The sequence below is a fragment of the Shewanella sp. LZH-2 genome, assembly GCF_016859145.1.
Lineage (GTDB): Bacteria > Pseudomonadota > Gammaproteobacteria > Enterobacterales > Shewanellaceae > Shewanella > Shewanella xiamenensis.
Genome location: NZ_CP069350.1, coordinates 979,935 through 1,037,605 on the forward strand (window position 1 = coordinate 979,935; position 57,671 = coordinate 1,037,605).

The following is a 57,671-nucleotide window of genomic DNA, read 5'->3' on the forward strand; positions in this document are numbered from 1 at the left end:
GCACCTTACTCAGCCCACAGTGTCACTGCAACTTAAAAAGTTAGCGGATATTTTGGGCGAACCTTTGCTGAACAGTATTGATGGCCGTATGTCGCCAACCTTAATAGGGCAAGAGCTTTACCGAGCCGCCTGCGATACTTTGAGCCGCTTTGAAGATTTCGATGCCTTTATCCAGCAAGCCAGAGGTGGCAGCATTGGCCATATCAATATCGGTTTAGTGACTACGGCAAAATATGTGGTACCACGGATTTTAGGGGCGTTTTATCGGCAATTTCCGCAGGTCAAAGTGACCTTAAATATCGGTAACCGCGCGCATATTTTGGGACGATTTGAGCGCCAAGAAGATGATTTATATCTCTTCAGTCATCCACCCAGTGGTGAGCAAGTATTATCGGCGAGGATCATTAAAAATCCGCTGCAGCTTATTGCGCCTAAGGATCATTGGGCGGTTGGCCGTCAACAAGTTCGCTTTAGTGAATTGAAGCAAGAGCGTTTTATTATCCGCGAGCCCGGCTCGGCAACTCGCCTGATGTTTGAATCTTGGTGTAGCGCTCAAGGGATCGCCTTGAGTGAAACGATGCAAATTGAGAGTAATGAAGCGATCCGCTTGAGCGTGGCATCAGGCTTAGGCTTATCGGTTATTTCAGCGCACACTTTGCAGGAAGGGCGTGAAAAGCCAGCAGTATTGTCAGTGAACGGATTTCCGCTGGAGAGTAATTGGTATCTTGTTGGCCGTCGGGACAAGCGTTTGCCCTATGCCGCAATGCAGCTTGTGGCGTTTATGGCGACCCATCTTGCCGAGTGTATCGAACCAGAGTGGGTTGCGGCAGATATCCAGCAGTTAAGTGCTATCTTTGCGCCTGAAAGTTTGTCTCGGTAAAGGGTTACGTTAGAGGTTGACCGCTGCCGCTTCTTCGGGCGTGTTGAGGGTTCAGGATTGTTTTGTGCTGTGGCTCATTTCGATTAGCCGACTATAGGTGCGTCGAAACTCAAAACTGAGGGCGCCGCCTTGGTAGAGATCCATCAGTGGGACGTCGCAGCTTAAATATAAACTGGCATCTTGATCGTATAACTCATCGATAAGGCTGATAAAACGCCGAGCAGGATCATCGTTGGCGGCGTAAGAGAGTTGCCGCTCACCCGTAGTGGCCGCTTGGTTTGCACCAGTGCCATCCTCAGTGCCACGGGCGCGGATCCAGCTTTTTACTTCGCCGCCCAGTTTGGGAACACCGCTCAGCAATACGATCTTAAATCGACTGGCAATTTCGATGTAATCGAGTTGTGAGCGCGGGCCATCACACAGGGCATAAAAGTCGAACCAAGCGACGGAGGGGAGTTGGCCTTCAGCAGTGGCGCGCACGACGGGGATATCACGCTGACAGACTCGCAGAGTTCTTGTTTGAACAGTGTTTGCGTCTTGAGTGAGCGTGGTAAAAATACCATCGAAATCCAGTGTGCCACTTAGTCCAATATGGTTTGAGGTGGCGGCAATGACCTGCGCCGACGGCTCAGTATTTAATGCATGCAGTCTGTGGTCTTGCTCGCCATTCAGATGCAGCATTTGGGTATGGGCCAGGAGCTGGGCAATGCAGGGTAAAAATCTGTGCCTTGCTAGGCCATTTTCATATAAGCGTTCGATGGGAATGTTGGATGTGGCAACCAGTACGACTCCTTGGGCAAACAAGGTTTCAAACAATCCGGCGAGGATCATGGCATCGCCAATATCTGAGACAAAAAACTCATCGAAGCAGAGTACCTTACACTCCTTTGCTAAATTTTTTGCAATCAATTTAAGGGGATCGCGCTGCCCCGCATGTTCCTTTAAGGCTTGGTGCACTCGCGCCATAAAGCGGTGAAAGTGCAATCTCAGTTTTCCTTGCTGTGGCAGAGCATCAAAGAACAAATCCATCAGAAAGGTTTTACCGCGACCGACATCGCCCCATAGATATAAACCTTTGAGTGGCTGAGCGTCTGTTCTACCAATAATCAGCTGATACAACTTATCTAAGGCGAGCACTGCCTGCGCCTGCGCGGGATCCTCAATTAACTCGAACCCGATTTTAGCTTGATAAATGGCTAATGGTGTTTGGTTTTGGGTTGACGGTGACAACGGGTTGAAGGTCATGGAATTTGTCATAAATTGAGTCAATTTTAGGCGGTGCTAGGACCAATATGGGGTGGGATATCAGCCCAATCGTCTTCAGCCTAACATAGATTGTTGCAGGGCTAAAATCTTGTCTAAAACACAGCCTAGTTAAATATCAAAGGAATCCAATGCTTTATTATTGAGAACTTTTAACCTAACATCTTTTTCACAAAAATAATGATCTGGAACTAAACCTATGGGTAGCAAAGGACATAGTGCCACATTTATCAGTGCCTCAACCGCAATTGAAGGTGAGATGCAACTGGCGGGCACGGCATTCGTTGCGGGGGCATTAACAGGTAAGATCCGCGGTGCTGGACTGATTAAAATCGAGTTTGGCGGTGAGATCACGGGTGAAGTGAGTTGTGATGAACTGAGAGTTTGCGGGGTTTTTCGTGGCAAAGTGCGTTGTAATAAGTTAGTGATTATGAGTTCTGGTGTCGTTGAAGGCGAAGTGTTGAGCCATCAATTAGAGATTTATGAGGGCGGACAATTTATCGGTCAGCGCCTAAAAAATGCGGAATTGGATCATTTGCCCGATTTACTTCAGACCATAGCGCCAGACGTTATTGCTTCCAATGCGAAAACCGCTCACGTTAACGCCTTATATGCCAGCGAGCCTAAAGATCATCGGCAGGGAGTACACAAATGGTTGTCCTATGGCGCTGCCGCAGTTGCGCTCATCGCGGTTGCTGGAATGATGGCACCAACACCGTTGACTTCATGGTTCACAACCCTTGCTCAAACGGCTTCAACGTCAGTGAGTACTGAGCCGAGTCCGTCAATGACAACTGAGTCTATGTTGTTATCGCCAGTAAAAGATGACTCTTTAGCGCCAAATAGCGTTATGGCCGCTGCCGATAACGAGTCACAAAATGCTGCATTGATAACCTCGGATAAGGTCGAGACCAGCAGTGCTGAACATCATCAAGCCCATACGAATATCGACTCGGGCGCTGCCATGGAAGACTTAGCGCAAATGGAACAAGGCCATGCCCAAATGTTACAGCAAGGCAACGCGAGTGATGTTCCTAAGGATAAATTATAACGATATCAATCATTCACCTTGACCTCCTCTAGTTGCCATCCCGGCAGCTTAGCTGAGAGATCCGCCGAGATCTTGGCGACATCTCCCCGTAAAATGATTAAAGGTTCACCATAAAACGCTTGTTGTGCTAGTTGCATCAACTGACTGGGCGATAGCGCCTGCAGTTTAAGGTTTATGGCTTGTATCGATTGTGGATCTAATCTAAGCACCTGTTGATGAATAAATTGGGTTTCGCTCAGGTTAGGATTATCTTGCGTTAACAAGGATTCGCCAATCAGATAAGTTTTTAGGGCGGCTAATTCCCCTTCGCTTGCAGGCGTTGAAGCCAGCAGTTTCAAATGATCTAAGATCCCCACCACAAAGGCGCCCGTATGTTCTATTGCCGTGCTGCCATAAAACTTGATGCTAGTGGAGAGTGGTGCATTGGCGCACTGACCATAGATCCCGTAGGTCAAACCACGCTTTTCTCGCAAATCGTAATAGAGTCGTCCGGAAAAACTGCGTCCTAAGAGTGCGGCTAAGCTGCGGCAAGCTAATGGCATATCCTGCGCTGACAAATGCTTATCGTCTAGGGCATACCCTATTCGCACTTGTGTTTGCACACTACCCGGTGCATCAATCAAATACAGCGTGCGGGATTGTGGTGGCTGTTGAGTGTTGATGAGGTGTGATGGAGAGCCAGTATTTATGCGAGTTGGCCACTGGCTGAGGCTCTGCTTAATATCAAACTCGGTTTGCGCATGATTAGGTAAAAATAACTGCCAGTTTGCCTGAGCAAAGGTGTTCTGCTGTAGCCGCGACAGTTCGCTTAGGCTAAGTGAGTCAAACAAGGCCTGATTGTTGATGTTCTTGTTGTAGGGATGTGCAGTCCCTAGGAGTTTGTCCCGCCAGACTTTATCGATTTCGGCGCCACTAAAGGCATTTAAATGCTTATTAAGCTTCAATTGACGACGAATATTATCGATATCGATTGCCGCCGTTTCACTAAATGCATCGGGTTGCCAAAACTGTATCAGTAAATGGTAGAGATGATTAGCTGATGCGGGGCACGTTAAGCTGATATTAATGCTATGCAGCGTGACTCGAGTTTCGAAGGTTTCAAGGCAAGCATCGGCTTGGGTCGACGCTAGGCTACGAGCTTTTTCCTGAAAGGCGACTTGTAAAATATCAGGATTATCAAAGGGTATAGTGGGGCTAATTGCTACTAGGCTCATTCTGTTACTAAGGTTTTGAGTCGCGCTAGTCGTACGCTGTAACTGGTAAGGTAGGGTGACGCCATTGGGGGTGACATCAATAAAAGGTTGCTCATTGGGAAGATAAATATTTCCGACTTGAGGTAGGTTGGGTTGGGTATCAAAGTTTGCCAAACTGGGCGCTTGAGTTGGGGTAAAGCTAAGCGGCGTCTGCTGACAGGCGCCAAGTATGACTGCAATAAGCCCAATACTCATGGTTTGCAGTGCGTTAGATAATCTTGATGTTGGCATTAAGCAGTTGTATCTGAATGTTTTCATCATAGCACTGCATCCTCTAAATCGTCGCTAACACCTGTGGGTAACCATTCGAGTAAGGTTTTTCCAAAGCGGATATACCAAGGCGGTAACAGATCAACCCTGACCATATTGGGAGTAAAGTATTGCAGGGCAACGCGCTGGATATCCGCTGTGGTTACTGCGTTAATCCTTTCCCATTGTGCCGTTAAGGGATGGGCTTGATCCTGTTTGTCGGTGGCTGATAGTAAGGTGGCTAGGGATTGAGTGTTGTCGAGCTCTGCCAAACGCTGATTTAACCAGGTTTGCTTGAGCTGACAAAGCGTTGTATCACTTATGCGAGTTTGTTGGGTTTGCTTAACTAACGCTAAGACCATGTCAGTTAGCGCATTAAGGGAGGTTTTTGCCCTTGGCACTAATACCAGATTGGTTATGCCATGATTTTCTAGCTCAAAGGGCAGTGAATAACTCAGCATTTGTGCCGGATCGTGCAGGCTGATTTGTGCGAGGGCGCTGCGAGTATTTTGAAATAAATAGCCTTCGAGCAGGCGTATAGCGGCAGCATCGGGATGATTTTTACCTACCGTATGCCACGCAAGCAGTAAGCCGGGCCAAGGGCCATGTTCATCGATGAGCTCCGCATGCACGGGCTTAGGGTGAATTTTTAGCTCGTCAAATTTGGTAATCGGCTGATTAGGCGTGGGCCAAGCACTAAAGTATTGTGCTATAAGCGACTTGACGTCGGAGGGAAGTTTGCCGACCAGAGATAGCTGCATCGCATCGGGACGATAATGGGCGCGATGAAAGGCGATTAACCGCTCGGGACTTGCCTGAGTAATATCCTCACGGCTACCGATAATACCGTGGCCATAGGGCGTATCTTTAACCTGTGCTAGCAGAAATTCCATCGCACTACGCACATAGGGTTGATTATCTATGGTTTGCGCCATCTCTTGGAGCACGGTTTCTTGCTGATTTTTCACTGTGGTTTCGGTCAAATCGGGGCGAATAAAACGATCGGCCTCGAGGAACAAGCCCAAGGCGAGGGCTTGGCTCGGCAGAGTGACATAGTAATTGGTGTAATCGAAGTGGGTGCTGGCATTAAAGCGGGCACCTAAGGCGCTTAGCTGTTGTGCATAGGTGTCGCCGGGTGCCTGTTCACTGCCCTTGAATAACATATGCTCGAACAAATGCGCGTATCCCGTTTGCCCCTTAGTCTCGTTGCGCGCCCCCACAGTAAATTGGCTGGCAATGGTGAGGGTGTGTTTATCCTCAAGGGGCAATAAGTGTACGGTAAGGCCATTGGCGAGGGAGTAAGTTTCGATGCGTGATTCTAATTGATAAAGCGTTGCAGCGCCTTCGATTTGACATTGTGCCTTGAGTGCTGGACTAAGCAGCATCACCAATATAGCAAGTCCAAGGCGGGTGTGTGTGTTCATTTGGCATCCCATCTCAATTTCCGATTGATGGCATAACGCAGTGGTGGTGTTGGCGCGTCAGACACTCGTCGGATTTCATCTAAATCAGTTGAATAGCATTCAGTTTTTGTAAAGAGCTGCTATGATGGCACAGTTCTTTTTCTGGCATAAGTACAAGATATGGTAAGCAGATCTCCGTTCGAATCCTTTCAGTGGAAAAGCGATATTTTTAACTGTGAAAGCACTGATATCGATAATTTTTATCTACAGCTTGAGCAGGAAATGTCCCGTTTGGGGATGGTTGAGAAAAAACTCGGTGACGTGGGTAAATACAGTGTCAGTCTGTATCAGTCACCTGCCGCGAAATCTGGCTTACCTTCGTTATTGATCAGCGCAGGATTTCACGGTGAAGAGTCAGCTGGTCCTTGGGGATTACTGCACTTTTTAAGTGAGGCATCAGTCGAATTATTCGAACGGGTAAATTTAAGTATTTTGCCTTTGGTGAATCCAACGGGGTTTAAACGCGGCCACCGATTTAACAAATTTGGTGAAAACCCTAACCGAGGCTTTGTATTTGAAAACGGTAAACCTAAGGCAAATGAGAGCACCTCAGTTGAAGGTAAATTACTGTTAGAACACGCACAATTACTGATTGCAGCGAGTCGTGATGGTATTTTAACCTGCCATGAAGACGTCTTAAGTCATGAAGCTTATGTTTATTCTTTTGAGCCAAGCCAAGTGCCAGGGCGTTTTAGTCTCGATTTACGCGATACGCTGGCAGGATATTTCCCCATCGCTGTTGATGGTGAGATTGATGGTTGCCCGGTTAAAGATGGCTTGATTTTCAACCATTTCGATACCTCGTTTGAGGCATGTTTAGTGCGTAGTGGCGCGCGTGTTGGCGCCTGTACCGAAACGCCTGCGTTACAAAACTTTGATCAACGGGTGTTAGCAAATAGCGCGGCAATGACCCACTTCTTAGCGCTATGCGCGCCTTTATGTGATTGATTACAAAGCTTGATTGCAACCAATATAAAAATACCCGCCGAGGCGGGTATTTTTATAGAATAAGCAGCGTTAACTGCGTACTAGCCATACAACTATTGATTAATAATTGTCGGTACACCAGTGCGCTCGTCCAGTAGCTTTTTGATCACGCTGGAGTCGGTATCAGCTTTGGCAATAAACTTAGCGATGTCTTTTGGTAAAGCAATTGCCACAGGCTCGTTGGACTCAAACTCAGCAATAGTGCGTGATAGCGGCTGATGCACGGCTAAATAACGCTTTCCATCTGGCTCTTCGGTCGCTTTAATCGGTTGGTTAACAAATTGTACACGTGTTCCAACTGGCACGGTTTTGAACAGATGTTCAATGTCATCGTGACGTAAACGCACGCAGCCTTGGCTAACACGTAAACCAATACCGAAGCTAGCGTTGGTACCATGGATGGCATACAAGTTACCAATGTAGAGTGCATACAGTCCCATTGGGTTATCTGGACCTGCTGGCCATACCGCTGGCAGAATCTCGCCCCTTGCCGCATATTCTTTACGAATGCGTGGCGTTGGTGTCCATGTCGGGTTAGCACGTTTACGTTGCACGCTGGTTACCCAGTTTTCTGGCGTGTCTTTACCAATTTGGCCAATACCGATAGGTAGAACTTCCACGGTATTTTTGCCTTTTGGATAGTAATACAGACGCATTTCAGCAACGTTGATAACTATGCCTTCACGTGGCGCATTGGGCAGAATTAATTGTTTAGGAATTAACAATTTACTGCCTGGCTTTGGAAGAAACGGATCAACACCAGGGTTTGCTTCCAGCAAGTTGCTTAGGCCGAGTTGGAACTGAGCGGCAATATCTTCGAGGGTATGTTTACCCTCTGGCACTGTGTAATACAGGTTCTCGCCAACTAACCGGCTCTTAGAAGACGGTAAAGGGTATTCCGTTGCTAAAGCGGAGAGACTTGGAAAAACCAAAGTCAATAATAAAGCTGTGGTGCGAAGCATACTCATAAGCGGATACTACGATTCCTGTTAATAAAATAACCTGTTTTACGCGGCAGTTTCTTCCCAAAATCGGGCGGCAAATTGTAATACACAATGCACTGGCGCGCGAAGCTCGCATCCTTCCTTATTTTGGATATTATTTCAACTGAAATATGGTTCATAAAGCGTATTTATTGCTTATTTTAGCTTTAAACGTTTTGCGAGCCGATGCAGATTGCCTGGGTCAACTCCTAATGTCCTTGCCGTGGCAGCCCAATTGCCTGTATGTGTGGTAAAGACTTGTTTGATGTAGTCGCGCTGAAATGTGTCGGTTGCTAGGGATAAGCTAACAAACTCTTGCTGGATTTGCGTTGCATTGCTCAACGACGTGATTGCCAATGAACTCATTTTTGAGGTGTTAAGTGTAACAGGTAAATCGAAATGTTGTGGCGCAATGGTGCAGCAGCCGTCCTGTGCGGTTACGCGTGCTAGAACCGTCGCCCTATGGATAGCGTGTTCTAGTTCGCGTACATTACCCGGCCAAGTATATTGATTGAGCAAGAGTAGGCTACTGTTGCTGAAATTAAGTTGTTTCATCCCGAGTTTTTGCCTGTAGCGTTCAGCAAAGAATCCACTCAGAAGTGTGATGTCCTGTTCGCGCTCCCGTAAGGGCGGAACCAGTATCGGAAATACACTTAACCTATGGTAAAGGTCTGCCCTAAAACGACCTGCAAGCACTTCTGTTTTAAGATCTTTATTGGTTGCGGCTATGATGCGGACATCGACTTTTAGGCTGCGATCATCACCTACCTTTTGTATGTCGCCATATTGTAAGACCCGCAATAACTTGGCCTGGAGTGTGAGGGGCAGTTCGCCAATCTCGTCTAGAAAGAGTGTCCCTTTGTCGGCCATTTCAAATTTGCCACTGCGATGGCTAATTGCACCTGTAAACGCACCTTTGATATGACCAAAGAGTTCGCTTTCGGCAACCGATTCGGGGAGTGCTGCACAATTTAGATAGACCAATGGTTTACTGGATCTTGCAGATTTTTGATGTATCGCCTGGGCGACTAACTCCTTGCCTGTACCAGTCTCGCCCAAGATCAGCACATTCAGATCGCTATGGGCTACGACTTCAATCTCTCGGTTTAAACTTTGCATTAAGGGCGAATGGCCAATGATTTCGGCATTCTGACTCAGGTTAGGGCTATTTTCTTGTGCATGGGTTGAATGGCTGTTTAGGGCCATACGTTCAAGTTTTTCAACCAGTAAAGCATTGCTTAAAGATGCTGCGGCAATGGCACTTAAACTGCGTAGCTCGGCATTGCTGAATTGATCAAATTGCAGAGGATTAAAGGCATCGATAGTTACGGCCCCGATAAGCTGTTCATCGGCAAATAACGGTAGTCCAATACAGGCATGCACTTTTAATGCGCCTGTTTGATTGGGGATTAAACCATCGTAAGGGTCTGCAAGTTCGCTGTCAGCCGGGAAGCGCACTATATCCCCCGCACGGGCAATAGCCTCAAGCCTTGGGTGCTCATTAAGGATAAAACGTCTGCCTAGTACGTCATCATTCAAACCATCGATGGCGAGTGGGGTAAAATACTGACCATGAAACGTGAGTAGCGCAGCGGCATCACAGTGTAAGTTTTCTCTAACGGTATTGAGCAGCCGTGAGAAGCGGTCTCTATGGGCTAAACCTGAGGTGATATCGAGGGCGATACGGGTAAGATCGGTTTGACTAAGGGCCATAAAAACTCCAGCAGCTAGATTACCCTGATTTATACCATTGATTGTTATATTGACACATGTAGTTTAAACACGACTAACAGCAAAATGCATACAGGAATGACTCACCGCAACGTAGCGCGTAATAGGTTAGGCAACCAAGGTGCCAGCAATGGCACCTTGGTATGGGACTAACCGTTATTTAGTCTCGTGTTAGTGGTCTGGTAGTAATTGCTCCCCTTGTAACTTTGCAGGTTTATTCAGGGCCTTTCTAATTAAGTCAAATAAGAAGGTGCCCATCAATAATCCGCCGATACTGAAGATGATATCCCCAAACATACGCATCCATACCAGTCTTTCAATCAGCGGACTATGAATGACCTCTGGCGAGCGGGCATACCAATAGCCGTGGTCGATGACTGCAAAAAACTGCGTAATCCCCACAGGTAATAGTGACATAAACACCATAGCCGCTAGGCCAATATTGAGGCTCCAGAAGGCGCCTTTGAGCATTTTGTCATTCCACTGCATATTGCCAGTTAGACCGCGCAGACAGAAAAGCATTAGCCCCATGCCGAGCATGCCATAAACCCCCATAAAGGCGGCGTGACCGTGGGTGGCAGTGGTATTTAACCCTTGAATGTAATAGAGCGAGATTGGTGGATTGATTAAGAAGCCCAGCATACCGGCACCGACCAAGTTCCAAAACGCGGTAGCCACAAAGAACATAATCGCCCAGTGATAACGCTGCATCCATGGACTGGCTTTACGCAAGCGGTAGGTTTCCATTGCTTCAAAACCTATGATGGCTAAAGGCACCACTTCTAAGGCCGAGAAAATTGCGCCCCAGGCGATAACCGAGGTTGGTGTGCCAGTAAAATAGAGGTGGTGTAAAGTGCCGATTAAACCACCGGTTAAGAAGATCACTGTTGTAAACAAGACCGCACCGTTGGCGCTACGGCCACGGATTAAGCCCAAACGTACCAGCATTAAGGCGATAACGGCAGTCGCAAAGGTTTCGAAGAAGCCCTCAACCCACAGATGTACTACCCACCAACGCCAGTATTCTGCAATCGCTAAGTTGGAGTGTTTGCCCATAAAGAGGCCGGCGCCATAGAACAAACCAATTGCGACGCAGGAGGCATAGAGTACCCAAATAACAGGGCGCATCTCGCCTTGAACTTTGAGGGCGGGTTTGATGGCGGCGGTGACGAGGGCGAGCCAAATCAATAACCCAACGAGGAGTAAGATTTGCCATACTCGACCAAGATCTATGTATTCATATCCTTGATGGCCAAAGAGAAAGTTCATATCGAGGTCAAAATACTGTTGTACCCCAATCCATTCGCCCGCCATTGAACCGAGCACAACCACCACTAAGGCTACCCAGAGTACGTTAACGCCTATTCGTTGATATTTGGGTTCATGGCCCGATAACGCAGGTGCAATATACAGCCCTGTACCTAACCAAGCAGTTGCGATCCAAAATACGGCTAATTGGGTGTGCCAAGTACGCGTTACTGAATAGGGGAGTATTTCCGCAATAGGTAAACCATAAAACTCTTGGCCTTCTACCGCATAGTGAGCGGTAATGCCTCCGAGTAAAATTTGCAGTAAAAAGAGGCCTATCGCCGTAATGAAGTATTTGCCGACGGCTTTTTGTGAAGCGGTTGGTTTAGTGAAAAACAGCGGGTCTTGTTCCGACGGCTTAGGCAGACTTTCGTGCTTACCGCTGGCATGGTGCCATAGCAATCCACCAATACCCGCTATCAGGGTCACGATACTGAGTATCGACCAGACAATATTATCCGAGGTGGGAGTATTGCCTAATTGAGGATCGAACGGCCAGTTATTAGTGTATGTATAGGGTGCATCTGGGCGTTCAGTGATGGCAGCCCAAGCCCCCCAAAACAGGAACGCATTAAGTTGTTCACGGCGTGTAACATCGGGCACTGTGCCCTCTTTCATGGCGTATTGTTCGCGTAGTGAACTGAGTTTAGGGTCATCACCAAACAAGGATAAATAGTGTTGATTAACCGTGCGAATTGCTTCTACCCGTGTGGTCGATAGCCTGATAAGCTGAGTGCCATCGATCTGTTGTTCAACACTGTTATGGCGTAAATCATCCCTTAATGCTTGTTCAAGCCCCGCTTTTTCTTGGGAACCTAGTTGTTCGAAAGGCGTTTGATATTGTTGCTTGGCGCGTAAGTCGAGCCAAGCTTGGGCTTCTCTGTGTAACCAGTCTGCAGTCCAATCGGGGGCGACATAGGAGCCATGTCCCCAAATCGAACCGAGTTGATGGCCGCCCATTGAGCGCCATACTAATTGACCTTGTTCTATATCATTTTCACTAAAGATAACTTGGCCATTCACATCGACAAATGCACTGGGAATGGGTGGTTTTTCTCGATAAATTTCACTGCCTACGCTCAGTAGTACAGTAAATGAGGCAATCAACACTAATAATAGTGCGATAGCGGTGAGTTTTTGTTTGCTCATAAATCCCCTTAATCCAACGTCATTTTGATACCTGTAATTTGCTATTGCGCAATATGTGCCAAGTATTTTTGTCATTGAAAATAAAGGAAAAAATTTAATTAAAATTATTAATAGTGTCTTTTTGATAGCAATAGGGATTGTCATCATGACATTGACTGTCTTTATGACAGCCGTTGGTGGGCCAATGTTGATAACACAATGAACTATTCAATTTAATGTGGTCTTTCAAGGTATTGCGGCGATAAATATAGTTAGATGTATGTTTTTATCGATATAGTGTCTTTTTAGATGGTTACCGATATTTTTTTTTGATTAAAAATGGAAAGTTTGTATTGGATTTATTTTTTAAAGAACTTGATAAATATAAGCTTTATTTTATTTATGCTTATAGTTTGATGTTCTGGTTGTATTTGTCTTTTTATGTGTTTTTATCTGAAAATTAGCCTAAAGTTACTGTTGATGATTATTTTAGTGTAGATGATTGAAATTTAATATTTAAAACTCCAATAATCTGCATTTTTTATGCTAGTATAGAAACACTGAAATTTTTAATTGAGTCATTTTTAATCTAGGTGTTTTTGCTATCGTTTAGCTGAGCCAGCAGCATTTAAGGAGGCATGTGTGGATGCAGATTCCATCAATAGTTTTTTTCTGATCGGTGCCTTACTTACTGCCGTGAGTGTTTTGCTTAGTCCCATGTCATCCCGTCTTGGGATTCCTATCTTATTAATTTTCCTCGCAGTGGGTATTCTTGCTGGTGAAGATGGTCCCGGCGGTATTCTCTTCGATGATTATTCAACCGCTTATCTTGTCAGTAACTTAGCCTTAGCCATTATTTTGCTCGATGGCGGTATGCGCACTCGGGTCGCGAGCTTCAGGGTCGCACTGTGGCCTGCGTTATCCTTGGCAACCTTTGGGGTGGCGATCACCACCAGTATCACAGGCATTATGGCAGCGTGGCTATTTGACTTACATTGGCTACAAGGTTTGCTTGTGGGAGCGATTGTCGGCTCTACCGATGCGGCGGCGGTATTCTCACTGTTAAAGGGACGCAGCCTTAATGAGCGGGTTGGCGCGACGCTGGAAATCGAATCGGGCAGTAACGACCCTATGGCGGTATTTTTAACTGTCACCTTGATTGCCATTCTCAGCAATGTCGATGCCGAGCTATCTGCAAGCTTTATGCTGATTAGCTTTATTAAACAATTTGGGCTGGGAATTTTATTAGGCTTGGGTGGTGGCTGGCTGCTATGGAAATTGGTGAACTTAAGTCAACTCGCTGAAGGTCTATATTCGATTCTCGTGCTCAGCGGTGGCCTTATTATTTACGCTGCATCGAACAAGCTAGGTGGCAGTGGCATTCTGTCGATTTACTTAGTTGGCCTATTCCTCGGTAATAAGCCAACTCGTGGACGTCATGCGATATTAAACGTATTGGATGGAATGACTTGGGTGAGTCAAATCGGCATGTTCCTCGTCTTGGGATTACTTTTAACCCCCTCGGATCTATTAGATATTTGGCTGCCGGGCTTAGCACTGGCCTTTGGGATGATCCTGTTTGCCAGACCTTTAGCGGTATGGCTAAGTTTGCTGCCATTTAAGAGTTTTAGCAGCCGTGACCGCTGGTTTATCTCTTGGGTCGGGCTTCGTGGCGCCGTGCCGATTATTTTAGCGGTATTCCCAATGATGGCCGGGCTTCCTGGGGCTCAATTGTATTTTAACTTGGCCTTTTTTGTGGTGTTAGTCTCTCTGCTAGTCCAAGGGGCGTCACTCACTACGGCTGCACGCTTAGCAAAGGTAGAATTGCCCCCAAAGCCTTTACCCGTTTCGCGTTCGGGGGTTGAAATTTACCCGAGCAGCGAATGGGAAGTGTTTGTCTATCGTTTGAGTGAAAGTAAGTGGTGTATTGGTGAACCGCTAAAACGCTTAGCAATGCCCGATGGTACTCGCATTGCGGCAGTATTTCGCAATAACAGATTATTGCATCCTTCGGGAAGTACGTGCTTAGAGGCGGGTGATATTCTGTGCGTACTCGGGCAGGAAAAGAGCCTTGAAGCATTGAGTAACCTCTTTAGCCAAGCCCCTGAAACCAAGGAGGTTCCACGTTTCTTTGGTGACTTTTTTATCGATACCGAGGTTAAATTGGCGGATCTTGCACCTATCTATGGCTTAACATTAGACGATGAAACTGGCGGCATGACTGTAGCTGATTTAGTTGCTTTAGAGCTAGGTGCGCATCCAGTACTTGGGGACCAGTTTCAATGGCAATCACTCCATTGGGTCGTTGCGGGACTCTATGAAGGCAAAGTCACCAATGTGGGTATTCGCTTACCGGCGGAGGCTTAATCTGGTTTAAGTGTTGTGCTTAACTACCATGTTTAAGCGCTTAGAGCCCTACAAGATGCCTTAGGCAGAAAGATATAAACAAAATGCCAAGCGATTGCTTGGCATTTTGTTTTCTCTTTTAAGCGCTTATCTCGATGTGATTAACCAAAAGCTTACTTATATAAGGACTTATCCGTTGGATCTGGGCGCGTCTTAAAGCGGCGATGGAGCCACATATATTGAGCACGATTTTTATCGATAATCTGTTCAATAATTTTGTTACCACGGATGGCATCGGCGACTTCGTCTTCACCTGGGAAATTATCTAATGGAGGCATGATTTCAATCCGGTAGCCCGTATCTCCTTCTGTGCGCTCAACAAAGAAGGGTAATACCTTGGCCTTACCTAACTTTGCCAGCGTGGTTGCGCCAGTAATAGTGGCGGCATCGGGCACGGCATAAAACGGAATAAACACTGCACTAGAGCGGCCAAAGTCTTGGTCAGCGGTATACCAAATCACATCGGGGTTACGTAAACAACGCACCATCTGGCGTAGATCGCGTTTCGGCACTAAGGCTTTATTCGAACGTAATCGACCTTTCACTTGCAGGTATTCCATCACGGGATTGTTATGTGGGCGGTACACCCCAACACCGGGTTGGAACTGACCAAAAATACGCGCGCCCATTTCCAGTGGTAAGCAGTGCACTGCAAACAGAATCACCCCATGGCCAGCGTTCAAGGTGTCTTGAACGTACTCTTTGCCGGTTATCTGCATGTGCTGTTGGATTTTTTCATCGGACCACCACCAGGCATTAATGGTATCGAAAATCGCTTTGCCCGTTTCTTCAAAGTTACGGGTGAGGAGCGCTTCTCGCTCGGCCTCTGGCATATCCGGGAAGCAGAGGGTTAAATTTCGGCGCGCGGTATGGGTTCTACTGGCCGCAAGTGCCTTGACTAATCGGCCCATGCCTTTGCCTAATTTCATCTGCCATGATAGAGGCAACACTTGGGTAATCCGCATCACTAACACCCCAAACCACATGGGCCAGTGTTTCGGATGATATAAAGATGATGAAAACTCAGCTTTCTCGACCACAAAAATACTCACTACTTTTGAAAATTACTGCTTATTCTAACTCATCTTTTGCTGAAAATTAGGTACAATCACGGTTTAATTTCTGCAACTGATAAGAGCGCTATGAAGGTTTCTCTGCCAGCATTTGAAAAAGCCAAAGTGTTAGTCGTCGGCGATGTGATGTTAGATCGCTACTGGGTTGGGCCTACGGGACGTATTTCCCCCGAGGCGCCAGTGCCCGTGGTGAAAATTAACCAAGTCGAAGATAGACCGGGCGGCGCGGCAAACGTGGCGCTAAATATCGCGACCTTAGGTGGCCAAGTGCAATTGGCGGGCTTAGTGGGCGATGATGATACGGCTAAGGCGTTAACGCTTGGCGTACAAGCACTTGGGGTTGAACCACAATGGTTGAAAATTACCGACAAACCGACCATTACCAAGCTTAGGGTGTTATCGCGCAATCAACAGCTTATTCGCCTCGACTTTGAAGAGTCCTTCGATAAGCAGGATAGTGCGCGCTTACTTAAGCAGTCTGAAGCCTTACTCGATTCGGTCGATGTGGTAGTGCTATCGGATTATGCGAAGGGCGCTATCGATAAGCCGCAGGATTTTATCGCGCTGGCTCGTTCCAAAGGCGTAAAAGTACTAGTTGACCCTAAGGGTTCCGATTTTAGCCGTTATCATGGCGCCTCGCTCATCACACCGAATATGAGTGAATTTGAGGCCGTGGTTGGCGCGGTAACCTCTGAAGCAGATCTACTCGAAAAGGCTCGCGGATTACTGAACAAGTACCAGTTCGACGCTATCTTAGTCACTCGCTCTGAAAAAGGTATGACCTTAGTGACGGCCAATGCCCCTGAATTACACATCCCAACAGTCGCCCGTGAGGTGTATGACGTAACGGGTGCTGGCGATACTGTGATTTCAGCTTTAGCGACGTCTCTAGCCGCAGGTGCTGAGTTACCGCAGGCGTGCGCTATTGCCAATACCGCCGCAGGAGTTGTGGTGGGTAAACTGGGTACTTCTACGGTTTCTCGTATTGAGTTGATTGAGGCCCTAGCACTGCATCACGGTGAGTCTGGTTTTGGGGTGGTGAGTGAAGATCAACTTGCTTACGCCCTAGAGCAAGCCAAATTACGTGGTGAACGAGTGGTGATGACCAACGGTTGCTTCGATATTTTGCACGCGGGACACGTCAGTTACCTCAAGCAAGCCAAAGCCTTAGGCGACAGATTGATCGTGGCCGTGAATGACGATGCCTCAGTCAAACGCTTAAAAGGCGAAGGTCGCCCAGTTAATCAAGTGGATAGACGTATGGCGGTGTTGGCAGGATTAGCCGCCGTCGATTGGGTGGTGCCTTTTAGTGAAGATACACCACAACGGATCATCGCCAGATTACTACCGGATCTTTTAGTGAAAGGTGGTGATTATAAGGTTGAAGATATTGCGGGTGGCGCCGAGGTCATTGCTGCGGGCGGCCAAGTGCAAGTGTTGGGATTTGAAGACGGCATCTCTACTACGGCGATTATCCAAAATATCATGGCAAAACAGTGAGTTTAATTGCACTGACTCTGATATCAAGCTTAACTTGGGTGCCTATTGCCGATAAGCAGGCGTTACTTTGTCCTTTAGCGCAATTGAGTCTGTGTCTGGCAACATTTCCACCTCAGGTTCGTGAACAGCTCCCCCACAGCGAGGCTCAGTTTAAAACAGAGCTTGGGCTTCGCAGTGCCATGGTATTACCTGTTGAAGATAGTCATTTCTCCGGCCTAATACTCGTCAATGAGCAAGAAACACCAGAGATCCAACTGGCCAATATTGATGGTATTACCTACCAATTAGATCTAAAAGAACAAGCACAATTAACCCTTTGGCATGAACTAGGCCACCTTGAAAACTTGGCGTTGCAGGGGAGTTTATTACCTAAGGAATTAACACCTTATCAGCATGAATGGTTAGCGGATCTGTATCTCATCTGGTGTATTGCCAATGCTAAAGGCAATTTTGATTTAGCTTGGCAGCAGTATCATCGGCGCAACCTAGCGGCGCTTACAAGTTCGCAATATATGTCACACTGGACGACACCAATGATGATACAGGTGTTAAATAAATATCAGGTCACTCAAATCGTTCAATATACTCACTATCGTGATTTTGTAGCCGATTTTTATCCTCAAATGGTACAAATTGAACCGCAGGTTTTGCGTGAATATTCGAGTTTAATACAACGAACTTTTAGTGATACCGTGCTACAACCCCTGCCAGAATACCTGTTTTGGCGTAAATCCGATCTTGGGCGTTATTTAACGCCGACCCTAACATTGTTAATGGGGGAACAAAAAGCACACGACTGGTTAGTACAAAATTCAATGTTATAAATATGTAAACAAAAGCGATGAGATCCTCCGTTTAAAACTGAACCCTAGCTGAACAAAAGTGAAATACACTTGTTTCACGTTTTTAAACAGCAGTAATCCCTGAAAGGCTTTGGTAAGCTCTATCCCACAAAAAGAACAGTGGGAGACTTTATTATGGCTAAGCGCTCGCGAGTACAGACTGAGCAGACCATCAATCAGATTATGGATGAAGCGTTAAGACAAATTTTGACTATTGGCTTTGAGACTATGTCTTATACCACGTTATCTGAAGCAACGGGGATTAGCCGCACAGGTATTAGTCACCACTTTCCGCGGAAGAACGACTTTTTAATTCGCTTAGACAGCCGTATTGGCAATCTTTTTGTTGCTGCGCTCGACTTCTCTAGCCAAGAAGCGCTAGAAACCTCTTGGATGCAAGCGATGCAAGAAGAGCATTACCGCGCAGTGTTAAGATTATTCTTCAGCCTCTGCGGCGGCACCAATAATGAAATCACTCTGTTTAGAGCGGTAAGCACTGCACGTCAGCAAGCCATTGCAGAATTAGGATTAGTGGGCGATCGCACCATCAATCATTTACTCGGCCGTACAGCTGTGATGTTGTTATCTAATTTTGATATTGCTAAAGCGGCATAATCAAAAATGAATTGCTATCAAAAGGAGCCTTGTGGCTCCTTTTGGTTTTTAGGGGCTAAATTAGTTCGCGATGGGGGAAGTGATATTTGCCTGCTTTAGCTTTTGCTGGCTAAGGTAAACGCCAATCGCCATAAAGGTAAGTGCGGCTGCAATGAGTGCGCAGAGTGCATGATGGAATACCAAATGACTGATTAAAAAGGCCGGAATATCCTCTAGGCTATCGATCAGAAACAGTTTTACGATAAGGCCGAGATACAGCAGCAGATGTAATATCGCCCCACTGATAAAAAGCCGTCTAAATTTTTTGACCAGTAGGTCCGCAAGATTAATGTGGTAAAAACGGCAAAAAAGATAACCCCCAACGCCGATACCAATTGATATCCAACCCAGTCCTAATAACGACGTTTTGATTAATATTGCCGACAGCATAAATAATCCAAGCAGCATGATATCTCCTTTTACCTGAAGCGATAAACTGCGCAGAGACTAGCTGAGCAGGCTTAAAAGTATGTGAAAACATAGCGTAATCAAGCGGCTAAAAAACAAAGGGAGCCAATGGCTCCCTTTATGATTTGTATCGAGCGATTAAGCTCACAAACGTATTACAGTGCCTTTAAAATCGCTTCAACACTGGCCTTAGCATCGCCGAACAACATTTGGGTATTGTCTTTGAAGAACAGAGGGTTTTGTACACCCGCATAACCCGTGTTCATTGAGCGTTTAAAGCCAATCACGTTTTGCGCTTTCCATACTTCGAGCACTGGCATGCCCGCAATAGGGCTGCCCGGATCTTCCATCGCAGCAGGGTTGACTGTGTCGTTCGCGCCAATCACCAGCACTACGTCTGTATCGCTAAAGTCTTCGTTGATTTCGTCCATTTCAAGCACGATATCGTAGGGAACTTTAGCTTCGGCCAAGAGTACGTTCATATGGCCAGGTAAACGACCTGCTACCGGATGAATACCAAAGCGCACTTTTACGCCGCGGTCACGCAGTTTTTGGGTGATTTCAGCCACAGGATATTGCGCCTGTGCCACTGCCATACCATAGCCAGGGGTGATGATAACGGAAGAGGCATTTTTCAGCATATCCGCCACATCTTCGGCGTTGGTTTCGCGGTATTCGCCCATTTCTTCATCACCAGATGAGGCCACACCATCGGTACCAAATCCACCTGCGATAACAGAGATAAACGAGCGGTTCATTGCCTTACACATGATGTAAGACAGAATCGCACCCGATGAGCCCACGAGCGCACCAGTCACAATCAGCAGATCATTTGACAGCATAAAGCCCGCCGCCGCTGCCGCCCAACCTGAGTAGGAGTTCAGCATTGAGACCACAACCGGCATATCCGCACCACCGATAGAAGCCACTAAGTGCCAGCCAAAGGCGAAGGCGATAAGTGTCATCAACAGTAGGGCTGGCATAGTGCCACCGGTTTGCACGAAGTACACTAACAGGCCAAGTGATACCAATACCGCAGCGAGGTTTAGCTTATGGCGATGTGGCAACATCAACGGTTTAGATGAAATTAATCCGCGTAATTTACCAAATGCGACGATAGAACCGGTAAAGGTTACCGCGCCGATAAAGATCCCGAGGAAGACTTCCACTAAGTGAATGTTGAGCATAGCGCCAGTCATATGCGCGTTTTCAGCCGCTTTTGCCGCTTCGCTCAGCGCATTCTGCACGGCTGCGAGAGTGGAATTCATATCCCCGCCCACGGCCACAACCACTTGTGATACTTGTTCTGGATGTAAGTCGATAAAGCTGTTAAAGCCCACTAACACCGCGGCCATACCCACAAAACTGTGGAGCACCGCGACGAGTTCAGGCATTTCCGTCATTTCGACTTTAAGTGCTAAACGCACGCCGATGGCACCACCAATCACCATGGCGACAATAATCCACGCGACACCGCTGGTGTCTGGATTAAAAATGGTCGCCAGTAGGGCGATAGCCATACCTGTGATACCAAATAAATTGCCGTGTTTGGCCGTTTCTTGTTTCGACAATCCAGCGAGACTGAAGATAAAGAGCACGGCGGCAATGATGTAAGCTGCTGTTACCAGTCCTTGAGACACGTTATACCCCCTTAATCCTTACGGAACATCTTCAGCATGCGCTGAGTGACGGTAAAACCGCCGAAGATGTTAATACTGGCGATCAGCACGGCGATAAACGCCAACACAGTGACCAAGGTTGAGCCTTGACCAATTTGCAGCAAAGCACCGACCACGATAATCCCTGAAATTGCGTTAGTCACTGACATCAAAGGCGTATGCAGTGAGTGGGACACGTTCCACACCACGTAATAGCCCACCACGCAGGACAGAATAAATACCGTAAAGTGGGATAAAAACTCGGCTGGCGCGACTGAGGCCACAGCGGCAAACCCCGCTGCACCAAGGGCAGCGAGAATATACTTGAGTTTTGAAGGCGCTTTGGTTTGGGCAGATTTCACTTCCACCTTAGCGGTAGGTTTCGCAGGGGCAGCTGACACCGAAATAGGTGGTGGCGGGAAGGTGACTTCGCCTTCTTTCACGACTGTCATGTTGCGCATGACCACATCATCGAAGCTGATGCTGGCAATACCGTTTTTCTCTTTACACATTAACTTCATCAGGTTGACTAAGTTAGTGCCGTAAAGCTGAGACGATTGTGCAGGCAAGCGGCCTGGAAGATCGGTAAAGCCGATGACTTTTACACCATTCTCAGTGACAAAGAGTTCGCCAGGCTGGGTGTATTCACAGTTACCGCCCGCTTGTGCTGCCATATCGACAATCACAGAGCCGCTCTTCATGCTGTCGACCATGGCTTTGGTGATTAGCTTAGGTGCAGGACGGCCTGGGATCAGCGCAGTGGTAATGATGATATCGACTTCTTTGGCTTGCTCGGCAAATAGCGCCATTTCGGCAGCGATAAACTCGTCCGACATGGTTTTAGCGTAACCGTCCGATGAGCTGCCATCTTCATTGGTGAAGTCCAGCTTAAGGAACTGGCCACCCATGGATTCGATTTGTTCGGCCACTTCTAAACGCGTGTCGAAGGCGCGAACGATTGCCCCTAAAGAACCTGCGGTACCAATGGCTGCAAGGCCTGCCACACCGGCACCAATCACCAGCACTTTGGCCGGAGGGACTTTACCTGCGGCGGTAATTTGTCCGGTAAAGAAACGGCCAAAGTGGTGCGCGGCTTCAACTACGGCGCGATAACCGCCGATATTTGCCATAGAAGAGAGAGCATCGAGGGATTGGGCACGGGAAATACGTGGCACCATGTCCATCGCCATCACATTGATGTTGCGTTTAGACAGTTTCTCGACCAACTCAGCATTTTGAGCGGGCCAGATGAAGCTGATTAAGGTCGCGCCTTCTTTAATTTGCGCAATTTCAGCATCGGTCGGTGCATTGACTTTAAAAATCAGATCCGCTTGCCAAACCTCTGTCGTGATCTTCGCACCAGCTGCTTCAAAAGCGGCATCGTCAAAGCTAGACAGTAAGCCAGCATTGGCCTCAACAACAACTTCAAAGCCGAGCTTTTTAAGCTGTTCGACGGTGGCTGGAGTCGCGGCGACCCGAGTTTCACCGACGAGACTCTCTCTCGGTATTCCAATCTGCATGATTACTCCCTGATGGTTTATATAATCGTTCCGCCTGAGTGCTTCCCTTGAGCTAAACCTAGGTAGGGCTAGGCCGCGATAAGAATGAACTCGTCTGTTCAATTGTGGCAGTTAGTTAGCGCATTCAAACTTGGTATAAAATTTGTTTTTTAAAACAAACTTCTTAGCGAGCAACAAAAGGTCACTGTACTGCAGGCTCGTACCATTGTGGCAATACTTTGGTTTGACACAAGCGCATATTGCTCAAGCTAGTCGATTCTGCACTGGTCGTATCAAAAAGTTTTAACCAGTGCACACTTTTGTAGCTTAATTTTTGCACTTTGTATATTCCAAAATGGAATTAAAAATCAAATTTTATTCTTTTTTGCTTTTCCAAATCCACGTTAATCTGCTGGGCATTACACTGTCATAGGGCCGTCTCATGCTGTTAAAAGAACTTTCATCACTGGCTTCACCCCTGTCGCAACCGCAGGTCGACAAGCTGAAACAACTCACCGCGGAATTAAATGCCGTGCAACTTGCTTGGGTGAGTGGTTATTTAGCCGCAACGGCCAATGCGGGAGGGAATCAAGCCCAGCTAGTGCCAGTGTCTGATACACAGGCAGCGCAGACTGTAACCATTCTCTATGGCAGCCAAACAGGCAATGGTCGTGGCATTGCCAAAGCCTTGGCCGAAAAGGCTAAAGCACAGGGCTATAGCGTGAATTTAGCCTCCATGGGTGAATACAATGTGCGCCAGCTCAAGCAAGAAACTTTGTTATTGCTGGTGGTTAGTACCCATGGTGAAGGTGAAGCGCCGGATGATGCGATTGAATTACATAAGTTTTTAGCATCAAAACGCGCACCTCAATTAAACAACTTACATTACTCTGTGTTGGCGCTGGGCGATTCAAGCTATGAGTTTTTCTGCCAAACAGGTAAAGACTTCGATGCTCGTCTTTCGGCATTAGGCGCCAAAGCGCTGCTGCCTCTGGTTGAGTGTGATGTGGACTATGAGGCTGCGGCCGGACAGTGGCACGCCGATGTGCTTACTGCGGTTAAGCCACTCATTCAAACCACGGCTAATGTGGTGGCACTGAATGAAATTAATTCAACTTCGGCGCAAGTTGCCTGCGAGGGCGAATTTACTAAGCAAAACCCTTACAGTGCCGAAGTGTTGGTGAGCCAAAAGATCACCGGACGCGGTTCAGACAGAGATGTGCGCCACGTTGAAATTGATTTAGGTGAATCAGGCTTACGCTATGAAGTCGGTGATGCCCTTGGGGTGTGGTTTAGCAATAGCGAAACCTTAGTCGATGAGATTTTAGCGGGCTTAGGGTTAGCGGCCGATACCAAGGTGACTGTCGCTAATGAGTCAATCAGCCTCAAGCAAGCCTTGATCGACAAGAAAGAACTGACGCAGTTGTATCCTGGTTTAGTCAAAACTTGGGCCGAGTTGTCCGCAAGTCCTGAGCTACTTGCTATTAGCGAAGATAAAGAGCAGGTTCGTCAGTTTATCTTACATCATCAGTTTGCCGACTTAGTGGCTAATTACAAGCTCAAGCCTGACGCTAATCTCGATACAAACAAGTTAGTGGAATTATTACGCCCATTAACGCCAAGACTCTACTCCATCGCCTCGAGCCAGAGTGAGGTTGATACGGAAGTGCATTTAACCGTGGCATTGGTGGAAGATGAACATCAAGGGCAAACGCGTTTTGGCGGTGCTTCTCACTTCTTAGCCTCGGCGCAGGAAGGCGCCGAAGTAAAAGTGTATGTTGAACCGAATAAGCATTTCCGTTTACCTGAAGATCCACAAACGCCGGTCATCATGATTGGTCCTGGCACCGGGGTTGCGCCGTTTCGCGCCTTTATGCAGGAGCGCGTGGCACAAGGCGCTGAGGGCGATAACTGGTTATTCTTCGGCAACCCGCATTTTGAGCAGGACTTCCTGTATCAAACTGAGTGGCAACAGTATCTGAAAAACGGCGATTTAACCCGTATCGATGTGGCATTTTCACGGGATCAAGCCCATAAGATTTACGTGCAGCACCGCATTAAAGAGCAGGGGCAAGCCCTGTGGCAATGGCTGCAAAACGGCGCGCATCTTTATATTTGTGGTGATGCCGAGCGTATGGCTAAAGACGTACACCAAGCCTTATTAGCGGTTGCGGTGGAGTTTGGCGGACTGTCTAGCGAGGCGGCGGAAGAATATTTCGAGACCCTGCGCAGTCATAAACGTTACCAAAAAGACGTGTACTAATTAATCGATCCCAAAGATAGAGAGCAGTATCCACTGAGATACTGCCGCCGACCGAATTTTAAGAGGCAGTTGCCATGAGTGAGCAAAAGTTAGCATTAAACGAATACCTAAAGACCGACAGTGATTATCTGCGTGGCACCATTAAAGAGGGATTAGACTCCTCGGTGACGGGCAGTTTTAGCGACGGCGATCAGCAATTGATCAAGTTCCACGGCTTCTATCAGCAGGATGACCGTGATTTGCGTAACGAGCGCAAAGAGCAAAAACTCGAACCTTTATATAGCTTTATGTTACGTGCCCGCGTGCCTGGCGGTGTGTGTACACCTAAGCAATGGTTAGGCGTAGATGAAATTGCTTCGACGCTCACCAGCTCTAACAGTATTCGTTTAACGACGCGTCAGACGTTCCAATACCACGGTATTCCAAAGCGTAATCTCAAGACCATTATTCAAGGTTTGGACCGTGAGGCTCTGGATTCTATCGCTGCCTGTGGTGACGTTAACCGTAACGTGATGTGTAACCCGAATCCGGTGGAATCTAAGCTGCATGCGCAGGCCTATGAAGTGGCGAAAAAGCTGTCTGATCATCTGCTGCCGCACACTCGTGCTTACGCCGAGATTTGGTTAGATGAAGAGAAGTTACTGACCACCGAAGACGAAACCGTAGAACCTGTATACGGCAAAACCTACTTACCACGTAAGTTTAAAATGGCCGTGGCCGTACCGCCTGATAACGATGTTGATGTCTACACTAACGACTTAGGCTTTATTGCCGTGGCTGAAAATGGCGAATTAGTCGGTTTTAACCTGACCGCAGGTGGCGGCATGGGCTCGACCCACGGAGAGGTAGAAACCTTCCCACGCTTAGCCGATGACTTTGGTTTTATCAAAACTGAAGATGTGATGAAGTTTGCCGAAGCTGTGATGACAGTGCAGCGTGACTGGGGTAATCGTACCAACCGTAAGCGTTCACGCCTGAAATACACCATCGTCGACCATGGCTATGAAAAGTTTAAGGCCGAAGTGGAAGCCCGTGCCGGCGTTAAGTTTGAACCCAAGCGCGATGTGGTGATTGGCGATCGCGGCGATCGTTACGGCTGGGTAGGAGGTGTCGATGGTAAGTGGCATTTAACCCTGTTTATCGAAAGCGGCCGTATCAAAGACTTGCCGGGTAAGAGCTTACAAACTGGTATGCGTGAAATCGCTAAGATCCACAAGGGTGATTTCCGTATGACCTCAAACCAGAATATGATTATCGCGGGTGTGGCGCCCGAGGATAAAGCGACTATCGAAGGGCTTGCCCGTAAACACGGTTTACTCGGCCAAGTGTTGACACAAACCCGTGGTCATTCAATTGCCTGTGTGGCCTTGCCAACTTGTCCATTGGCGATGGCGGAAGCTGAGCGTTATTTCCCTGAGTTTATTGATCATATTGATGCACTGCAGGCTAAAAATGGCATTAGCGATCAAGCCATTGTGGTACGTATGACGGGCTGTCCAAACGGTTGTGCCCGTCCATTTGCCGCCGAAATCGGTCTTGTGGGTAAGGCGCCGGGTCGCTACAACCTGTATCTCGGGGCGAACTTCGAAGGCACTCGCTTGAATAAGATGTATAGAGAGAATATCCAAGAGGCTGAGATCCTTGCTGAATTGGATGCATTATTTGCCCGCTACGCGATTGAGCGAAATGCAGGCGAAACCTTTGGTAACTTCACTGTCCGCGTGGGCGTGGTGAAGGCGGTTATCGATGCCGCTAAGGATTTCCATGGCTGATCTTCATTCTGGGGTGACGGGGTCCGGCTTGCCGAACGCGTTGCAGAGCGTGGTAAGTAGTAGCGAACTTAAAGCGCTGCTGACGGCACCTAAAGATGTGCAGCAAGCGGAACTGGAACGTATTAATCGCTTCTTAGCTGGCTTGACGGCTCAAGAGCGAGTGCTCTGGGGCTTAGCCTATTTGCCGGGTAATCACGCGCTGTCATCCAGTTTTGGGATCCAGGCGGCGGTGATGTTGCATATGGTGAGTCAGGTGCAATCGGATATTCCGGTGATTTTAACGGATACTGGATACCTCTTTCCTGAGACATATCAGTTTATTGACCAGCTTACCGAGCGTTTATCCTTAAACCTTAAGGTTTACCAAGCGCCGATGACGGCGGCATGGCAGGAGGCGCGCTTTGGCCAATTGTGGGAGCAGGGCTTAGAGGGTCTTGAACGTTACAATCGACTGAATAAAGTGGAGCCGATGCAACGTGCTTTGGCGGAACTTGAAGTAGGCACTTGGTTTGCGGGACTTCGCCGGAGCCAGTCGAGCACTCGCGAAGAGTTACCGATATTGGCTATCCACGGTACTCGCTTTAAGCTGCTGCCGATTATCGAATGGTCGAACAAAGATGTGCATCTGTATTTGACTCAATTTGACTTGCCTTACCATCCTCTATGGGAGCAAGGTTATGTTTCTGTTGGGGATACCCATTCTACTAAACCCTTAGAATTAGGGATGACAGAGGAAGAAACGCGCTTTAATGGCTTAAAACGTGAGTGCGGTTTGCATTACGAAATATAGCCAATTGTTTGATTCTATAGAAAAATGCCACAGTATTCCCTGTGGCATTTTTTATTTTATGCCGCCAAAAGAGTGTTTTGCTTAATTTTAAAGCGGTTTGGCCGTTAAGGTATTTAGTATGTCATTCTGCCGTCATCAAAGTCAGATAAATTGTATTTTCATAGAGTTAGTTAAGATGTGTTTGCCTGAGTTAAATTTTTTGTACATTTTTACTCACAGGGTTATGCACATTAGAATGTTCTGAGCTATATTACAAAGTTCCCGTAGATGGTTTTGAGGGAGTTTACTGCGCAGATACGGATTAGTCGGTATTTTGCCAAGTTAAGTTGTTGAATATCGTTATTTATGGGCTTAGTTTGCTGTGTAACGATATAACGAGACGGAAAACAGTAGCACTTCCAAAGGACCTTGCTCGCCGCTGCGAGTATCCAGCAGTTTGATTGACTTGCTAGCGCTTGTTAATCAGTCATTTTCACCTCGGTCAGCTGTGGTCAAAGCTGCCGAGGTTGAGCCAAATTTGTGGCATCATTAATTTATCTTCCTCATTCAATTCAGCTCGGTTTTTTGCAGTTTATGACTTACTATCATCGGCTTACACTTTGCTATTCTACTGTAAGCAAAAAATCTCTTAGACTAACAGTTAGTTTGGACGGCGTGATTGATGAGGATAATTAAATGACCGCCCCTTTGTATGCCATGCGCGATCATGTCAATCGTCCCCAAGTTAATCATCCAACCCCTAAGCCTAAGATGCGCGGTGTTAAGCGTGTATTCACTTGGTTAGCCAAATTGGTTTTGGGTTTATTTTTCACCTCTATTTTAAGTGTGGTACTACTCCGTTTTATCGATCCTCCGATGTGGAGTTGGCGAATAGAGCGGGCGTTGTTTCCGCCAGCACCGATTACTGAGGTTAGGCATCAATGGCGCTCGCTTGAGCAAATCTCCCCTGAGCTGCAATTAGCCGTGATTGCCGCAGAAGATCAAAAGTTTGCTGGCCACAGTGGTTTTGATTTAGACGCGATTAGTTCGGCCATCGAATACAATCAAAAAGGTAAAAAGGTTCGTGGGGCCAGTACCTTAAGCCAGCAAGCGGCAAAAAACCTGTTTATGTGGTCGAGCCGTAGTTTTATCCGTAAGGGCATAGAGGCGTGGTTTACCCTGTTAATGGAACTGTTTTGGGATAAGGCGCGTATCCTTGAGGTATACCTGAATATTGTTGAATTTGGTCCGGGGATTTATGGTGCCGAAGCGGCAGCAAAGCATTATTTTGGCAAGAGTGCAGCTAAATTAACTCGTTATGAGGCGTCATTATTGGCTGCAGTTTTACCAAACCCTTGGCGTTATAAAGTCTCCCCCCCTTCTTCCTATGTTGAACAACGTTCCGCTTGGATCCGCAAGCAAATGCGTCAGTTAGGTGAGGTGACACTCAAAAAAGTCGGTGAGGCACAATAAATTTGCGATTGTGATTTTGTTATTAAATTGTAATTATGCATCTCTGATGAGTAGGATGAGTGTTAGACGTTCGAATGATCCAAGGAATAAACGATGTTTGAGTTTAATTTTGAGCGAGATATGGCTTCACTGCGTGAAGAATATGCTAGAGATGCAAAAATCAATATTCAACACGTCTGGCAGAATGAAACCGCAGCTGTCATTGCTAACACACTTGCTAGTGAAGTGAGTTTTGATAATGCAATGTTTGTCGACAATAAGCCAATGAGAGTGTCGGATCAACAAATACGCCAATTACCGATTGAAGCTCAGAAAGATTTACAGCAAAAAATATTACACAATGCTGCAAATGGGATTGGTTTTTTATATGGAAGTCATCTCGTAGGTGGCTTAGATGGAAAGCCTTCACCTGAATTACTTACATCGCTACATCGTTTTATTAACAGCCCTGACATGTTTAAATTTATTCAAACGATTACGGGCATTGAAGGTATTTGTTATGCCTCACTGCAGGCGAGTCGTTATATTCAGGGGAATTTCTTAACAAGACATAATGATGTTGTCGAAAGTGAGGGTCGTAAAGTTGCTTTTGTTTTTGGCTTTACTCCAGAATGGCATCCTGATTGGGGTGGTCTGCTGCAGTTTTATACTCCTAAAGGTGTGCTGACTGATACCTGGGTGCCAACCTTTAATAATTTGGCATTATTCGATGTCCACCATCCTCACTCTGTTTCATTTGTCGCGCCGTTTGCAAAACGACCACGCTTTTCTGTAACAGGATGGTTTCGAACGATTGCGCCCAGTAACCAGTAAATAGGAAGCTTCTGACACATGCCGCGATTAGCGTCAAAGACGTTTTAATGGTAGATTATCGCGGATTTTTGCATATTAATGAGTTCTTATTTGCTATTCGTTATTTCTTAGCTTATCCGTTCTCAAGATTAGTTATAATAAGCTTTTGATTTTGCAATGTTGATGTAATAAGGAATGACAATAGGTCAGTATTTAAATGCCGAAGGTAAGTGCTTTCGGTATTATTTTTGTCACTTTGACGGTAATTAAATGGAGTTTTAGATGAAAAAGATTGTTATTGCTGCGGCAATTATTGCAGCGGGGGCGGGTGCTTATTGGTACACTCAACACGGAAGTAGCTCGAGTGCTTCAGCCAATCCTTTGCTAGATTATATTCCAGCCGATACCCCTGTGTTTACTGGCCAGTTAAAGCCGTTTCCACTGAAAAACTACCTGCAATCGATTTCTAGCAATTACCAGCAATATTCAACTGATTCCTTAGCTCAGTTAGGCGATTTGGATAGCCCAATGGCTAAGTTTTTTGTGAGTATTTACAAGCAATATATGGATGGAATGAAAGATCCTACCGCATTGCTTAAGACTTTCGGTTTACCGAATGAGATCAAGCCTTATTTTTATACCTTAGGCGTAGTGCCTGTTCTTAAAACAGATATTAATCAAATTGATGCATTCTGGGCTGTGCTGGATAAAGCCGAACAAGAAAGTGGTTATACCCACGAAAAGCGTACTTTAGCAGGGATTGACTACCGTGCTTATTCGTTTGCCGAAGAAGGCTCAACTGATAAAGCTGACCTATTATTTGCCCATAAAGATGGCATTTTAACGGTCACATTCTCGGCTTCCTCTATCGAGCCTGAAGTATTGGAAATGGCTTTAGGATTGAAGAAACCCGCCCAATCTTTAGCCGCATCTGGCATGTTGCAAGAGATCATTAAAACCCATGGTTTTATGGACGATAGCATCAGCTTTATCAACCATGTTGAGATTGTTAAAGCGATAACCTCTCAAGATGGCAATATGTTAGCTAAACAGCTCACCAAGTTCTTAGCAGAAGAAGGCCAAGGTGAAGATCCGTTAGCGCAAATCCGTACACCAGAATGTCGCACTGAGTTAACCGCGATTGCGGCTAACTGGCCGCGCACAGTTGGAGGTTTAACCGCATTCACGTCGACTGAAAAAGAAAGCCATATGGCGGCTTCTTTTGTGATTGAAAGCAAAAACCAAGCAATTTTAACGGCATTACAAAAAATGCGCGGCTTTATTCCAACCCATTTAGCGGATATTAACAGCACTATTTTCTCGATGGGCCTTGGGATTGATGTTAATGAAGTAGCGCCTTCGCTCACCGCGATTTGGGATGATCTGCAAAAGCCGCAGTTGACCTGTGCGCCTCTGGCCGAGCTACAGGCTGAATTAAGCCAGCAAAGCCCTGCGATGTTGGGTATGTTTACCGGCATGGCTAATGGTGTTAAAGGCCTGAGTGTGTCATTACTCGACTATAAGATGAGTTCACAGGATCAAGAGCCTAAACTCGAAAGTTTAGATGCCTTAATCAGTTTAACCGCTGATAATCCTTCAATGTTATTCAACATGGTTAAGCCTTTTGCCCCTATGTTGGCTGAACTGCAAGTCGCGGATAATGGTGAACCCACTGATTTATCTCCACTATTAATGTTGCCGCCAGAACTTAATATCAAACCGATGTTGGCGATTAAGGGACAACACTTAGTGGTTTACTCTGGCGATAAAGGTTTAGCGTTAGCCAATAAACTGGCGAGCGAAAAACCATCAGCCAATGGCCTTTACAGCATGTCAGCCGACTACGGTAAGATGTTTACCCCAGTGCTGACGCTGTTAGAAATGACCGGTGAACCAGTGCCTGAAGAGCTGCAAGCATTGAAAGACTATAATATGCGCGTGCAAATGAGCTTTGATGTGAATAAACAAGGTCTGGTTTTTGGCTCTGTGATGAACTCAAAGGCAAGCGATAAGAAATAAACTTATCACTCCACCACATTTCAAAGCCAGCAAATTGCTGGCTTTTTACTAATGAGATTGGGCTAATTTGGTTTGTCGACCGTTAGTTGGATCTACGGCTTTGGGTTTGGCTGATTTAACTAAACTTACGAGTCCTTGCCATTCAATATCATTGTTTTGTGGTAACCAAATATCGGGCTCAGTGCCTTTTCCCGACAGCAACTCGCCTTTAGCATCATAGGTGAGAGAGCTACTAAATCGAATCTCTAAGTCACTATTTGGCAAGGTAAATTGATATTGTCTGGCAAAATCCCCTGAGGTTTTTTCGCCGATTAAATTCACTCTCGACCATGCTTTAGTCCGGTAGGCGATCCACTCGCATTCTTGCTTACACAAGGGACTAACAAGCAGTGCAAGACGATTATTGCCTTCGGTGAGGACTTCAGGTTTGGTACGAACAAACCAAGGACTAAATCGGCTTTTATCGATAGTTGGTAGCCGCCGTGTCAACACGTTAAGTCGCGCAGGGCTGAGTTCAAGTTCATCAAGCGGTTTAAAATTCAACGGTTTTAAATAATCGTTTCTAAGCTCTGGCGAGCGTCGATAATGGGCAAATCCCATGATTTTTTCGACCGCTGAATGAGGTGATATGTCCATGGCGGGCATATCCTGATAACGCGAGAGCATGGTCAGTAACTTAGGACTAAATCCCTTCGCTTGCCTGAGATCGACAATCAGTAATGGTTGCTCCATACCTTTACGTAACTCTTCTTGTTGTATTTTATCGAGTTCAAAAGCATAGAGGTCATCTATTTTGAGTCGAGCCGTGGTTGGATTTATCTGTTCTAGTGAATAGTCAGGTTTTGAGACCGTAGCCGGCCCTAAGTCATCAAGTTGAGTGAGTAGGCGTTCAAAGCTTATCTCTGTGTCGTCTTCAATCGGTTTAACTATCGTTTTAGAAGGGGGAGGCAGGGCAATAGTGACCTGCGTTGTCTGCAAATCATCATTTATCAAACTAATAATCACATAAGGTTTGATGCTTAAGCCTAAGTCTTCCCGCAGTAGGTTGAGTCGTTTAAGCCAAATCAGCTGCATTTCTTGGCTATTTTTTGCAGGCTCTGACAGATAGGCTTGGCTGGCTGAAATCCACTTACTTAAGGGGATGCCATCAATATGGGTGATAAAAGGATACTCGGCACTAATAGGATTATTTTTATGGTCTAAGGCAAGCCATTGTTCGTTGACGGGTCTCAGTGTTAAGGGTAAGTCGGCGCTACTATTGTCAACCTTCGCAACTTGAGCACCAGGATCTTTTAAGGCGTTAAGCAGTTTTGTAAGCTCAGCTGCGAACCGTTCTGTAGGAACAAGATCTTGGTATTGCTCAGTCATCAGTCCAGCAAGTCGTTCGAGTTGGTTGTCATTATGTTGTGGATCCAACGCATAAAATGCGGAGTGTTGTTCAATTTGATTGAGCAGGATATAGAGATCTTGGCGAATATCTTTTGCCGTTAACGTGGGTTGTTCTTTTTCAGGAATAGCAAAAAACGCGAGCCTTATAAGGCTCGCGCAAATAATCATGCTCAGCAAAGTTATTACCGTTCGATAGCTAAAACTCATATTCCTCCATGATGACCCTTACTGCTAAAAAGGTGTGCGACTATCGATGTAAATACCGCTGTTGGCAATAAAAATCATCATTAAGCTCCCTTAGGTTGCTCGCACTTGAGCAATTTAGCAGCAGTTTGTTTGTGTCAGCATAGAATTATGGCTGTTTTTTGTGCTGTGTCACGTCCTAGAGAATATCGTTGAGTGATACACCGATCCCAATACGTTGATTATGGTGGTTATAGTCGATCAGGCTTTCACCGTAGCCATTAAAGTATTGAGTATAAAGGCGTAAGTTACCTATGATGGGATAGCTCCAAGTGATCTCTGCTGAACCTCGGTCAATATCTTTAAAGTTAGTTTTAACGGTGAGAGTGAATCTATGTTCATCAATCCCATACACGCCAACAAATTCGGCATTGCCAATATACTCATCAATATTGGGATTATCATCGCCACGGGCTTGGTGGATGTCTGTTTTTTCATCCTCAGGAATGCGCCACCACACCTTAGTTGAAAACGCCAGTGGGCCAGCATCAAAGATCATCGTGCCATAGATGCGGTTCCAACTACGGGATAATAAACCTGCTTTACCATTAGATTGGTGGACAGCGCCCAATCCCCAAAACGAGTTTGTCACACCGCCAATTTTCCAATCATTATTGAATAGCATAAAGATTTCGGGTTCGTGGTTTGTTTCACGAAAGGGTGAAGATATTTCCTTATTGTATACCTGCCAATAGGATTGATTAGTATAGGCAAAAAATAGGTGACCATTATCACCAAAGACATTGTACCAAATTGGAAACTTAAAGCTTATCTGAAACTTAGCTTCCATTTCATCGAGTTCATAGTTTGTTCCGGCGGCCTCCCCTGCATAGGGTTTCATATTCGGATCGGGATTATAGGTCGCGGGTAAAATGTAATTGACTTTATGCGGCGTTATTACAAATGGGCGCTCTGAAGTCGCTAGTTCATCCTTAACGCGATCTTTGATTAAAGATTCCTCTGCCTGTAACCCTGTACAAGTTAGCAGTCCGATTAATGCGATACCTTGATAAAATGGGGACATCGACTCTCCTTGATGTGTCTGTTTGCTTTATCTTTATTTACCGAGCTTAACATTAGTCTGTGGATCTTTTGTGAGAAATACTGTCACTTGTACTACTTAACTTGAGTGAAACTGCATTTCTTCTTATGCGTTAACGCGCTGACTGAGTAGATTTTTTAGCAATAACATAGTGCTGTTATGTGAGGTGATGCAAGTTTAGGTTGCATTCATATTCGCCCTGTTATCACGTTTTATTTAGTTATTTCAAATGATTAACTTATTTTAGCCAGTATGGTGCTTTTGCCAACCTCGTTTATAGTTAACTGGCTTAATTCAAATTCGGTTGTTATTTCTTTTTGATATAACAATTAATGATTTTATATTTATTATGGAATATAACTGGCGCTATATTGCTACACATTGATCTCATATCGGGGAATGTGATGGAAATTTTATCTTTACCAGGCCAAAGCGCTAAGGGCAAAGTCTGGCTGGTTGGTGCGGGCCCCGGCGATGTGGAGTTATTAACCCTTAAAGCGTGGCGCATTCTAAAGTCTGCCGATGCGGTGTTATACGATGCGCTCGTCAGCCAAGATATCCTCGATTTGATCCCTAAAGATGCTGAAAAAATTGCCGTCGGTAAGCGTGCAGGCAAGCATAGCGCGGCGCAAGATGAAATTAATCAGTTACTGGTGACGAAAGCCTATACCCGTAAAAACGTGGTACGCCTCAAGGGCGGCGATCCGTTTATTTTTGGTCGCGGTGGTGAAGAGTTACAAACCTTAGTCGAAGCGGGCGTCGAATTTGAAGTGGTTCCCGGGATTACCGCCGCCAGCGGCACTTCGGCCTATGCGGGCATTCCATTAACCCATAGGGATTACGCCCAAGGGGTAACGTTCATCACTGGTCATTGTCAGCTCGAAAGCCGTCCGATGGATTGGCAGGGTTATGCTAATCCCAACAATACCTTAGTTGTATATATGGGGATTTTAAACGCGGGCATTATCCGTCAAGGGTTAATCAACGCAGGTCGTAGCCCAGAGACACCAGTGGCCATCGTCTCGAAGGCGACCACTCAGTCGCAGCAACGTTTTATTGGGCAATTAGATTCACTCGAACAACTTGCTGCTGATCCGCAGTTGCAAATGCCCGCATTAATGATTATTGGCGAAGTGGTGGGGTTGTCCGAAACCTTAAATTGGTTTCAGCCCAAGGGCGAAGGCCAGCTGCCGCTTGACGCTTTAAATACGACCAAAGTTGCAGCAAAAATTTAGTTAAATCAGAACATTTTTTAGAAATAGTTAAGTTAAATCCAGCTGCCTGTCGCAGCCCATTTTAGGTAAACGGAGAAGAGTATGGCCGGGCGTGAATTAAGCCACTTACAACAACTGGAAGCCGAAAGCATTCAGATCATTCGGGAAGTCGCAGCCGAATTCGATAATCCAGTCATGTTGTATTCCATCGGAAAAGATTCTTCGGTGATGTTACATCTTGCGCGTAAAGCTTTTTATCCCGGCAAGATCCCATTCCCCTTGCTGCATGTGGATACGGGCTGGAAATTCAAAGAGATGATCGCCTTTCGTGATGCGCAGGCGAAAAAATTTGGCTTTGAATTATTAACTCACACTAACCCAGAAGGCGTTGCCCAAGGGATTAACCCCTTCGACCATGGCAGTGCAAAACACACTGACATCATGAAAACCCAGGGCTTAAAACAAGCCTTAAACCAATATGGTTTTGATGCCGCTTTTGGTGGTGCGCGTCGTGATGAGGAAAAATCCCGCGCGAAAGAACGGGTGTATTCGTTTCGCGATCGCCACCATAGATGGGACCCTAAGAATCAGCGCCCCGAACTGTGGCGCACCTATAACGGCGCGGTGAACAAGGGCGAAAGTATTCGTGTCTTCCCATTATCGAATTGGACCGAGCTCGATATTTGGCAATATATCTATCAAGAAAACATTGAGTTAGTACCACTGTATTTTGCCGCCGAGCGCCCTGTGGTTGAGCGTGGCGGTCAGTTAATTATGGCCGACGATGAGCGCATGAAACTCGAAGAAGGCGAAACTATCAAGCATGAGGTGGTGCGTTTTAGAACCTTAGGTTGCTATCCATTAACGGCGGCGATGCATTCGCAGGCGGACAATCTCGAAAAAATCATCGAAGAAATGCTGCTAACTCGCTCGAGCGAACGCCAAGGGCGGTTGATTGACTCGGACCAGAGTGCATCGATGGAGCAGAAGAAACGCCAAGGTTATTTCTAAACTAAGGCATTTCGAGCGAAGGTTCAGAGACAGATTAAACCGATTTCGTGAATGTCCCGATGAAGGCTTTTAGAGCAATCAAGTACCAGCAGACTTCACGAACAGTTGAGCAAGATAAGAGTGAGATAAAGATGGATAAAGCGGTCAATAAAACTAATCGTATGGCGGCTGAAATCAGCCAGCATGGGGTTAAAGAATATCTAGCTCAGCAGCAACATAAAGGTTTGTTGCGCTTTTTAACCTGTGGCAGCGTCGACGATGGCAAGAGCACCTTAATTGGTCGTTTATTGCATGACAGCGCGCAGATCTATGAAGATCAATTAGCCAGCTTAAAAAATGATAGCGCTAAGATGGGGACAACGGGCGAAGCAATCGACTTAGCTTTGCTGGTGGATGGTCTGCAAGCTGAGCGTGAGCAGGGCATCACTATCGATGTGGCTTATCGTTATTTTTCAAGTGATAAGCGTAAGTTCATTATCGCCGACACCCCAGGTCATGAGCAGTACACCCGTAATATGGCGACTGGCGCCTCAACCTGTGACTTAGCGGTGATTTTAGTCGATGCGCGTTACGGCGTGCAGACCCAAACCAAGCGTCATGCCTTTATTGCCTCTTTGCTGGGTATTCGCCACTTTGTGGTCGCGGTCAATAAGATGGATTTACTCGGGTTTGATGAGCAAGTGTTCAATCGTATCCGTAATGATTTCAGTGAGTTCGTTAAAGGCTTTGGTGAGTTAGATATCCACTTTGTGCCCTTATCAGCACTCAATGGCGACAACGTGGTCGAGCCAAGTTTACATACCCCTTGGTATCAGGGCGGTACATTACTGGAATTGTTAGAAACCATTGATACCCAACGTGAACTGAGTGCCTTACCCGTGCGCTTCCCGGTGCAATATGTGTCGCGTCCAAATCTGGATTTTCGTGGTTTTGCCGGTACTTTAGCCTCTGGTGTCATCAAGGTGGGTGATGAAGTGGTAGCGCTGCCTTCGGGTAAACGCAGCAAGGTTGAGCGTATCGTGACCTTCGATGGCGATTTGGCCGAGGCAACGGCGGGGCAAGCCGTCACTCTCACCTTAGAAGATGAAATCGATATTTCCCGTGGTGATTTACTGGCTCTGCCAGAGAGTGCGCCACAGGTTGCCAACCAAATCGTGGCTGACCTCGTGTGGATGGATGAAAAACCACTACAACTCGGCCAGTTATATGACATCAAGGTTGCGGGTAAAAAGACTCAAGCCTCAGTCTCGACCATAGAATATGTGGTTGATGTGAACACACTTGCGCGCAGCAGCGCCGACACACTAGGGCTCAATGCCATCGCTCGCGTGACCTTAGAGCTGACCGAAGATATCGTTTTCGATGCCTATTCTCTGGTACGTGATACTGGCGGCATGATCCTGATTGACCGTTTATCCAATGCCACTGTGGCGGCGGTGATGGTGGTATCAGGTCAACATGTGAGCAAGCAAGTGTCTTCACAATTTAGTGCCTTTGAGCTGGAGTTTAATGCGCTAGTACGTAAACACTTCCCGCACTGGCAAGCGATTGATATTTCAAAGCTTGGAGCCTAATTTGTGAGTGACTTGTGGCTATTGGCGATAGTGTTGTTTGGGTTGTTGGCTGGCTTAATTGCTGGCCGCATAAACCCTGCGGTGTTGTTTTTATTTGCTTTTTTAATATGTTACCTCCTAGGTATGGTAACGCTCGACGCAGCGCTCACTAGCTTTACTAATACGGGATTAGTCACATTAGTGTTATTGGTGCTTGCGGCGACAGCGCTGGAAAAGACTTCATTGCTGGGAAAGTTAAGCCAAGTGATTGGTAATAGCTCGTTGGCGATGACAATGGCAAAGTTGGGATTTTCCACGGCTCTGCTGTCATCATTTACCAATAACACTGCGGTTGTGGCATCTTTGATTGGGGTAGTGCGCCGTAATCAGGCCCATGCGCCCGCTAAGTTATTACTGCCGCTTAACTATGCGACGATTCTTGGGGGAACGCTCACACTGATTGGTACCTCCACTAACCTTATCGTTAATTCGTTTGTGGAAAATGCGGGCTTACCTGCGCTGGGTTTCTTTGAGTTTACCCCTGTTGCAGCGTTGATTGTACTGTTAGGCATTCCGCTACTGATCATGCTGGCTAATACCTTGCCCGACAGACGGGATGAAACGACCGAAGAAGCACTGCCCTATTTACTTGAGGCTCATGTCGCTAAAGGCTCGTCTTTAGTCGGTCGCAGTGTGGTGGACAACAAGCTCAGAGCCCTAAAAAAGCTTTATTTAGTCGAGCTTGAGCGTAGCGGTATTTGTATTTGTCCGGTTCCGCCACAGTTAGTATTGCAAGCGGACGATGTGCTGCGGTTCAGTGGCGCGGTGGAGTCGGTGGAGCTGTTGCATCAATTCGATGGCCTCGATTGGTTTGGTAAGCATCAGGCCAAGGGACAAAACCTAGTCGAAGCGGTATTGGCCCCTTCGTCGAGCCTAGTGGGCAGCAGCTTAAAGGAATCTCGTTTTCGCGAGCAGTTTGATGCGGCGGTTATGGCGATTCGCCGTGGCCATCATCCGTTAAAGGGCGGCTTGGGCGATATCGTATTGCAGCCGGGCGATGTGTTACTGCTGACGCCGGGGGATGGTTTTAGCACCAATGCTAAGCTAAGTACCGAATTTGCCGCCGTCAGCGGACTCGATTTGAATGTGCGTTTAGACACTAAACGCAGTCGTATCGTGTTAGCCGGATTTGTGTTGACGATTGGCCTGAGTCTGGCGGGGATTTTACCCTTGGCAAAAGGATTGGTGCTATTGCTGCTCAGCTACTTTGCCATTGGCGCCGTAACCTTATCTGAACTTAAGCGCCGTTTCCCGCTCGAGTTAGTCGTGATTGTGGGCAGCGCTTTGGGTTTGGCGAACCTGATGATGAGCACAGGCCTTGCTGAGGGACTCGCTCAAGGCTTACTCGGCGCAATCAATGGTTACGGGGTGTTTGGGGCGTTTGTGGGGGTTTATTTAGTTACCTTGTTGTTGACTGAACTGGTCACCAATAACGCCGCCGCGGCCTTGGCTTTTCCTATCGCCTATGCGGTGGCGCTGAATTATGGCGTCGATCCAAGGCCCTTTATTATGGCTGTGGTGTTTGGGGCTAGCGCTAGCTTTATTTCGCCCTATGGTTATCAAACCAACTTGATGGTGTTTAATGCGGGTAACTATCGTTTTAGTGATTTTGTACGGTTAGGGCTGCCCTTATCCCTACTGTATTCGCTGATTGTGATTTTTATGGTGCCGATCATCTTTCCGTTTTAACGATGCCTTTAGTCGTTGGTTTATTAAGGTTTGAGGAGTTTTTATGAGCAATATAGTGTGGCATCAACATAGTGTCGACCAAGCAGCCAGAGCCAAACTTAAGGGGCAGAATCCGGTATTGCTTTGGTTTACTGGGCTTTCTGGTGCAGGTAAGTCGACCCTAGCAGGTGCGCTTGAGCGTGCATTATTTGAAGCGGGCTTTCACACCTATCTGCTCGATGGCGATAATGTGCGCCACGGTCTATGTAAAGATTTGGGTTTTAGCGTGGCCGACAGGGATGAAAACCTACGCCGTGTTGGCGAGGTAGCAAAACTTATGGTGGATGCGGGCTTGGTGGTGTTATCAGCTTTTATCTCTCCCACCCGAGAAGAGCGCGATAGCATACGTGCAAGATTCCCCGCTGGACAATTTATCGAAGTGCATGTATCGACGCCACTTAGCGTGTGTGAAGCGCGTGATCCCAAGGGATTGTACGTTAAAGCACGCAAGGGCGAAATCGCACATTTTACTGGGATTTCATCACCCTATGAGGCCCCGCTCTCCGCTGAGTTGACGATTGATACCAGCAAAGGGGATTTAGCATCTCAAGTTCGGGCTTTGATTGATTATTTAACCGCAATCGATGTTATTAGCCCAAATCGCCTCACTGCGCTGGCATAGAAGCAGTCTATAACAGCTTGTTATTCAATCTTAAAGTCCTTGGCAAATAGGGCTTGAAGGGCTTTAAGGTATTCTTGGTCCTGTTTAGGAAGCACAAGCTGCGCTAGTTCATCGCCAATAGGTGTTAATCGATAATAACTAAAGAGCAAATTACCGCTCTTAGGGGTTAGCTTCATTTGAATACCGGGCATAGTGAGTTGGATGGGGGTTTTACTATTGAGTAAACCCGTTTCAAACTCACTGCTGTGGAGTATCCCCGCATCAACTAGGGTAAGAATACTGGAGTAGGGCAGACCAAATTGCGAGAGACCTAGGGTGATGTTGGTATGCTTGCGAAAATATTGGCCAATCCCGCCCGTGAGCCGATAGCCGCTAATGAGTTTTAAGCGCTGCTCATTATTCACTTTTGCTGCCATGCCTAGGGCTTTTTCGAGGATTTGCGCTTCTCTGTGCGTTAATTGCTTAAGTAGCGCTAAGGTGCGCAGGCTAAAGTTTCCTGGGTTGATGATTTCACTAGAGAGAATACGTGCCCATAGGTCCTGCATTTTTCGATTATGGATTTGCTCCGCCATCAGAAAAAATTGATGACTCCAGTCGGGATCGAGATCCACCCCCGTCATGTCGGAAGAGGTATAACTTAAGGCGAGGGCGAAAATGGTTTCAACATTTGCCTGATACTGGCTGGCGAGTTTACGCTGCCGATGCTGGGCGCGTTCGGCAATCGAGGCATTGGCTGGGCGATATTCTTCCTCACTGGCGAGGCCGAGTTGACGGCCAAGTAAAAGGGCTTTTTTACGGGCAGAGACCTCCGCAGCGGGAGCGGCTTCATCCGCAAGCATTAAAATATCCGAATCCTTCATGCCTTAATCCTGTATCACTTGTCTGCTAATTTACATTGCAAATTAGGGAGAATACCCGCTCTGCCAAAAGTGTCCAGCTTAGTCGATTGTTAGCTTTAAGTCTCCGAGTTGGTTTGCTTTTATTCACGCCTGCTAGACTAGGGCTGGAATTGCTGATTTTGTAACATTTTGATCCTCAGAGTGGTGATTTTTATTTTTGTGAGCAAGCTAGAATTACCGAATATCGAGGGATGGTTTGGCGCTAAGCCCGTGATCTATTTCATGTAAATAGATGACTAAATCACCTAGTATGCAATATCGTAATAGGCAGTTTGCTTTTTGCGTGGAAAACCTAAATATCGCTAGCGGACTCGCTATCCATAGAAGCGCATTGTTTATCTTGTGGTTACCTTCTGGATTGCGAGGCATTGAGTATCATATTGATTGGTATATTTAGGTCAACATAAGGCCGCCGTACTTGTTTTTCTTCTGGCCGCTTTTTCTTATTTTTGTTGAGATAATAGAGGCTTAAGTGAAAAAAATTCTGATCATCTTCTCCAGTGTTCATGGTCAAACTCGTAAGATCACGAATCAGTTAGCCCAGCAACTCAAAGAGTTAGGTAATTCGGTGGTGATTGCTGATATAAAAGCCGTCCCCGCGATGGAGTCCTTCGATAAGATCATCATTGGCGCTAGTATTCGTCACGGAAAACATAATCCTGCGCTGTATGAATTTATTCAGAAACATCAGCAAATCCTGACACAAAAAGTCGGTGGATTTTTCTCTGTGAGTTTAGTTGCCCGTAAACCTGAAAAAAATACCCCTGAGACTAATCCCTATATGCAGGCGTTTTTAACTAAAACGACTTGGCGTCCTCAGTTGTTGCAAGTGTTTGGCGGTAATTTGAATTATCAGGGATATAATGCATTTGATAGGAATATCATACGTTTTATCATGTGGTTAACTAAGGGGCCCACGGATCCTGTTACTAATGTTGAATACACTGACTGGCAAAAAGTGCATGAGTTTGGATTACAAATCCACCAAGCCTAAGCGAGCGGTTGAGGCTCACGTTGATTGTCGAGGGTAAACCTATATGTCGAACAAATTAACCTTAATATTCGATTTTTTGTTGGCGCGTTTGCATGTTTGGCTGGTGTTGTCCGCAAGTCTACTCATCTGCACCAGTCCGTGGATTTTTATCGGTCGAAGCCTGCGTGCTAATGCTAGCATTTGGGATTATCTGCATGTTTACCTAGGATTTGTGTGTGCTGCGTTAGGGATTTTATTTTTGTTGCGTAATAGCCTCCAAGGCAAATGGCACCAGTATTTTGCCTGGCTGGTGGGCGATTGGGAACAATTGGTGCAGGATATTAAAGGCCTTTTTAAAGGCAAGCTCCCCGTAGCCGGTGGCAAAGGCTTGTTTAGTTGTATCGAAGGGATTGGCATGATACTGCTGGTCGCGACAGGATTAACTGGCGTTGTATGGTTTATTTACCAAGGAACACCACTGGCAATGACTTGGCGTGGTTATCATCAAATTTGTGCCGATGCTTTTATTGGCTTTTTAGTACTGCATATCATATTGGCCGCAACACATATTATTGAATTTATTAGGCAATAACTTTGTTTCCTATTGTTTGCTACGAATACATTTTCTATTTTAGTTATCATCGCTGGTTTTAAATGTTCAGCGTACGTTCATCGACAAACTGCACACTCAACTCCTAGACTTAATTCTCCATGTCCATCCAAACACGTTTGAGTCACTGTTTTCAATATCAGATAGCAGTGTACTTAAGCGATTGGGGAGGATGAGGATTTTGAGAATAATTTTTGGAAGCTAAATGAAGGTATCCTATGAATATTCAAAAAAGTGCACTAGCGATAGCGTTGACAGGTTTACTGTTTGGTTGTGGTGGCTCGGATTCCGAGGACTCGGTTCCACAAATGGCGACATTTAACCTTGGTGTATCGGATAATCCCGCTGATGCAAAATCTGTCACTATTGCATTTAGACAAGTCGTGTTAAAGAACGATACGGGTAGCTATTCATTCAATGTCGCACCTAACGGTGCCGTCAAATTTGTCGATTTATTAGCTTTTCAAGGCAGTGCGGTAGAAATATTGGTGAGTGGTCAATCGATCCCTGTCGGCGAATACCAAATGTGCCTTTACATGAAAAACAGCACTGTAGCGAATAGTGAAAGCTCCCATGTGCAAACCTTCAATGACACCCTGTATGGTTTAACGACGAACAGCAATGGTTCTTGCGGTGGTGTCGGCGCTGAAGAGAGTGATACTGGACGATTATTTTTCAATAAAGCATTTACGATTGCGGCGGGCGTAAATAGCTTTGTCGCCGAATTTGATCTCAGTAAAGGCTTACAGGATCCCCACGGAAATAAAGATTACTGGACTCTGAAGCCTACCTCGGTGCAATTATTTAATCAGTCCGAAGTGGGGGCGATTAAAGGCACCATTGGTACCACCGTGATGCAAGGTTGTGAAGTGGCAGCGGGTGGTTCGGTGTTTTCACCAGCGGTCTATCTGTATCCAGCTAATACCACGCTTGAGCAAATGCAGGATTTCAGAACTGATGCAGATACTGCCACTGAAGTTGCACCAATCGCTGCGGCTAGGGTGAATGAAATCACAGATACAAATGGTCAAGTCATTGGTCACGATTATGAATTTGGTTTTGTGGTCGCAGGTGATTACAACTTAGGGTATACCTGTTTAGCGCAAAATGATGATCCTGATGTCAGTAATAATGCCGATGATGTGGAAGCCCCTTTCTTTATTCATGCAGCAGAACTCGGGGTGAGTGTAACGGCTAAAGGTGTTGCTGAGCGTAACTTTCCGTAGGCTATGAGAGACATAAAAAAAACCAGCAGAAATGCTGGTTTTTTATTGAGCGATTTATACGGACGCTTAACGTTAACTCAAGCGCTTTTGACGGCCAAGAGCGACGGCAGCGGCAAAGGCTAAGAATAACCAGTTTAGGCTACCACCAGAACTTTTAGGTGCCTGTGCATCTTTTTCGACGGCAAGATAGTTAATTAAGCCAATCAGTTCGTCTAAGGTTCTGATGTTGCTTAAGTTAACTGCATATTTGTCATTAACAATAAAGGCTGGCACGCTTTCAACGCGGAATTGGTTTTGCTGGGCACGCCAAAGGGCTAGCTTTTCATCTGTGCTTTTACTGTCGGCAAGTTTGTCGTACTTCGCCGCGTCTATACCGAACTTAGCAAAGACTTGTTTAATGTCGTCACGGCTATTGATTTGCGATTCGTGCTTATGTCCAGGGGCGCTGTGGTCGTGACCATTAGCGCCTTCTTCTCCTTGGATCGCGGCGAACATGGCATGGGTTAGAGCGTCTTTATTATCCAGCTCTTGGATGACGGCCAGCGAACGCATGACTTCAGTCCCTAAAGCACTATTCATAAAGTCGACATGCTTAGTATCAAATGCAATGCCCTTGTTTAAGTTAGCTTTGATATCAGGCAGATAATTGGTTTCCATATTGAAGCAATTATGGCAATAGAAGGAGAAAAACTCGGTAAGTTTAGGCTCACTACTCGGCACTTTATCAGAAATTTGAGTGTAGTGAGTGCCTTCCACAAAGTTTGCGGCCAAACTGCTGAATGGTGCAACGATTAAGGCGACAGCCAAGGCGATTGGTTTGATCATAGAACCCTCAAAGTCGGTTAGATTGAATCCAGTACATTAAGTGCTATGCGTTGTGCCTAATGGTAATGGATAAGCTGATTCAATCTTGAAATTACGCTTGTGTTATACCAGCGTGAAGATGGTTTTAGGTTAGTTTGAAATGCTTAATTATCGCTGAATTAGTGCGCCGATATTGAACTAAATCTGTGATCCCGTGGGAGTTTAGACCTAGAAATTTGCAAGACTGCAAAGGGGATCACAGATATATCAACATTAGCTAAGCAATATCCCGCAGGGATTGCCAAGCCTCGCAGACTTCGCGAAAGCGGGCAGCATCACCCTCGGGTCTATCAGGATGCCATTTGAGGGCTAAACGACGCCATTGTTTGCGGATATCTCTTGGGGTTGCACTTTCATCTAACTCAAAAACTCTTAGGGCATGTCCTTTGTGCATTAAATTTACATTGAGGCCAATGTAGCTCTTATAACTGCTCCAGAAAGCCTCTAATAATTCCCTCACCACGTTTTCGCTGGTGTCGTAGTTATTCCAGTCAAGATAATATTCTCGCAGGGAAGTCTCTTCCATTATCAATAAGTTAACATTTGATGGCACGAGGCGGAAAATCTGGATTTCCATTGCTTTAACTTGTAACCATTGCTTAGGAAGAAGCATTTCTTGCAGTTCGAACAGGGCATTCATCAGTAGAAAGTTACGCTTAAATAAATCATTACCCGGGTTTTCATCTAAAGGATGGATAAGCCCTCTGCTCTGTAATTCGGTGGCGAGGTGATGGATTTTCCAACTTTGATTGGAAGCTTGTAACACCGATAGCACTGGCCAGATTAACGGATTATCCCCCTTAGTGGTCGAAAGCCTTGCCGATTGAGCTTCTGCACTGAGTGAAGGTTTTGCGAGTAGCATACTGACAGTCCCATCCTAAGTTGTTATCAAGCGAGTGTGGCGATTAAACTGAGTGTACATCTATCCATAAGATTTTTAAGGCTTTTACCTTAAATTTGCCGCTAATTACAGCGTGCTAGATGTACACTATGCCACAGTGCAAAGTGTAGGCAAAGATGGATTTTAGAGCAATTTGCCTCAAGGTCGCATAGGCTTTGCTGGCGGGAATGGTGTTAATTTTTTTACGATGAGTGATGGGGCAAGGTCGAAAATACCCTTGTTCACTTATGCAAAACAAGGGTACTTACGGTTAGCTTAGGCGTCAGGATTTAGATTTCAGTAAAGATAACTTCTTGTGCTAAACGTGACTTAGGTAATTTAGCATTAAAGTCTTCTTCAGAGCGATAACCAAGGGCTACAATCACAGAAGCGCACAGACCTTTTTCTCGTAAGCCTAAGACTTGATTAAGTTTAGTCGCATCGAAACCTTCGATCGGGCAAGCATCAATATCGAGCACGCTGGCACCTAACATTAGGGTGCCGAGTGCTAAATAGACTTGTTTTTCCATCCAATGCTGGGCGTCTTTTAGCTCAAATTTATGCATATTGGCAAAGAAAGAGCGACCATTATGTTGGCCTTGTTTGGCTTCTTCATTGGCAAAACGGCCATCTTTGGCCTCTTGCTCTAGCACTTGCAGTAAATGGGCTTCATCGAGTTGAGTACGGGTACACAGTACTACCACATGGGAAGCATTGAGAATTTTTTGGGTATTAAAGGCGTAGTTCTCAGTCGCTTGGGCGATCAACGCTTTGCCTTCTGCCGTACCAGCAAGCACAAAGTGCCAAGGCTGTGAGTTGGTTGATGATGGGCTGAACTGTAATAAGGTTTTGATGTCGGCAATCTTGTCGGCAGGAATTGTCTTGGTTGGATCAAAGGCCTTAGTGGTGTAACGCTTTTTAGCGAGAAAACTTAAATCACTCATGTAACGGCTCCAAATCATCTAGGAATACAAAATCAACCTCAGCATTTTAAGCAGGTTTAGGCAAAAAACAATGTGATCAAAACGGCTATCAGTTTCAAAATATTTTTGAAACTGACGGTTGGTTCAGCCACTGCAAATGCTTAGGGCCGCAACACGCCCTAGGTATTAAGTGAGGATATTTAGCGGTCAAAATAAACAATCTATTCGCGGTCGAATCTAATGTGATGTGTTTCTATTTTATTGTTTATATGTGCTTTTTATCTTTGTTGGCCGTTAGCTGTGCACAATAGCATTGTGAATGCATGATGTAGATCAATGATACTTGATAACAACGTTATCTCTCATGTCGCTAACGCTATTCCTTTGCTACATTTTGTTATGAAGCTTTAGTGACGGTTTCATTTGTTGGGAGGACGTGTGACAAGATTACTTATGTTGTTTATTACCTTCAGTTTATTACCCGTATCCTCTGGCTATGGAAAAGATCTGAAATTTGCTGTTGTGCCGAAATTTTATAGTGTTTTTTTTGATCAAAGTAAAACGGGCTGTATAGATGCCGCCGCTGAAATAAAAGGTGTGGAATGTGTATATCGAGGGCCAGAATCAAGCAGTGTTAGATTGCAAGACGAGGTCATAAACCAACTGATTGATGAAGGTATCGATGGGATTGCTGTCGCGGTTACGCAATCTAAGTATCTTTTCGAAAATAGCTTAAAAAGAGCTAAAGAAGCCGGTATTCCAATTGTCACCTATGATTCAGATTTTGATGCTTCCATCAACCAAGACCCCAAGAATTTTCGCTCAGCCTATATCGGTACAGACAATTTCGAATTGGGTAAATCATTAGGTGAACAATTAAAAAAATTACGGCCTAATGGTGGGACGCTTATCATGCAATCTGGGCGCCCTGATTCTCCCAATTTGAATTTAAGACTGATGGGAGTTCGCTCTGCGTTGTCGGGAAAAAAATACGATATTCCTCCAGGGAAATTACTTAATAACGAGCAGGGCTGGACAGAAGTGAGAGAACCTTTGTTTAATTTTGACCAACTTAGTCAAGCGGTTAAACAAATGGAGTCTGTTATGAAAGGCAAGCCGGTGAAAGCAGACTCATTTATTGCTGTTGGTGGTTGGGCTCAAAATGATGCAGCGCTTTACCGTGAGATGATTGCCCCATACCAAGGAAAAATTAGCAACAAGGAGGTCGTCGTTATTATTACTGATACCTCTCCAGAGCAATTAATGATGTTGAAGGATAATCTTGCGCATATCAATATCGGTCAAAATCCCTATGAAATGGGCAGGCAGGCAATTTTGACGCTTTATAAAATTGTCACAAAACAAAAGTATCAAGAAATAATCTATACACCGGTGACATTTTGCTCTCCACAGAACTTCAATACCTGTGAAAAGCGTACAGGAATGTAATGTTAATGAGCCTCTATTACTTAGGGGGACTCTGCAAGAACTGAGCTATTACTGCGAACATCTCGAAAAGCGACGACGGCACTTTGCTGCAAGCTGCCAGCATTTTTAGTGCAACTGACAACAATGTATATTACTTCGACAGCAATCATTGCCGAACATCTCCCAAACACTAAGGGACAATATACCTCGTCTGAAATACACCCTTTTTTAAAGGGATTAGCGCAATTTATTGCCCTGATGCTGTCCTTGCGACTGCTGATGGTTCTTATTTAAGCCATTTTAACTCGGACAAGTTGTAGACAAAACGAAAGTGAATTATGTTATTGATTTAAAATGGGTGGCTAGATTCAATCTAAGAGGGATTCTCAACGCTGCCTCTGCTTCAAATTTTGTGTTTACAGTAGAATGCATTAGGTTGGATGGTGACGTTGTTCATCCTTCGTTATGGATCTGGTCAGTCGCATCAAGCAAACAATTAATATAGAAGGTTAACTTTGGATCATCTAAAACACCTTAGTCTCAATAATAATTATGATTTTAAAGTCACTATAGAAATTGATGGAACGGGTTATGCTGGAACGCTTCAACTGAGTCAATCAGTGTGCATATTGAAGATCTTTGGCGAAGTACATGAGAATCGTAGGTGTCCACTTCCATTTGATGATATCGCTAGCTTGTCTTGTAATGGTTTTAGTGACTCGTTTCATCTTCAGGGGCTGAGATTTTCTTCTGGAGGATTGAGGCATATCTCATATTTCCCTGAACATGTGCGTTTCTTTGAATATGAATTCGAAGTTGATTTCGTTCTTTTTATTCCACTTACCCAAGAATCCACTTTCAGAGTTAAAGGAATCTCTATATTTTCGAATGTGTTTGGTGAGTGGATTGGACACACCCATCTTCAGCAGAAAATTCTAGAAAGATATCACACACAAAGAACAATCGAATTTGGCTCTGAGAATACAGAAGAGCTAAGAGTCGTAGTTAACCAAGATCAGTATTTGATTGTTAAATACAACCCTAGCCATGAGGGTGATGGCATTCGAGACTATACAATCGGAATGAGCTATCACCCATCTGTGGATCTCTGTTTATCTGAAACCATAAATCCCGATTCAATTTTTGATGTCTACGAAAGCCTATATTCCTTGGTTGCCTTCTTTGTTGGGGGAGATTTCAAGGTGGAAAAAATACTTCTAAATGTTGAGTGTGATGGATTTAACTATAGGTCTATGTACTTTTCCTCTGATAAGTTTAGGCCTTGCTATGATTTGACTTGTGTATTCTACCCTTTGGGTAAAAACATGCGCTTTGATGGAAGAGGGCTTGTTGCAATACCTGAGCGTGCTTTTGATTCCTACTTTTGTATGGCGGTCGACAAGCGGGGCTATTTCAAGAAATACCGAAGATATTCACGCATGATAAACTTAGAGGAGAGATACCTAGGATATTTTAGAATACTCGAATCCTTATGCTATAAACAGAAATCATACTTGGATCAAGATCTACTAAATGATGTTCTGAGAAGATCCGAAAAATACATGGTTAAGAAATTTAATGACAAAACAAACGTTAAGAACTTCTTGAAAGCTATACTTAGGCTTAATAAGTCGAAATACAATACCGAAAAATGTATAGCGGATTTTTATGATGAAATTCCCTTTGATATTCGAAATGATTGGAGGTACAGCAAGCCTGACATAAATGCCTTATGTAAGCTTAGAAATGATATCACCCACGCCAACGATTATAGAATATCAGAAGATGACATGATGTCTCGGATCAAGTTTGTCGAAGTATTACTAGTTCTTGCTCTAGGGCGCTCATTGGAGATTAGCTTTGCTGATTTGGAGAATGTCATACCTCGGTACAGTGGTTATCACCTTCTAAAGAAAGTGAGTGCATAACAAACGCGCTACACCTGAGAAATATTAATCCGAAAACAATGAATTAGAAAAAAATCTAACAAGGTTATGTCCATTTGTTTTTAACGTACATATCGCAAATGGGTAGTTAAAATTGGCATTGGGGCTCCAGTGACCGTTGGCGACATGGATGTCGCCGTCGAGCCTATAGGGATATATTCACGGCGTGTCACTGGGGAAACAATGACAATAAACTCCATAAATAGATAAAAAGATTAATCGCTTTTGTCTCAAAGCATGCTGCATGTCATCGAACAAATACCATTGTTCACCTTTCAATGTTGTATAAGTCTTTATTACCTCAGCACTTTACTTAAAAAGCTTTGGGTTCTGGCTTCTTTGGGGCGGGTGAATAATTCCTCGGGGACATTGGACTCCACCACATAGCCGCCATCCATAAAGATGACTCTGTCGGAAACATCGCGTGCAAAGCCCATTTCGTGGGTAACAATCACCATGGTCATGCCTTTTTGCGCTAAGTCCTTCATCACATCCAGTACATCGCCGACCATTTCGGGGTCGAGTGCCGAGGTGGGCTCGTCGAATAGCATGAGATCCGGCTCCATCGCCAGTGCGCGGGCAATGGCAACCCTTTGCTTTTGGCCACCCGAGAGACTCGAAGGATAGGCATTGGCTTTATCCTGCAAGCCCACTTGAGTAAGCAGCGCCAGCGCCTTGTTATCGGCTTCGGCTTGGGTCATTAACTTTAGGCTCACTGGTGCTAAGGTAATGTTTTGCAATACGGTTTTATGGGGGAATAGGTTGAAGTTTTGGAACACCATGCCCACTTTTTGCCGCAATTTATCGACACAGGCATCCTTAGCGGTAATGGATTGCCCTTCGATTTCAATATCCCCTTGGGTTGGATTTTCCAGTAGATTGATGCAACGTAAAAAGGTGCTTTTACCGCTGCCGCTGGGGCCGATAACACTCACCACTTCGCCTTGGCGAATATGTTCGTTAATGCCTTTAAGGACCGCATTATCGCCATAACTTTTATGTAGGTTGGTTATGTTAATCACTTTGCTTCAACCTCTTTTCGAATTTCGACAGCATAAATGTGAAGCTGTAGGTTAGGAACAGGTAAATCAGTGCGCAGGTAAAGAGTGGAATACTGTCTTCAAAGGTGCGGCTGCGAATAATTTCTCCCGCCCGCATTAAGTCCACACCACCAATAAAGCCAATCACGGCGGTTTCCTTGAGTAGCACGATAAACTCATTGCCTAATGCGGGCAGAATATTCTTAATCGCCTGCGGCAAAATAATCAGCTTCATGGTCATTGCTTGCGACAGGCCGAGCGAGCGCGCGGCTTCGGTTTGGCCTTTATCGACGGCTTGAATGCCGGCACGAATAATCTCAGAGATATAAGCGCCGCTGTTTAAGCCAAAGGCGATAATGGCAGCGGTGATTTTATCGACATCGAGCGCAGCCAGCACGATGAAGTAAAGGATCACTAACTGCACCACCACCGGCGTGCCGCGGATCACGCCCACATAGAGTTCGGCGGGGAAGCGGATATACCACTTAGATGACATCTTCATCAGTGTGGTGCCCACGCCTAATACTGCGCCTAATAACATGGCGAAGAAGGTCACAATCAAGGTGACTTTTAAGCCGTTTAAGATCAGCAGTATGCCTATCATGCCGTCGTCGCCGATGGGGCTAAACAGCGAAGTATTGATTGCTTCTAACATAGGGATCACTTGATATGGGCTGAAACGAGCGTCTGATATTGGCCGCTTTCTTTCAAGTTTTTCAGCGTGTTATTAATGCTATTCAGAAGTTCAGGTTGCTGTTTGGAGACGGCAAAACCATAAAACTCGGGAGGAAAATCCAGCTTAATCAGTTTGAGATCGGGGTTTTTCGCTAGATAGTTCGCCGCAGGCTCGCTGTCAAATAACACTAGATCTACTTTGCCATTTTTAAGCTCCATAATGGCTTCGAATCCGGTATTGAAGGCGGTGACCTTTTGGGTATATTTTTTAGACATCATATCGGCGGTTGAGCCGAGCTGCACCGCAAAATGTTTGTCTTTAATGTCATCAAGCGTATGAATACTCTTGTTATCTTTATTGACAAGTAGCACTTGAGTGGCTTCGTAATAGGGCTCTGAGAAGTTAACACTTGCCTGGCGCTCGGGGGTGATAGTCATGCCCGAGGCGATAAAATCAATCTTGCCTGAGTTTAGGGCCACGATCAGCGAGTCGAATTTCATGTTTTCGACTTTAAGGGTTTTGCCGGCATCTTTAGCGATTTGCTTGGCAAGCTCAATGTCGAAACCTTTGATTTCGTCTCCACTTTGTCCGCCAACATATTCAAAGGGCGGGAATGCGGCATTGGTTCCTACGACTAGAACATCTTCGCTTTTCCCACATCCAGCTAACAACAAGGTGGCTGTGAGGGTTAGGCCGCCTAATAACATGGATTTTTTCATTTAACACTCTCTTTTGGATAACTTGCAATGTGGCGACTATAGGTGGATAGCGTTCTTGTGTCAATAATTATGCTTTATTTGTGAGTAAAAATTCACTTGTGAGTGTGGGTGATTTAGATGGGAATCTATGTTTAATAGGATGATGGTGTTTGATATCAATAGATTTTTAAAAGGTTGCCAAATTGTTTAGGGTGACCGTGAATAGCAATTTCATGGTTTTAAACGATGAGATATGCAAATTTTTATTCACTTCAGCGGAAGGGATGGATTTTTATGAACTATCTCTGATACAAATGGTAAAAATTTCATTAAATTATGCTTAAATTGTCTAATCTTAATTTAGTATAAAAAACCTTTTATGGAGCTCAATGTGAGATACCTAATTCTGGCACCTACGGCGCTGTTTTTAGGCCTAGCAACTTCAGTTTGTGCAGAAGAATCAACCCAATGGCATTACACCATGGGTATTCATGATTTTATTGTGGAGCAAGAGAATTCGCATACCTTTGGGGCTAACGGTAACATCATTATTGAACATACCACTGCATCGGATATTTATTTGTCTGCGGTGCTGGATATGTTTATCGATATTGATAGGGATAAGCTTGACCCTGACCATATTCCGATGTGGTTCAAATCGGAATATGCTGCTCTTGGGGAGCTTTATCGTTTTTCCCCCGAGTTGTCCTTAGGATGGCAAGTGGATTTACAGGGCAAGCGTAACACAGTGAGTTCAGTGGAGAAGCAGGCGAAGCTTTTTCCTGGGCTAACAGCCAATTATCACGGCCAGCAAACTCAAGCACAGCTTAAGGCTGGAGCGGGCTATTACTTTTTAGAGATCGACGATGATGTGCCCCGCACCCGAGGTTACGATAGAGGCGATTTTGGCAATAGCGAGTTTGCCTACACAGTTATGGGGAGTTTTGGTTTTGATTTGACGCCAAAATTAAACCTGAACTTAGCTGCTCAAACTTGGAACGATGGCGACCAATGGCTTGAAAATCAGTATCGTTTGACCATGAGTTATGATACCGATTACTGGGAGAAGGGCAGTCAGTGGTTGCTGTATGTCGAACATACTGAATATAACTTGGACCCCTTTGCTAAGGGTAGCCTGAATTCGCCTAATTACTTACCCATCCTACCTTGGGATAACGATACCTTAGTGCGATTTAGCCTAGTTGTGCCTTGGTAGAAGGCTATTTTTGGGTTAAGTGCTTTTTTACTAACGCAATCATAGCCTGCGCCGCAAAGGACAATACCTGTTCTTTGCGCCAAAATAGCGATAACTCCCAGCGCAATTCGTCACTCGCCAGTGGAATATTGACCACCCCCGCCACACTATAACGCCGCGCGATTGAGCGCGGCAGTATCATCACGCCAGTTCCCGCAGCCACCAGTGCGATACCAAAGTCCGCTTGGCTAACACGGGTGATATTTTGAGGGGAGAATCCGGCTTGCTGACAGGCGTTGAGCACCAATTGATGCAGGGTGTATTCAGTCTCAAACATCACTTGTGGCTCATTGATTAAGTCATGGACTGAGAGTATTTCCCTGGTAGTGAGGGGATTTTCCTTGGGCAGCACTACCACCATGGGATCGTTAAACACTCGAATGCCGTCATAGCCATCATCAAGGTCGATTATGCCAGTGGCCAGTTCTATTTCGCCTTTTTGAATTGCCAGCGTTTGCTCAACGCCACCACGGACCAACAAGTGCATTTCGATTTGTGGGTACTGCTGGCGATACTTGGCAATAATAGGGGCAAAAATTTCAGCACTGCCGAGCGGCGCGAGACCGAGTTTTAATTCACCCGCAGTCAAACTGCGCTGGGCACTGAGTTCGGCCAGCATACGTTGGCGTCCGGCCAATAACTCCTTACCATGGCGATAAACCACTTCTCCAGCTTGGGTGAGTTTGACCTGAGTGCCACGTTTGCCGCGCTCGAGTAGTACCAAATCGAGTTCTTCCTCTAACTGGCGCAGCGCCTTGGAGAGGGCGGGTTGGGTGAGGTGAACTTTTTCGCTGGCCTTACCAAAACCGCCAGCATCGATGATCTCGATAAAATAGCGCAGCACTTTGAGATCCATTCTCGCCCCTATAATGCATTCTTAAAATTCATGGATTACATGCTTAATATTCATTTTTTTTATTTAATAGGCAAGCCTAAAATAATCCCATAGTAACTTTTGGTGTAAATCGAGAAACCGCATGTCTTTCCTACAAGCCGCAATACGTCGATGCCGTCATGGGGCTTTATTGTTAACTCAAATTGGCCTCTTTTGTTTATTGTCTTTTGCCTGCCATTGGTTTGCCTCTTGGGCGCATTCACCAGTGCCTGGTAGTGTATTAGGTTTAGGTCTGTTGCTGATTTTGTTAGCGACTAAGTTAATTCCTGAAAATGCCGTGCAGCTCGGCGCGGCTTGGCTTATCGGTGAGCTGCTGCTGTTTTTTATTCCGCCAGTGATCTCAGTTATCAAGTACGAAGGCCTGTTTGAGCAATATGGGCTGAATATCCTCTTCACCTTAGTGATGGGCAGTGTATGCGTGATGGTGGGTACGGGATTTGTGGTTGACAGAGTGTTTCGCTTCGAGCGTCAGCTCAATATCAAAAAGCATGCGCGTCGCCATGCTAAGGCCGTGTAATGTCGAGCGTTAACTTAAGTCCTGCGGTTGTCTCTGAGTTAGTGTTTTCGCAGACGGGATTGGCACTTATCAGCTTGTTATTAACACTATTTTGTTATTTTGCGGCGAAGCGTTTGTATAAGCGCCACCGGGTATGGTGGTTAGCGCCGATTGTACTTGCGCCTGTAGTGATCACGCTCTTGGTGTTTAATCTCGATATTCCGCTGCCAACTTATTTTGAATATACCCATTGGTTAATGGCAATGCTTGCTCCGGCGACAATCGCATTTGCCTTGCCGATTTATCGGGAGCGTAAACTCATTCGCCAATATCCGCTGACCATTGCCCTTGGCGTGATGGCTGGACTGTTGCTGGGCATGGTGTCGAGCTGGCTATTAGTGAAATTTGTGCCTCTACCTGTGGAGCTTGCAAAGAGTTTGTTGGTGCGTTCGGTCTCTACGCCCTTTGCGATGGAGGCCACAAGCGCCTTTGGCGGTGTGCCAGAACTGACCGCCATGATGGTGCTCATCACCGGTATTATCGGCATGTTAGTGTGCGAGCCGCTGTTCAAGCTGATGCACATTCGTACGTCTTTAGGTAAAGGCGTGGCCTTGGGCGCTTCGGCCCACGGTGCGGGCGCTGCCAAAGCCAGTGAGTTAGGCCAGCAAGAGGGCGTCATTGCCAGTTTGACCATGATTTTTATCGGGATTGCTATGGTGCTGGGCGCGCCCGTATTTGCCGTGATCTTCAGTTAGTGTGAGTTAGTGATTTGCTGGGTTGCGTTAACCCTCCCCACCTTAATTGTGATTTTGTTTGTTTAAATGATGTTGTTTTGCCTCTTAGGGCGCTAACCTCTGCTTGGGTTATGCGCCCATTTTTTTAGCTGACGGCGAATGTCGAGATGTCATGATGATGAAATTGAATAGGGATATAGGATGGATCAGCAAACACGCGTATCGAATGTGACATTGAGACCCATAGAACAAGATGATCTGGAGTTGATCTTTACTCATCAGCAGGATCCGATTGCTTGCCAATTGGCGCAGTTCCCCTCGCGGGACCGTGAGGCGTTTTACCTTCATTGGCAGCAAAATATCCTTGGGCAGGCGTCGGTACTGGCACGGGGGATAGAAGTCGATGGCTTGCTGGTTGGCAATATTGGCCATTGGCATAGGGATGGTCAGGCGATGATTGGTTACTGGATTGACCGCGCATTTTGGGGGCGCGGGGTCGCAACCTTAACCTTGAGAACATTTTTACCGTTAGTGACCTCAAGGCCGCTCTTTGCCCATGTGGCACAGCATAATGTTGCATCCCAGCGGGTGTTGCTGCGCCATGGATTTGTAAAGACGGACAGACTCATTCAAGAGGAAGATGATACGGCGCCATTATTTGAATTTGTGCTGAGTTAAGGCTTAAACAAGCTATACAGCCAATAGCTGAAACATTTATAGAGAAGATTGGATTTATTTTTTACAGACAAATTATTTGAAAAATCTATTTAGATAAGCGAGTCTTATCGTAAATTCAGATTTATCAACCCGACTTTAGTCTAGTATGTGATGGCTTGATCTCATTGGCTAACTCAATGAAACTCTCTAGTTAATCACCTTCTACTAAAGTATGGATAGTTAAATAATGTTAATTTTCTTCTTATGTCTTGCGCTCTTAGTGCTGGCATACAAGTTTTATAGTCCGTTTGTTGAACGCCAAGCTGGGATTGATCCTAAAGCGCAAACACCCCAAGCAAGATTCGAAGATGGCGTGGACTATGTACCCGTCCACCCAGCTAAAGCGTTTTTAATCCAATTTTTAAACGTTGCCGGTGTCGGGCCGATTTTTGGCCCTATTCTAGGGGCTTTATATGGCCCAGTGGCCTTACTCTGGATTGTGTTAGGCAACATTATCGGCGGCGCGGTACATGATTACTTCTCTGGCGTATTAAGTATTAAAGAAGATGGTAAGAGTCTGCCTGAAATCGCAGGTCACTATTTCAATATCTACTTTAAAGGTGTAATGCTGCTGTTTACCGCGATGTTGCTGTTTTTCGTGGGCGTGGTGTTCATCATGAGCCCTGCGGGACTGTTAAGTAACCTCGACTATTTTAAAGACACCATTTTTGGCAATAACACCTTCTGGGTGTTGGTTATTTTAGTCTATTACTTCTTAGCCACTATGCTGCCAATCGATAAGATCATCACTAAGCTGTACCCCGCGTTTGGCCTATTAATGATCGTGATGACCACTTCGATTGCAGTGGCTCTCCTCATCAATGCACCGCAGTTACCCGAAATGGGCGATGTGTTCGCGTACTTCAACCACAGCCATTACAACAATGAGTTATTGGAACCTAACCCCGATGGTTTACCGATTTGGCCATTACTGTTTGTGACTATTACCTGTGGTGCTATTAGTGGTTTTCATTCAACTCAAGCACCTATCATGGCACGCTGCCTGACAAACGAGAAATACGTTCGCCCAGTTTACTACGGCGCTATGGTGGCTGAAGGTGTGGTGGCTTGTGTATGGGCGACTGCGGGGATTGCGGCCTTCCCGGGCGGATATGTTGAGCTTAA

General features: G+C 45.8%; 48 protein-coding genes (2 of these 48 cut by a window edge). 28 read left to right on the forward strand and 20 right to left on the reverse strand.

Annotated elements, in window-relative coordinates:
• A protein-coding gene (locus tag JM642_RS04490) for a LysR family transcriptional regulator (RefSeq protein WP_203432964.1) crosses the window boundary here: on the forward strand, positions 1–880 show its 3' portion. It extends 113 nt beyond the left edge of the window; 880 of the gene's 993 nt are visible here — the last part of the coding sequence; the start codon falls outside the window, past its left edge; it ends in the stop codon at positions 878–880.
• Positions 881–931: 51 nt separating this feature from the next.
• Here JM642_RS04490 and zapE read toward each other — a convergent pair whose 3' ends face one another.
• The gene (zapE, locus tag JM642_RS04495) at positions 932–2,137 is read right to left on the reverse strand and encodes a cell division protein ZapE (RefSeq protein ID WP_203432966.1); all 1,206 of its coding nucleotides are present in this window, start codon (positions 2,135–2,137) and stop codon (positions 932–934) included.
• A gap of 205 nt (positions 2,138–2,342) precedes the next feature.
• On the opposite strand from zapE, the gene JM642_RS04500 reads away from it, so the two are divergent.
• Positions 2,343–3,194, forward strand: a complete 852-nt coding sequence (locus JM642_RS04500) for a polymer-forming cytoskeletal protein (RefSeq protein ID WP_203432968.1) — start codon at positions 2,343–2,345, stop codon at positions 3,192–3,194.
• 5 nt (positions 3,195–3,199) lie between these two features.
• Here JM642_RS04500 and JM642_RS04505 read toward each other — a convergent pair whose 3' ends face one another.
• Together JM642_RS04505 and JM642_RS04510 are read right to left on the reverse strand one after the other, a co-directional pair.
• Entirely contained in the window at positions 3,200–4,678 is a 1,479-nt protein-coding gene (locus JM642_RS04505) for an insulinase family protein (protein ID WP_203433731.1), read from the reverse strand.
• 26 nt (positions 4,679–4,704) lie between these two features.
• Positions 4,705–6,120 (reverse strand): pitrilysin family protein, encoded by a 1,416-nt coding sequence (locus JM642_RS04510; protein WP_203432970.1) that lies wholly within the window; start codon positions 6,118–6,120, stop codon positions 4,705–4,707.
• Positions 6,121–6,279: 159 nt separating this feature from the next.
• Here JM642_RS04510 and JM642_RS04515 point away from each other — a divergent pair, with 159 nt between their 5' ends.
• Positions 6,280–7,107 carry a M14 family metallocarboxypeptidase gene (locus JM642_RS04515; protein WP_037421721.1) on the forward strand — a complete coding sequence of 276 codons (828 nt, stop codon included), beginning with the start codon at positions 6,280–6,282 and terminating at the stop codon, positions 7,105–7,107.
• Between the two features lie 92 nt (positions 7,108–7,199).
• Here JM642_RS04515 and JM642_RS04520 read toward each other — a convergent pair whose 3' ends face one another.
• The 3 genes from JM642_RS04520 to JM642_RS04530 all read right to left on the reverse strand — a co-directional run bounded on the left by JM642_RS04520 (position 7,200) and on the right by JM642_RS04530 (position 12,317).
• Positions 7,200–8,114: a L,D-transpeptidase family protein gene (locus JM642_RS04520; protein ID WP_037421718.1), complete on the reverse strand. Its 915-nt coding sequence runs from the start codon at positions 8,112–8,114 to the stop codon at positions 7,200–7,202.
• A 171-nt stretch (positions 8,115–8,285) separates the two neighbouring features.
• Positions 8,286–9,842, reverse strand: coding sequence for a nitric oxide reductase transcriptional regulator NorR (gene norR, locus JM642_RS04525; RefSeq protein ID WP_203432971.1), 1,557 nt, complete (start codon positions 9,840–9,842; stop codon positions 8,286–8,288).
• Positions 9,843–10,031: 189 nt separating this feature from the next.
• Positions 10,032–12,317: a nitric-oxide reductase large subunit gene (locus tag JM642_RS04530; RefSeq protein WP_055647760.1), complete on the reverse strand. Its 2,286-nt coding sequence runs from the start codon at positions 12,315–12,317 to the stop codon at positions 10,032–10,034.
• Positions 12,318–12,938: 621 nt separating this feature from the next.
• Between JM642_RS04530 and JM642_RS04535 the strand changes: the two genes are divergently transcribed.
• Complete coding sequence (locus JM642_RS04535; protein WP_069454344.1) at positions 12,939–14,663, forward strand: potassium/proton antiporter; 1,725 nt, start codon at positions 12,939–12,941, stop codon at positions 14,661–14,663.
• A 152-nt stretch (positions 14,664–14,815) separates the two neighbouring features.
• Here JM642_RS04535 and JM642_RS04540 read toward each other — a convergent pair whose 3' ends face one another.
• Positions 14,816–15,742, reverse strand: a complete 927-nt coding sequence (locus JM642_RS04540) for an LpxL/LpxP family Kdo(2)-lipid IV(A) lauroyl/palmitoleoyl acyltransferase (protein WP_037421862.1) — start codon at positions 15,740–15,742, stop codon at positions 14,816–14,818.
• 102 nt (positions 15,743–15,844) lie between these two features.
• Between JM642_RS04540 and hldE the strand changes: the two genes are divergently transcribed.
• The 3 genes from hldE (at position 15,845) to JM642_RS04555 (ending at position 18,732) form a co-directional block, all read left to right on the forward strand.
• On the forward strand, positions 15,845–17,275 hold the full coding sequence (hldE, locus tag JM642_RS04545) for a bifunctional D-glycero-beta-D-manno-heptose-7-phosphate kinase/D-glycero-beta-D-manno-heptose 1-phosphate adenylyltransferase HldE (protein ID WP_055647514.1): 1,431 nt from the start codon (positions 15,845–15,847) through the stop codon (positions 17,273–17,275).
• A complete protein-coding gene (locus JM642_RS04550) occupies positions 17,272–18,099 on the forward strand; it encodes a hypothetical protein (RefSeq protein ID WP_169547185.1) in 828 nt (275 codons plus the stop codon). Before hldE ends, JM642_RS04550 begins: the two co-directional genes overlap by 4 nt.
• A gap of 153 nt (positions 18,100–18,252) precedes the next feature.
• Complete coding sequence (locus JM642_RS04555) at positions 18,253–18,732, forward strand: TetR family transcriptional regulator (protein ID WP_037421701.1); 480 nt, start codon at positions 18,253–18,255, stop codon at positions 18,730–18,732.
• Positions 18,733–18,792: 60 nt separating this feature from the next.
• On the opposite strand, the gene JM642_RS04560 is transcribed toward JM642_RS04555, so the two are convergent.
• The 3 genes from JM642_RS04560 to JM642_RS04570 form a co-directional block, all read right to left on the reverse strand.
• Positions 18,793–19,179: a hypothetical protein gene (locus JM642_RS04560; RefSeq protein WP_047539585.1), complete on the reverse strand. Its 387-nt coding sequence runs from the start codon at positions 19,177–19,179 to the stop codon at positions 18,793–18,795.
• Positions 19,180–19,334: 155 nt separating this feature from the next.
• The gene (gene pntB, locus JM642_RS04565) at positions 19,335–20,819 is read right to left on the reverse strand and encodes a Re/Si-specific NAD(P)(+) transhydrogenase subunit beta (protein ID WP_037421695.1); all 1,485 of its coding nucleotides are present in this window, start codon (positions 20,817–20,819) and stop codon (positions 19,335–19,337) included.
• An 11-nt stretch (positions 20,820–20,830) separates the two neighbouring features.
• A complete protein-coding gene (locus tag JM642_RS04570) occupies positions 20,831–22,357 on the reverse strand; it encodes a Re/Si-specific NAD(P)(+) transhydrogenase subunit alpha (protein WP_037426080.1) in 1,527 nt (508 codons plus the stop codon).
• Positions 22,358–22,778: 421 nt separating this feature from the next.
• On the opposite strand from JM642_RS04570, the gene JM642_RS04575 reads away from it, so the two are divergent.
• The 6 genes from JM642_RS04575 to JM642_RS04600 all read left to right on the forward strand — a co-directional run bounded on the left by JM642_RS04575 (position 22,779) and on the right by JM642_RS04600 (position 31,424).
• Complete coding sequence (locus JM642_RS04575; protein WP_203432973.1) at positions 22,779–24,599, forward strand: assimilatory sulfite reductase (NADPH) flavoprotein subunit; 1,821 nt, start codon at positions 22,779–22,781, stop codon at positions 24,597–24,599.
• Between the two features lie 74 nt (positions 24,600–24,673).
• Positions 24,674–26,371 carry an assimilatory sulfite reductase (NADPH) hemoprotein subunit gene (gene cysI, locus JM642_RS04580; protein ID WP_203432984.1) on the forward strand — a complete coding sequence of 566 codons (1,698 nt, stop codon included), beginning with the start codon at positions 24,674–24,676 and terminating at the stop codon, positions 26,369–26,371.
• Positions 26,364–27,161 carry a phosphoadenylyl-sulfate reductase gene (locus tag JM642_RS04585; RefSeq protein ID WP_144345571.1) on the forward strand — a complete coding sequence of 266 codons (798 nt, stop codon included), beginning with the start codon at positions 26,364–26,366 and terminating at the stop codon, positions 27,159–27,161. The genes cysI and JM642_RS04585 overlap by 8 nt, the downstream gene beginning before the upstream one ends.
• 675 nt (positions 27,162–27,836) lie before the next feature.
• Positions 27,837–28,613: a monofunctional biosynthetic peptidoglycan transglycosylase gene (gene mtgA / locus JM642_RS04590; protein ID WP_188869525.1), complete on the forward strand. Its 777-nt coding sequence runs from the start codon at positions 27,837–27,839 to the stop codon at positions 28,611–28,613.
• A gap of 93 nt (positions 28,614–28,706) precedes the next feature.
• Complete coding sequence (locus JM642_RS04595) at positions 28,707–29,426, forward strand: 2OG-Fe(II) oxygenase family protein (protein ID WP_172591523.1); 720 nt, start codon at positions 28,707–28,709, stop codon at positions 29,424–29,426.
• Positions 29,427–29,687: 261 nt separating this feature from the next.
• Entirely contained in the window at positions 29,688–31,424 is a 1,737-nt protein-coding gene (locus JM642_RS04600; RefSeq protein WP_188869529.1) for a hypothetical protein, read from the forward strand.
• A 48-nt stretch (positions 31,425–31,472) separates the two neighbouring features.
• Here the strand turns inward: JM642_RS04600 and JM642_RS04605 are convergent, their stop codons facing one another.
• Both JM642_RS04605 and JM642_RS04610 read right to left on the reverse strand, forming a co-directional pair.
• On the reverse strand, positions 31,473–33,020 hold the full coding sequence (locus JM642_RS04605) for a S41 family peptidase (RefSeq protein WP_203432986.1): 1,548 nt from the start codon (positions 33,018–33,020) through the stop codon (positions 31,473–31,475).
• Between the two features lie 175 nt (positions 33,021–33,195).
• On the reverse strand, positions 33,196–34,080 hold the full coding sequence (locus JM642_RS04610) for a phospholipase A (RefSeq protein WP_037421638.1): 885 nt from the start codon (positions 34,078–34,080) through the stop codon (positions 33,196–33,198).
• A gap of 422 nt (positions 34,081–34,502) precedes the next feature.
• Between JM642_RS04610 and cobA the strand changes: the two genes are divergently transcribed.
• From cobA to cysC, 5 genes are all read left to right on the forward strand, one after another.
• A complete protein-coding gene (gene cobA, locus JM642_RS04615; protein ID WP_188869533.1) occupies positions 34,503–35,333 on the forward strand; it encodes a uroporphyrinogen-III C-methyltransferase in 831 nt (276 codons plus the stop codon).
• 81 nt (positions 35,334–35,414) lie between these two features.
• On the forward strand, positions 35,415–36,323 hold the full coding sequence (gene cysD, locus JM642_RS04620) for a sulfate adenylyltransferase subunit CysD (protein WP_011623816.1): 909 nt from the start codon (positions 35,415–35,417) through the stop codon (positions 36,321–36,323).
• A 131-nt stretch (positions 36,324–36,454) separates the two neighbouring features.
• Positions 36,455–37,897 (forward strand): sulfate adenylyltransferase subunit CysN, encoded by a 1,443-nt coding sequence (cysN, locus tag JM642_RS04625; RefSeq protein ID WP_203432988.1) that lies wholly within the window; start codon positions 36,455–36,457, stop codon positions 37,895–37,897.
• 3 nt (positions 37,898–37,900) lie between these two features.
• Positions 37,901–39,625 (forward strand): SLC13 family permease, encoded by a 1,725-nt coding sequence (locus tag JM642_RS04630; protein WP_069454355.1) that lies wholly within the window; start codon positions 37,901–37,903, stop codon positions 39,623–39,625.
• A gap of 43 nt (positions 39,626–39,668) precedes the next feature.
• The gene (gene cysC, locus JM642_RS04635) at positions 39,669–40,286 is read left to right on the forward strand and encodes an adenylyl-sulfate kinase (RefSeq protein ID WP_037421649.1); all 618 of its coding nucleotides are present in this window, start codon (positions 39,669–39,671) and stop codon (positions 40,284–40,286) included.
• A 20-nt stretch (positions 40,287–40,306) separates the two neighbouring features.
• On the opposite strand, the gene JM642_RS04640 is transcribed toward cysC, so the two are convergent.
• A complete protein-coding gene (locus JM642_RS04640; RefSeq protein ID WP_037426109.1) occupies positions 40,307–41,146 on the reverse strand; it encodes a TIGR03899 family protein in 840 nt (279 codons plus the stop codon).
• A gap of 511 nt (positions 41,147–41,657) precedes the next feature.
• On the opposite strand from JM642_RS04640, the gene hemG reads away from it, so the two are divergent.
• The 3 genes from hemG (at position 41,658) to JM642_RS04655 (ending at position 43,994) form a co-directional block, all read left to right on the forward strand.
• On the forward strand, positions 41,658–42,179 hold the full coding sequence (hemG, locus tag JM642_RS04645; RefSeq protein ID WP_037421655.1) for a menaquinone-dependent protoporphyrinogen IX dehydrogenase: 522 nt from the start codon (positions 41,658–41,660) through the stop codon (positions 42,177–42,179).
• A gap of 43 nt (positions 42,180–42,222) precedes the next feature.
• Positions 42,223–42,750, forward strand: a complete 528-nt coding sequence (locus tag JM642_RS04650) for a cytochrome b/b6 domain-containing protein (protein ID WP_037426111.1) — start codon at positions 42,223–42,225, stop codon at positions 42,748–42,750.
• A gap of 236 nt (positions 42,751–42,986) precedes the next feature.
• Positions 42,987–43,994 (forward strand): DUF4382 domain-containing protein, encoded by a 1,008-nt coding sequence (locus JM642_RS04655; protein WP_203432990.1) that lies wholly within the window; start codon positions 42,987–42,989, stop codon positions 43,992–43,994.
• Positions 43,995–44,066: 72 nt separating this feature from the next.
• On the opposite strand, the gene JM642_RS04660 is transcribed toward JM642_RS04655, so the two are convergent.
• The 3 genes from JM642_RS04660 to JM642_RS04670 form a co-directional block, all read right to left on the reverse strand.
• Positions 44,067–44,819, reverse strand: coding sequence for a thiol:disulfide interchange protein DsbA/DsbL (locus JM642_RS04660; protein WP_203432992.1), 753 nt, complete (start codon positions 44,817–44,819; stop codon positions 44,067–44,069).
• 256 nt (positions 44,820–45,075) lie between these two features.
• Positions 45,076–45,720 (reverse strand): DNA-J related domain-containing protein, encoded by a 645-nt coding sequence (locus JM642_RS04665; protein WP_037421664.1) that lies wholly within the window; start codon positions 45,718–45,720, stop codon positions 45,076–45,078.
• Positions 45,721–46,028: 308 nt separating this feature from the next.
• Positions 46,029–46,682: an oxygen-insensitive NAD(P)H-dependent nitroreductase NfsB gene (locus JM642_RS04670; RefSeq protein ID WP_047535396.1), complete on the reverse strand. Its 654-nt coding sequence runs from the start codon at positions 46,680–46,682 to the stop codon at positions 46,029–46,031.
• 417 nt (positions 46,683–47,099) lie between these two features.
• On the opposite strand from JM642_RS04670, the gene JM642_RS04675 reads away from it, so the two are divergent.
• Both JM642_RS04675 and JM642_RS04680 read left to right on the forward strand, forming a co-directional pair.
• Positions 47,100–48,110 (forward strand): sugar-binding protein, encoded by a 1,011-nt coding sequence (locus JM642_RS04675; RefSeq protein WP_037426116.1) that lies wholly within the window; start codon positions 47,100–47,102, stop codon positions 48,108–48,110.
• A gap of 494 nt (positions 48,111–48,604) precedes the next feature.
• Positions 48,605–50,017, forward strand: a complete 1,413-nt coding sequence (locus tag JM642_RS04680; RefSeq protein ID WP_203432994.1) for a HEPN domain-containing protein — start codon at positions 48,605–48,607, stop codon at positions 50,015–50,017.
• A 314-nt stretch (positions 50,018–50,331) separates the two neighbouring features.
• On the opposite strand, the gene JM642_RS04685 is transcribed toward JM642_RS04680, so the two are convergent.
• The 3 genes from JM642_RS04685 to JM642_RS04695 are packed head-to-tail and all read right to left on the reverse strand — an operon-like array spanning position 50,332 to position 52,470.
• Positions 50,332–51,057: an amino acid ABC transporter ATP-binding protein gene (locus JM642_RS04685; protein WP_203432995.1), complete on the reverse strand. Its 726-nt coding sequence runs from the start codon at positions 51,055–51,057 to the stop codon at positions 50,332–50,334.
• Positions 51,050–51,730, reverse strand: a complete 681-nt coding sequence (locus JM642_RS04690) for an amino acid ABC transporter permease (protein ID WP_011625362.1) — start codon at positions 51,728–51,730, stop codon at positions 51,050–51,052. The genes JM642_RS04685 and JM642_RS04690 overlap by 8 nt, the downstream gene beginning before the upstream one ends.
• Before the next feature lie 5 nt (positions 51,731–51,735).
• The gene (locus tag JM642_RS04695; protein ID WP_203432997.1) at positions 51,736–52,470 is read right to left on the reverse strand and encodes a basic amino acid ABC transporter substrate-binding protein; all 735 of its coding nucleotides are present in this window, start codon (positions 52,468–52,470) and stop codon (positions 51,736–51,738) included.
• Between the two features lie 370 nt (positions 52,471–52,840).
• Here JM642_RS04695 and JM642_RS04700 point away from each other — a divergent pair, with 370 nt between their 5' ends.
• On the forward strand, positions 52,841–53,665 hold the full coding sequence (locus JM642_RS04700) for a hypothetical protein (RefSeq protein ID WP_203432999.1): 825 nt from the start codon (positions 52,841–52,843) through the stop codon (positions 53,663–53,665).
• A gap of 4 nt (positions 53,666–53,669) precedes the next feature.
• Here JM642_RS04700 and JM642_RS04705 read toward each other — a convergent pair whose 3' ends face one another.
• Positions 53,670–54,560: a LysR family transcriptional regulator gene (locus tag JM642_RS04705; RefSeq protein WP_047535402.1), complete on the reverse strand. Its 891-nt coding sequence runs from the start codon at positions 54,558–54,560 to the stop codon at positions 53,670–53,672.
• 121 nt (positions 54,561–54,681) lie between these two features.
• On the opposite strand from JM642_RS04705, the gene JM642_RS04710 reads away from it, so the two are divergent.
• From JM642_RS04710 to JM642_RS04725, 4 genes are all read left to right on the forward strand, one after another.
• Positions 54,682–55,116, forward strand: coding sequence for a CidA/LrgA family protein (locus JM642_RS04710; protein WP_037414933.1), 435 nt, complete (start codon positions 54,682–54,684; stop codon positions 55,114–55,116).
• Positions 55,116–55,850, forward strand: a complete 735-nt coding sequence (locus JM642_RS04715; RefSeq protein ID WP_203433001.1) for an LrgB family protein — start codon at positions 55,116–55,118, stop codon at positions 55,848–55,850. The genes JM642_RS04710 and JM642_RS04715 overlap by 1 nt, the downstream gene beginning before the upstream one ends.
• Positions 55,851–56,030: 180 nt before the next feature.
• On the forward strand, positions 56,031–56,507 hold the full coding sequence (locus JM642_RS04720; RefSeq protein ID WP_144376419.1) for a GNAT family N-acetyltransferase: 477 nt from the start codon (positions 56,031–56,033) through the stop codon (positions 56,505–56,507).
• Between the two features lie 226 nt (positions 56,508–56,733).
• Positions 56,734–57,671: the 5' portion of a carbon starvation CstA family protein gene (locus JM642_RS04725; protein WP_088586780.1), read on the forward strand. Its footprint extends 538 nt past the window's final position; 938 of the gene's 1,476 nt are visible here — the first part of the coding sequence; it begins with the start codon at positions 56,734–56,736; the stop codon falls past the right edge of the window.

What these genes read in the sequence shown, in the direction of transcription:
- zapE (WP_203432966.1), bottom strand. Translation starts at nt 2,137, where the DNA reads ATGACAAATTCCATGACCTTCAACCCGTTGTCACCGTCAACCCAAAAC.
- JM642_RS04500 (WP_203432968.1), top strand. Translation starts at nt 2,343, where the DNA reads ATGGGTAGCAAAGGACATAGTGCCACATTTATCAGTGCCTCAACCGCA.
- JM642_RS04505 (WP_203433731.1), bottom strand. Translation starts at nt 4,678, where the DNA reads ATGCCAACATCAAGATTATCTAACGCACTGCAAACCATGAGTATTGGG.
- JM642_RS04510 (WP_203432970.1), bottom strand. Translation starts at nt 6,120, where the DNA reads ATGAACACACACACCCGCCTTGGACTTGCTATATTGGTGATGCTGCTT.
- JM642_RS04515 (WP_037421721.1), top strand. Translation starts at nt 6,280, where the DNA reads ATGGTAAGCAGATCTCCGTTCGAATCCTTTCAGTGGAAAAGCGATATT.
- JM642_RS04520 (WP_037421718.1), bottom strand. Translation starts at nt 8,114, where the DNA reads ATGAGTATGCTTCGCACCACAGCTTTATTATTGACTTTGGTTTTTCCA.
- norR (WP_203432971.1), bottom strand. Translation starts at nt 9,842, where the DNA reads ATGGCCCTTAGTCAAACCGATCTTACCCGTATCGCCCTCGATATCACC.
- JM642_RS04530 (WP_055647760.1), bottom strand. Translation starts at nt 12,317, where the DNA reads ATGAGCAAACAAAAACTCACCGCTATCGCACTATTATTAGTGTTGATT.
- hldE (WP_055647514.1), top strand. Translation starts at nt 15,845, where the DNA reads ATGAAGGTTTCTCTGCCAGCATTTGAAAAAGCCAAAGTGTTAGTCGTC.
- JM642_RS04555 (WP_037421701.1), top strand. Translation starts at nt 18,253, where the DNA reads ATGGCTAAGCGCTCGCGAGTACAGACTGAGCAGACCATCAATCAGATT.
- JM642_RS04560 (WP_047539585.1), bottom strand. Translation starts at nt 19,179, where the DNA reads ATGCTGCTTGGATTATTTATGCTGTCGGCAATATTAATCAAAACGTCG.
- JM642_RS04570 (WP_037426080.1), bottom strand. Translation starts at nt 22,357, where the DNA reads ATGCAGATTGGAATACCGAGAGAGAGTCTCGTCGGTGAAACTCGGGTC.
- JM642_RS04575 (WP_203432973.1), top strand. Translation starts at nt 22,779, where the DNA reads ATGCTGTTAAAAGAACTTTCATCACTGGCTTCACCCCTGTCGCAACCG.
- cysI (WP_203432984.1), top strand. Translation starts at nt 24,674, where the DNA reads ATGAGTGAGCAAAAGTTAGCATTAAACGAATACCTAAAGACCGACAGT.
- JM642_RS04585 (WP_144345571.1), top strand. Translation starts at nt 26,364, where the DNA reads ATGGCTGATCTTCATTCTGGGGTGACGGGGTCCGGCTTGCCGAACGCG.
- mtgA (WP_188869525.1), top strand. Translation starts at nt 27,837, where the DNA reads ATGACCGCCCCTTTGTATGCCATGCGCGATCATGTCAATCGTCCCCAA.
- JM642_RS04595 (WP_172591523.1), top strand. Translation starts at nt 28,707, where the DNA reads ATGTTTGAGTTTAATTTTGAGCGAGATATGGCTTCACTGCGTGAAGAA.
- JM642_RS04600 (WP_188869529.1), top strand. Translation starts at nt 29,688, where the DNA reads ATGAAAAAGATTGTTATTGCTGCGGCAATTATTGCAGCGGGGGCGGGT.
- JM642_RS04605 (WP_203432986.1), bottom strand. Translation starts at nt 33,020, where the DNA reads ATGAGTTTTAGCTATCGAACGGTAATAACTTTGCTGAGCATGATTATT.
- JM642_RS04610 (WP_037421638.1), bottom strand. Translation starts at nt 34,080, where the DNA reads ATGTCCCCATTTTATCAAGGTATCGCATTAATCGGACTGCTAACTTGT.
- cobA (WP_188869533.1), top strand. Translation starts at nt 34,503, where the DNA reads ATGGAAATTTTATCTTTACCAGGCCAAAGCGCTAAGGGCAAAGTCTGG.
- cysD (WP_011623816.1), top strand. Translation starts at nt 35,415, where the DNA reads ATGGCCGGGCGTGAATTAAGCCACTTACAACAACTGGAAGCCGAAAGC.
- cysN (WP_203432988.1), top strand. Translation starts at nt 36,455, where the DNA reads ATGGATAAAGCGGTCAATAAAACTAATCGTATGGCGGCTGAAATCAGC.
- cysC (WP_037421649.1), top strand. Translation starts at nt 39,669, where the DNA reads ATGAGCAATATAGTGTGGCATCAACATAGTGTCGACCAAGCAGCCAGA.
- JM642_RS04640 (WP_037426109.1), bottom strand. Translation starts at nt 41,146, where the DNA reads ATGAAGGATTCGGATATTTTAATGCTTGCGGATGAAGCCGCTCCCGCT.
- JM642_RS04650 (WP_037426111.1), top strand. Translation starts at nt 42,223, where the DNA reads ATGTCGAACAAATTAACCTTAATATTCGATTTTTTGTTGGCGCGTTTG.
- JM642_RS04655 (WP_203432990.1), top strand. Translation starts at nt 42,987, where the DNA reads ATGAATATTCAAAAAAGTGCACTAGCGATAGCGTTGACAGGTTTACTG.
- JM642_RS04660 (WP_203432992.1), bottom strand. Translation starts at nt 44,819, where the DNA reads ATGATCAAACCAATCGCCTTGGCTGTCGCCTTAATCGTTGCACCATTC.
- JM642_RS04665 (WP_037421664.1), bottom strand. Translation starts at nt 45,720, where the DNA reads ATGCTACTCGCAAAACCTTCACTCAGTGCAGAAGCTCAATCGGCAAGG.
- JM642_RS04670 (WP_047535396.1), bottom strand. Translation starts at nt 46,682, where the DNA reads ATGAGTGATTTAAGTTTTCTCGCTAAAAAGCGTTACACCACTAAGGCC.
- JM642_RS04690 (WP_011625362.1), bottom strand. Translation starts at nt 51,730, where the DNA reads ATGTTAGAAGCAATCAATACTTCGCTGTTTAGCCCCATCGGCGACGAC.
- JM642_RS04695 (WP_203432997.1), bottom strand. Translation starts at nt 52,470, where the DNA reads ATGAAAAAATCCATGTTATTAGGCGGCCTAACCCTCACAGCCACCTTG.
- JM642_RS04705 (WP_047535402.1), bottom strand. Translation starts at nt 54,560, where the DNA reads ATGGATCTCAAAGTGCTGCGCTATTTTATCGAGATCATCGATGCTGGC.
- JM642_RS04710 (WP_037414933.1), top strand. Translation starts at nt 54,682, where the DNA reads ATGTCTTTCCTACAAGCCGCAATACGTCGATGCCGTCATGGGGCTTTA.
- JM642_RS04715 (WP_203433001.1), top strand. Translation starts at nt 55,116, where the DNA reads ATGTCGAGCGTTAACTTAAGTCCTGCGGTTGTCTCTGAGTTAGTGTTT.
- JM642_RS04720 (WP_144376419.1), top strand. Translation starts at nt 56,031, where the DNA reads ATGGATCAGCAAACACGCGTATCGAATGTGACATTGAGACCCATAGAA.